At 36.8% G+C, this 56,208-nt stretch carries 62 protein-coding genes, 12 pseudogenes and 1 riboswitch (2 of these 75 only partly in view); of the genes and pseudogenes, 50 read left to right on the top strand and 24 right to left on the bottom strand.

Annotation, left to right across the window (positions count from 1 at the left end):
- Positions 1-1,890 carry the 5' portion of an endo-1,4-beta-xylanase gene (locus ACZ5R4_RS11835; protein ID WP_464367343.1) on the bottom strand. The gene continues 1,743 nt to the left of window position 1, outside the view, so the window shows 1,890 of its 3,633 coding nt (coding positions 1-1,890); its start codon is at positions 1,888-1,890; its stop codon lies beyond the left edge, outside the window.
- A 168-nt stretch (positions 1,891-2,058) separates the two neighbouring features.
- Between ACZ5R4_RS11835 and ACZ5R4_RS11830 the strand changes: the two genes are divergently transcribed.
- The 5 genes from ACZ5R4_RS11830 (at position 2,059) to ACZ5R4_RS11810 (ending at position 5,351) form a co-directional block, all read left to right on the top strand.
- Positions 2,059-2,772 carry an MOSC domain-containing protein gene (locus ACZ5R4_RS11830; protein ID WP_109983212.1) on the top strand — a complete coding sequence of 238 codons (714 nt, stop codon included), beginning with the start codon at positions 2,059-2,061 and terminating at the stop codon, positions 2,770-2,772.
- Between the two features lie 61 nt (positions 2,773-2,833).
- A complete protein-coding gene (locus tag ACZ5R4_RS11825) occupies positions 2,834-3,205 on the top strand; it encodes a hypothetical protein (RefSeq protein ID WP_109983211.1) in 372 nt (123 codons plus the stop codon).
- Positions 3,192-3,701: a sigma-70 family RNA polymerase sigma factor gene (locus ACZ5R4_RS11820; protein ID WP_054788126.1), complete on the top strand. Its 510-nt coding sequence runs from the start codon at positions 3,192-3,194 to the stop codon at positions 3,699-3,701. Before ACZ5R4_RS11825 ends, ACZ5R4_RS11820 begins: the two co-directional genes overlap by 14 nt.
- On the top strand, positions 3,698-3,934 hold the full coding sequence (locus ACZ5R4_RS11815) for a hypothetical protein (RefSeq protein WP_054860066.1): 237 nt from the start codon (positions 3,698-3,700) through the stop codon (positions 3,932-3,934). The genes ACZ5R4_RS11820 and ACZ5R4_RS11815 overlap by 4 nt, the downstream gene beginning before the upstream one ends.
- A gap of 76 nt (positions 3,935-4,010) precedes the next feature.
- Positions 4,011-5,351 (top strand): sodium-dependent transporter, encoded by a 1,341-nt coding sequence (locus ACZ5R4_RS11810; protein WP_464367342.1) that lies wholly within the window; start codon positions 4,011-4,013, stop codon positions 5,349-5,351.
- A gap of 19 nt (positions 5,352-5,370) precedes the next feature.
- On the opposite strand, the gene ACZ5R4_RS11805 is transcribed toward ACZ5R4_RS11810, so the two are convergent.
- Positions 5,371-5,811 carry an OsmC family protein gene (locus ACZ5R4_RS11805; RefSeq protein WP_109983208.1) on the bottom strand — a complete coding sequence of 147 codons (441 nt, stop codon included), beginning with the start codon at positions 5,809-5,811 and terminating at the stop codon, positions 5,371-5,373.
- 86 nt (positions 5,812-5,897) lie between these two features.
- A riboswitch (SAM riboswitch) is annotated at positions 5,898-6,004 on the bottom strand.
- A 28-nt stretch (positions 6,005-6,032) separates the two neighbouring features.
- On the opposite strand from ACZ5R4_RS11805, the gene ACZ5R4_RS11800 reads away from it, so the two are divergent.
- The 3 genes from ACZ5R4_RS11800 (at position 6,033) to ACZ5R4_RS11790 (ending at position 9,553) form a co-directional block, all read left to right on the top strand.
- Positions 6,033-6,221 (top strand): hypothetical protein, encoded by a 189-nt coding sequence (locus ACZ5R4_RS11800; protein ID WP_277679122.1) that lies wholly within the window; start codon positions 6,033-6,035, stop codon positions 6,219-6,221.
- Positions 6,222-6,421: 200 nt separating this feature from the next.
- Positions 6,422-7,789, top strand: a complete 1,368-nt coding sequence (locus ACZ5R4_RS11795; protein ID WP_109983207.1) for an SLC45 family MFS transporter — start codon at positions 6,422-6,424, stop codon at positions 7,787-7,789.
- Positions 7,790-7,873: 84 nt separating this feature from the next.
- Positions 7,874-9,553, top strand: a complete 1,680-nt coding sequence (locus ACZ5R4_RS11790; protein ID WP_464367341.1) for a glycoside hydrolase family 13 protein — start codon at positions 7,874-7,876, stop codon at positions 9,551-9,553.
- 53 nt (positions 9,554-9,606) lie between these two features.
- Here the strand turns inward: ACZ5R4_RS11790 and ACZ5R4_RS11785 are convergent, their stop codons facing one another.
- Positions 9,607-10,773, bottom strand: a complete 1,167-nt coding sequence (locus tag ACZ5R4_RS11785; protein WP_109983205.1) for a DUF4317 domain-containing protein — start codon at positions 10,771-10,773, stop codon at positions 9,607-9,609.
- Between the two features lie 135 nt (positions 10,774-10,908).
- Between ACZ5R4_RS11785 and ACZ5R4_RS11780 the strand changes: the two genes are divergently transcribed.
- The 5 genes from ACZ5R4_RS11780 (at position 10,909) to ACZ5R4_RS11760 (ending at position 14,808) form a co-directional block, all read left to right on the top strand.
- Complete coding sequence (locus ACZ5R4_RS11780) at positions 10,909-11,601, top strand: winged helix-turn-helix domain-containing protein (protein WP_464367340.1); 693 nt, start codon at positions 10,909-10,911, stop codon at positions 11,599-11,601.
- Positions 11,598-12,548: a sensor histidine kinase gene (locus tag ACZ5R4_RS11775; protein WP_109983203.1), complete on the top strand. Its 951-nt coding sequence runs from the start codon at positions 11,598-11,600 to the stop codon at positions 12,546-12,548. The genes ACZ5R4_RS11780 and ACZ5R4_RS11775 overlap by 4 nt, the downstream gene beginning before the upstream one ends.
- A 79-nt stretch (positions 12,549-12,627) precedes the next feature.
- Complete coding sequence (locus tag ACZ5R4_RS11770) at positions 12,628-13,554, top strand: ABC transporter ATP-binding protein (protein ID WP_464367339.1); 927 nt, start codon at positions 12,628-12,630, stop codon at positions 13,552-13,554.
- 16 nt (positions 13,555-13,570) lie between these two features.
- Complete coding sequence (locus ACZ5R4_RS11765; RefSeq protein ID WP_464367338.1) at positions 13,571-14,236, top strand: ABC transporter permease; 666 nt, start codon at positions 13,571-13,573, stop codon at positions 14,234-14,236.
- Between the two features lie 20 nt (positions 14,237-14,256).
- Complete coding sequence (locus tag ACZ5R4_RS11760) at positions 14,257-14,808, top strand: P-loop NTPase family protein (RefSeq protein WP_054860070.1); 552 nt, start codon at positions 14,257-14,259, stop codon at positions 14,806-14,808.
- Between the two features lie 6 nt (positions 14,809-14,814).
- Here ACZ5R4_RS11760 and ACZ5R4_RS11755 read toward each other — a convergent pair whose 3' ends face one another.
- Genes ACZ5R4_RS11755 through ACZ5R4_RS11745 form a run of 3 tightly spaced genes read right to left on the bottom strand, consistent with a single transcriptional unit; the run spans position 14,815 to position 17,616 of the window.
- Positions 14,815-15,804 (bottom strand): LTA glycolipid anchor biosynthesis glycosyltransferase, IagA/BgsA family, encoded by a 990-nt coding sequence (locus ACZ5R4_RS11755; RefSeq protein WP_109983201.1) that lies wholly within the window; start codon positions 15,802-15,804, stop codon positions 14,815-14,817.
- Positions 15,805-15,817: 13 nt separating this feature from the next.
- A complete protein-coding gene (locus ACZ5R4_RS11750) occupies positions 15,818-16,417 on the bottom strand; it encodes a TVP38/TMEM64 family protein (RefSeq protein ID WP_109983200.1) in 600 nt (199 codons plus the stop codon).
- Positions 16,414-17,616: a glycosyltransferase family 4 protein gene (locus ACZ5R4_RS11745; RefSeq protein ID WP_109983199.1), complete on the bottom strand. Its 1,203-nt coding sequence runs from the start codon at positions 17,614-17,616 to the stop codon at positions 16,414-16,416. Before ACZ5R4_RS11745 ends, ACZ5R4_RS11750 begins: the two co-directional genes overlap by 4 nt.
- A 353-nt stretch (positions 17,617-17,969) precedes the next feature.
- Between ACZ5R4_RS11745 and ACZ5R4_RS11740 the strand changes: the two genes are divergently transcribed.
- A complete protein-coding gene (locus ACZ5R4_RS11740) occupies positions 17,970-18,770 on the top strand; it encodes a glycerophosphodiester phosphodiesterase (RefSeq protein WP_181397413.1) in 801 nt (266 codons plus the stop codon).
- A 353-nt stretch (positions 18,771-19,123) separates the two neighbouring features.
- Positions 19,124-22,003, top strand: coding sequence for a glycosyl hydrolase 53 family protein (locus ACZ5R4_RS11735; RefSeq protein ID WP_464367337.1), 2,880 nt, complete (start codon positions 19,124-19,126; stop codon positions 22,001-22,003).
- A gap of 54 nt (positions 22,004-22,057) precedes the next feature.
- On the opposite strand, the pseudogene ACZ5R4_RS11730 reads toward ACZ5R4_RS11735, so the two are convergent.
- Positions 22,058-22,318, bottom strand: a pseudogene (locus ACZ5R4_RS11730) (DinB family protein); the annotation flags it as partial.
- Between ACZ5R4_RS11730 and ACZ5R4_RS11725 the strand changes: the two are divergent.
- The 6 genes and pseudogenes from ACZ5R4_RS11725 (at position 22,206) to ACZ5R4_RS11700 (ending at position 24,967) form a co-directional block, all read left to right on the top strand.
- A complete protein-coding gene (locus ACZ5R4_RS11725) occupies positions 22,206-22,511 on the top strand; it encodes a hypothetical protein (RefSeq protein ID WP_464367336.1) in 306 nt (101 codons plus the stop codon). The pseudogene ACZ5R4_RS11730 and the gene ACZ5R4_RS11725 overlap by 113 nt on opposite strands.
- Before the next feature lie 22 nt (positions 22,512-22,533).
- A pseudogene (locus ACZ5R4_RS11720) lies at positions 22,534-22,871 on the top strand (zincin-like metallopeptidase domain-containing protein).
- A 42-nt stretch (positions 22,872-22,913) separates the two neighbouring features.
- On the top strand, positions 22,914-23,057 hold the full coding sequence (locus ACZ5R4_RS11715; RefSeq protein WP_277679110.1) for a hypothetical protein: 144 nt from the start codon (positions 22,914-22,916) through the stop codon (positions 23,055-23,057).
- Positions 23,058-23,207: 150 nt separating this feature from the next.
- Positions 23,208-23,555 (top strand): hypothetical protein, encoded by a 348-nt coding sequence (locus ACZ5R4_RS11710; RefSeq protein WP_054860077.1) that lies wholly within the window; start codon positions 23,208-23,210, stop codon positions 23,553-23,555.
- Positions 23,556-23,801: 246 nt separating this feature from the next.
- On the top strand, positions 23,802-24,008 hold the full coding sequence (locus ACZ5R4_RS11705) for a YuzF family protein (RefSeq protein WP_042977813.1): 207 nt from the start codon (positions 23,802-23,804) through the stop codon (positions 24,006-24,008).
- A 68-nt stretch (positions 24,009-24,076) separates the two neighbouring features.
- Entirely contained in the window at positions 24,077-24,967 is an 891-nt protein-coding gene (locus ACZ5R4_RS11700) for a manganese catalase family protein (RefSeq protein WP_041054396.1), read from the top strand.
- A 187-nt stretch (positions 24,968-25,154) separates the two neighbouring features.
- Here the strand turns inward: ACZ5R4_RS11700 and ACZ5R4_RS11695 are convergent, their stop codons facing one another.
- From ACZ5R4_RS11695 to ACZ5R4_RS11685, 3 genes are read right to left on the bottom strand one after another with little or no spacing between them, the layout of a single operon-like run.
- Complete coding sequence (locus ACZ5R4_RS11695; RefSeq protein WP_277679109.1) at positions 25,155-25,580, bottom strand: molybdopterin-binding protein; 426 nt, start codon at positions 25,578-25,580, stop codon at positions 25,155-25,157.
- Complete coding sequence (locus ACZ5R4_RS11690; protein WP_277679126.1) at positions 25,570-25,671, bottom strand: molybdopterin-dependent oxidoreductase; 102 nt, start codon at positions 25,669-25,671, stop codon at positions 25,570-25,572. The genes ACZ5R4_RS11695 and ACZ5R4_RS11690 overlap by 11 nt, the downstream gene beginning before the upstream one ends.
- On the bottom strand, positions 25,644-26,111 hold the full coding sequence (locus ACZ5R4_RS11685; protein ID WP_464368490.1) for a molybdopterin-dependent oxidoreductase: 468 nt from the start codon (positions 26,109-26,111) through the stop codon (positions 25,644-25,646). Before ACZ5R4_RS11685 ends, ACZ5R4_RS11690 begins: the two co-directional genes overlap by 28 nt.
- Positions 26,112-26,162: 51 nt before the next feature.
- On the opposite strand from ACZ5R4_RS11685, the gene ACZ5R4_RS11680 reads away from it, so the two are divergent.
- The 3 genes and pseudogenes from ACZ5R4_RS11680 (at position 26,163) to istB (ending at position 28,779) form a co-directional block, all read left to right on the top strand.
- On the top strand, positions 26,163-26,357 hold the full coding sequence (locus tag ACZ5R4_RS11680; RefSeq protein WP_054860078.1) for a hypothetical protein: 195 nt from the start codon (positions 26,163-26,165) through the stop codon (positions 26,355-26,357).
- 381 nt (positions 26,358-26,738) lie between these two features.
- Positions 26,739-28,025, top strand: a pseudogene (gene istA, locus ACZ5R4_RS11675) (IS21 family transposase).
- The gene (gene istB / locus ACZ5R4_RS11670) at positions 28,018-28,779 is read left to right on the top strand and encodes an IS21-like element helper ATPase IstB (RefSeq protein ID WP_054860080.1); all 762 of its coding nucleotides are present in this window, start codon (positions 28,018-28,020) and stop codon (positions 28,777-28,779) included. Before istA ends, istB begins: the two are co-directional and overlap by 8 nt.
- Here istB and ACZ5R4_RS11665 read toward each other — a convergent pair.
- The 7 genes and pseudogenes from ACZ5R4_RS11665 to ACZ5R4_RS11635 all read right to left on the bottom strand — a co-directional run bounded on the left by ACZ5R4_RS11665 (position 28,759) and on the right by ACZ5R4_RS11635 (position 32,515).
- On the bottom strand, positions 28,759-29,118 hold the full coding sequence (locus ACZ5R4_RS11665; protein ID WP_464367335.1) for a S8 family serine peptidase: 360 nt from the start codon (positions 29,116-29,118) through the stop codon (positions 28,759-28,761). The genes istB and ACZ5R4_RS11665 overlap by 21 nt on opposite strands.
- 36 nt (positions 29,119-29,154) lie before the next feature.
- Positions 29,155-29,289, bottom strand: a pseudogene (locus ACZ5R4_RS11660) (hypothetical protein); the annotation flags it as partial.
- Between the two features lie 32 nt (positions 29,290-29,321).
- Positions 29,322-29,561, bottom strand: a complete 240-nt coding sequence (locus tag ACZ5R4_RS11655; RefSeq protein WP_464368525.1) for a hypothetical protein — start codon at positions 29,559-29,561, stop codon at positions 29,322-29,324.
- Positions 29,449-31,325, bottom strand: a pseudogene (locus ACZ5R4_RS11650) (IS1182 family transposase). Before ACZ5R4_RS11650 ends, ACZ5R4_RS11655 begins: the two are co-directional and overlap by 113 nt.
- Positions 31,326-31,495: 170 nt before the next feature.
- On the bottom strand, positions 31,496-31,747 hold the full coding sequence (locus ACZ5R4_RS11645) for a hypothetical protein (protein ID WP_277678386.1): 252 nt from the start codon (positions 31,745-31,747) through the stop codon (positions 31,496-31,498).
- 134 nt (positions 31,748-31,881) lie between these two features.
- Positions 31,882-32,229: a spore coat protein gene (locus tag ACZ5R4_RS11640; protein ID WP_347834916.1), complete on the bottom strand. Its 348-nt coding sequence runs from the start codon at positions 32,227-32,229 to the stop codon at positions 31,882-31,884.
- Positions 32,230-32,242: 13 nt separating this feature from the next.
- The gene (locus ACZ5R4_RS11635) at positions 32,243-32,515 is read right to left on the bottom strand and encodes a hypothetical protein (protein ID WP_054860191.1); all 273 of its coding nucleotides are present in this window, start codon (positions 32,513-32,515) and stop codon (positions 32,243-32,245) included.
- Positions 32,516-33,264: 749 nt separating this feature from the next.
- Between ACZ5R4_RS11635 and ACZ5R4_RS11630 the strand changes: the two genes are divergently transcribed.
- From ACZ5R4_RS11630 to ACZ5R4_RS11580, 11 genes and pseudogenes are all read left to right on the top strand, one after another.
- On the top strand, positions 33,265-34,590 hold the full coding sequence (locus tag ACZ5R4_RS11630; RefSeq protein ID WP_464368489.1) for an IS110 family RNA-guided transposase: 1,326 nt from the start codon (positions 33,265-33,267) through the stop codon (positions 34,588-34,590).
- Between the two features lie 402 nt (positions 34,591-34,992).
- Positions 34,993-35,197: pseudogene (locus tag ACZ5R4_RS11625) on the top strand (DUF1657 domain-containing protein); the annotation flags it as partial.
- A 106-nt stretch (positions 35,198-35,303) separates the two neighbouring features.
- Positions 35,304-35,759, top strand: a complete 456-nt coding sequence (locus ACZ5R4_RS11620) for a hypothetical protein (protein ID WP_054860086.1) — start codon at positions 35,304-35,306, stop codon at positions 35,757-35,759.
- Positions 35,760-35,918: 159 nt separating this feature from the next.
- The gene (locus ACZ5R4_RS11615; RefSeq protein WP_054860087.1) at positions 35,919-36,119 is read left to right on the top strand and encodes a hypothetical protein; all 201 of its coding nucleotides are present in this window, start codon (positions 35,919-35,921) and stop codon (positions 36,117-36,119) included.
- Positions 36,120-36,301: 182 nt separating this feature from the next.
- Positions 36,302-36,856: a recombinase family protein gene (locus ACZ5R4_RS11610; protein ID WP_464367334.1), complete on the top strand. Its 555-nt coding sequence runs from the start codon at positions 36,302-36,304 to the stop codon at positions 36,854-36,856.
- 336 nt (positions 36,857-37,192) lie between these two features.
- Positions 37,193-37,276, top strand: a complete 84-nt coding sequence (locus ACZ5R4_RS11605; protein ID WP_464368488.1) for a putative holin-like toxin — start codon at positions 37,193-37,195, stop codon at positions 37,274-37,276.
- Between the two features lie 306 nt (positions 37,277-37,582).
- Positions 37,583-37,840 (top strand): annotated as a pseudogene (locus tag ACZ5R4_RS11600) (SAM-dependent methyltransferase); the annotation flags it as partial.
- A 216-nt stretch (positions 37,841-38,056) separates the two neighbouring features.
- On the top strand, positions 38,057-38,206 hold the full coding sequence (locus ACZ5R4_RS11595; protein WP_464367333.1) for a hypothetical protein: 150 nt from the start codon (positions 38,057-38,059) through the stop codon (positions 38,204-38,206).
- A 102-nt stretch (positions 38,207-38,308) separates the two neighbouring features.
- Positions 38,309-38,602, top strand: coding sequence for a P-loop NTPase family protein (locus tag ACZ5R4_RS11590; RefSeq protein ID WP_054860089.1), 294 nt, complete (start codon positions 38,309-38,311; stop codon positions 38,600-38,602).
- A gap of 155 nt (positions 38,603-38,757) precedes the next feature.
- Positions 38,758-39,390, top strand: coding sequence for a ParA family protein (locus ACZ5R4_RS11585; RefSeq protein WP_464368487.1), 633 nt, complete (start codon positions 38,758-38,760; stop codon positions 39,388-39,390).
- A 1,364-nt stretch (positions 39,391-40,754) separates the two neighbouring features.
- Positions 40,755-42,509 (top strand): annotated as a pseudogene (locus ACZ5R4_RS11580) (IS1182 family transposase).
- On the opposite strand, the gene ACZ5R4_RS11575 reads toward ACZ5R4_RS11580, so the two are convergent.
- The 3 genes from ACZ5R4_RS11575 to ACZ5R4_RS11565 form a co-directional block, all read right to left on the bottom strand.
- Positions 42,474-42,914, bottom strand: coding sequence for a cell wall hydrolase (locus ACZ5R4_RS11575; RefSeq protein WP_464367332.1), 441 nt, complete (start codon positions 42,912-42,914; stop codon positions 42,474-42,476). The pseudogene ACZ5R4_RS11580 and the gene ACZ5R4_RS11575 overlap by 36 nt on opposite strands.
- Before the next feature lie 402 nt (positions 42,915-43,316).
- Entirely contained in the window at positions 43,317-44,000 is a 684-nt protein-coding gene (locus ACZ5R4_RS11570; RefSeq protein WP_464367331.1) for a DUF421 domain-containing protein, read from the bottom strand.
- Between the two features lie 786 nt (positions 44,001-44,786).
- Entirely contained in the window at positions 44,787-46,280 is a 1,494-nt protein-coding gene (locus ACZ5R4_RS11565) for a phospholipase D-like domain-containing protein (protein WP_464367330.1), read from the bottom strand.
- Between the two features lie 302 nt (positions 46,281-46,582).
- On the opposite strand from ACZ5R4_RS11565, the gene ACZ5R4_RS11560 reads away from it, so the two are divergent.
- The 8 genes from ACZ5R4_RS11560 to ACZ5R4_RS11525 all read left to right on the top strand — a co-directional run bounded on the left by ACZ5R4_RS11560 (position 46,583) and on the right by ACZ5R4_RS11525 (position 50,707).
- Positions 46,583-46,789: a DUF1657 domain-containing protein gene (locus ACZ5R4_RS11560; RefSeq protein ID WP_054860092.1), complete on the top strand. Its 207-nt coding sequence runs from the start codon at positions 46,583-46,585 to the stop codon at positions 46,787-46,789.
- Between the two features lie 73 nt (positions 46,790-46,862).
- Positions 46,863-47,315 carry a YhcN/YlaJ family sporulation lipoprotein gene (locus tag ACZ5R4_RS11555; RefSeq protein WP_464367329.1) on the top strand — a complete coding sequence of 151 codons (453 nt, stop codon included), beginning with the start codon at positions 46,863-46,865 and terminating at the stop codon, positions 47,313-47,315.
- A 14-nt stretch (positions 47,316-47,329) separates the two neighbouring features.
- On the top strand, positions 47,330-47,809 hold the full coding sequence (gene spoVAC, locus ACZ5R4_RS11550; protein ID WP_130860846.1) for a stage V sporulation protein AC: 480 nt from the start codon (positions 47,330-47,332) through the stop codon (positions 47,807-47,809).
- Positions 47,809-48,813, top strand: coding sequence for a stage V sporulation protein AD (gene spoVAD, locus ACZ5R4_RS11545; protein ID WP_430735808.1), 1,005 nt, complete (start codon positions 47,809-47,811; stop codon positions 48,811-48,813). Before spoVAC ends, spoVAD begins: the two co-directional genes overlap by 1 nt.
- The gene (spoVAE, locus tag ACZ5R4_RS11540) at positions 48,810-49,160 is read left to right on the top strand and encodes a stage V sporulation protein AE (RefSeq protein WP_130860850.1); all 351 of its coding nucleotides are present in this window, start codon (positions 48,810-48,812) and stop codon (positions 49,158-49,160) included. Before spoVAD ends, spoVAE begins: the two co-directional genes overlap by 4 nt.
- A 12-nt stretch (positions 49,161-49,172) precedes the next feature.
- Positions 49,173-49,379: a DUF1657 domain-containing protein gene (locus tag ACZ5R4_RS11535; protein WP_054860094.1), complete on the top strand. Its 207-nt coding sequence runs from the start codon at positions 49,173-49,175 to the stop codon at positions 49,377-49,379.
- Positions 49,380-49,397: 18 nt separating this feature from the next.
- Positions 49,398-50,258, top strand: a complete 861-nt coding sequence (locus tag ACZ5R4_RS11530) for a YetF domain-containing protein (protein WP_054860095.1) — start codon at positions 49,398-49,400, stop codon at positions 50,256-50,258.
- A gap of 116 nt (positions 50,259-50,374) precedes the next feature.
- Positions 50,375-50,707: a hypothetical protein gene (locus tag ACZ5R4_RS11525; RefSeq protein WP_347834924.1), complete on the top strand. Its 333-nt coding sequence runs from the start codon at positions 50,375-50,377 to the stop codon at positions 50,705-50,707.
- Positions 50,708-50,760: 53 nt separating this feature from the next.
- Here ACZ5R4_RS11525 and ACZ5R4_RS11520 read toward each other — a convergent pair.
- The 3 genes and pseudogenes from ACZ5R4_RS11520 to ACZ5R4_RS11510 all read right to left on the bottom strand — a co-directional run.
- A pseudogene (locus ACZ5R4_RS11520) lies at positions 50,761-51,073 on the bottom strand (IS3 family transposase); the annotation flags it as partial.
- A 113-nt stretch (positions 51,074-51,186) separates the two neighbouring features.
- Complete coding sequence (locus ACZ5R4_RS11515) at positions 51,187-51,576, bottom strand: hypothetical protein (protein ID WP_464367328.1); 390 nt, start codon at positions 51,574-51,576, stop codon at positions 51,187-51,189.
- Between the two features lie 943 nt (positions 51,577-52,519).
- Positions 52,520-53,080, bottom strand: coding sequence for a Y-family DNA polymerase (locus ACZ5R4_RS11510; protein ID WP_347834926.1), 561 nt, complete (start codon positions 53,078-53,080; stop codon positions 52,520-52,522).
- Positions 53,081-53,310: 230 nt separating this feature from the next.
- Between ACZ5R4_RS11510 and ACZ5R4_RS11505 the strand changes: the two are divergent.
- Positions 53,311-53,442 (top strand): annotated as a pseudogene (locus ACZ5R4_RS11505) (MerR family transcriptional regulator); the annotation flags it as partial.
- A 56-nt stretch (positions 53,443-53,498) separates the two neighbouring features.
- On the opposite strand, the pseudogene ACZ5R4_RS11500 reads toward ACZ5R4_RS11505, so the two are convergent.
- A pseudogene (locus tag ACZ5R4_RS11500) lies at positions 53,499-53,720 on the bottom strand (DinB family protein); the annotation flags it as partial.
- A gap of 252 nt (positions 53,721-53,972) precedes the next feature.
- Here ACZ5R4_RS11500 and gvpA (ACZ5R4_RS11495) point away from each other — a divergent pair.
- The 6 genes and pseudogenes from gvpA (ACZ5R4_RS11495) to ACZ5R4_RS11470 all read left to right on the top strand — a co-directional run.
- Positions 53,973-54,263: pseudogene (gvpA, locus tag ACZ5R4_RS11495) on the top strand (gas vesicle structural protein GvpA).
- A gap of 2 nt (positions 54,264-54,265) precedes the next feature.
- On the top strand, positions 54,266-54,637 hold the full coding sequence (locus ACZ5R4_RS11490; protein ID WP_054860100.1) for a hypothetical protein: 372 nt from the start codon (positions 54,266-54,268) through the stop codon (positions 54,635-54,637).
- 25 nt (positions 54,638-54,662) lie between these two features.
- Positions 54,663-55,103, top strand: a complete 441-nt coding sequence (gene gvpQ / locus ACZ5R4_RS11485) for a gas vesicle protein GvpQ (RefSeq protein ID WP_464367327.1) — start codon at positions 54,663-54,665, stop codon at positions 55,101-55,103.
- A 39-nt stretch (positions 55,104-55,142) separates the two neighbouring features.
- On the top strand, positions 55,143-55,406 hold the full coding sequence (gene gvpA / locus ACZ5R4_RS11480) for a gas vesicle structural protein GvpA (RefSeq protein ID WP_054860102.1): 264 nt from the start codon (positions 55,143-55,145) through the stop codon (positions 55,404-55,406).
- Positions 55,407-55,454: 48 nt separating this feature from the next.
- Positions 55,455-55,721 (top strand): gas vesicle protein GvpO, encoded by a 267-nt coding sequence (gene gvpO, locus ACZ5R4_RS11475; RefSeq protein WP_054860103.1) that lies wholly within the window; start codon positions 55,455-55,457, stop codon positions 55,719-55,721.
- Positions 55,722-55,736: 15 nt separating this feature from the next.
- Positions 55,737-56,208, top strand: the 5' portion of a protein-coding gene (locus tag ACZ5R4_RS11470) for a GvpL/GvpF family gas vesicle protein (protein ID WP_464367326.1). 296 nt of this gene lie beyond the right edge of the window; the window shows 472 of its 768 coding nt (coding positions 1-472); it begins with the start codon at positions 55,737-55,739; the stop codon falls past the right edge of the window.

Here is a 56,208-nt window from a genome sequence, read left to right as displayed (position 1 = left end):
CTCTTTGACCATTTGGTAGATTGCTTCTGCTTTATTTTGATTATCATCATTATAATCATTGTAGTATAGTGGAATATTCCAGTCGTTTTCTTCTATTACTTCTTTTGCTGCACGAAAAGCCTGTTCAATATAATCAGGTCCAATAGCCTTATACCAGCCAGATTGGCGTAAGGATGCCTTCCAATCAGATGGATTCGGAGGATTATCGTTCATCGCCTCATTCACGACATCCCATGAGATTACATTTGGACCAAAGTGCTCCACTGTTGTTTGGACATGCTTTCTTAGATTGTTTAGTGCCTCTTCTCTGCTCAATGGTTGACCATTTTCGTCAGAATGGAGCCATTCCTCTGACTGCTGGTGCCAAACAAGCACATGTCCATGGATTTGAAAGCCTTCCTCTAGTGCTTTGTCTACAAGCTCATCTTCTGCTGTAAAATCAAATTTTCGCTGCTCATTATAAGCATAGGCTGGCTTCATCGCATTCTCGGCTGTTACTAACTGATGGTGCTTTTTTAAGAGCTCGAGTCGAGAGCCTTCTAATTCTGCGGTGGAAATAGCATTACCGATGAGAAAATCATCCTTATAGACATCCTTTATAGAAGGTAAATCCTTCTCAATATCCGTACCACCAGAATTAGCTGGTTCAAATGTAATATCATCCATATAGAAGGAAGCTGTACTGCTTGTGCTCTCGACATAAATGGTTAAGTAACCATCTCCTGTACTATTATATCGATAACTCCCTTGTAGCTGTACCCAACCATCTTCTGTAGTGATCGTTTTTCCATCCAAATTATGATAGCTTGCATTGTCACCTTGCCCAACCTGTGTGGAAAGCTGTAACTCAGTGCTTTCTTCTGAGAGCAGCTTCACCCACACAGAAATGTTGTATTCCTCTCCCGTATCTATATATGGATCGACTCGCAATGCGGGACCGTGCCATGTCTCTGTTCTTTCTTCTACTTTTAGTGCAAAGGAACCGCCTTCTGTGTGATTAGCTTCATCGGTTACAGCCAGAACTTCTGTACCAGATCTACCCTCGATTCCTTCCATTGATTGGTCCTCATAATCGATGGTCGAAAATTGTTGGACAGGAGGCTCTTGCTCCTCTGGTTTTTCTTCTGGAGCTGGACCACCAATCCATTGCGCGATTTCCTCGAGCGTTGTATCCATTAAGACATAATGTCGACCCATTGCATAAGGACTGCCATCTGGATAACCTACTTTAAAGGCATATTTTATACCATTTTCTTTATTAGCTGCTTCTGCTTCCCCGTTGTAAGTACCATATGGATACGCCATAAGTACAGGATCTTTGTTAGTGATAGATTTCAAATATTGATTAGCTGCAGCAATTTCAGCTGATGCTTGCTCTATGGCAATCTCTTGATGCCAAACGTTCTCTTGATCATGTGTTTTCGAATGGTTTTCTAGACTGATGCTTTCTTCATTTACAAGACTTTCTAACTGATCCTTTGACATGCTATAATCTCCATCAATCCAATCACTAACAACAAATAGCACGGCCTGCATGTTATATTGCTTCAAAATAGGTAGTGCGTTTGTTACGAAATCAGGAGTAGCATCATCAAAGGTTAACAAGATTGGTTTTTCTGGAGCTTTTTCCTCCCCATTCATGATACGAACATATTGCTCTGACGATAACGTATTATAGCCATTCTGATGCAAATATGCCATGGTTTCTTTAAATTTTTCCAAACTAGTATCTGTCCATTCAATTGTCGGATTCTCCACGATCCGATGATAAAGAAGGACAGGGATATCTTCCTTTTCCTGTGCATGGATAGTAGAGGGCATCCATCCAGCTGGTAAAACTAATAAAGATATAAGCAGTAATGATGTCATTTTCTTAAAATTCTTACTCATTAAGCAATCTCCCTTCTTTTTAAACGCTTACATAAGAACCACAACTCTTATTATATCGTTTTGATTTTTAACAGATAACCAGAAAAATTAAAGAAGCTTCTTTAAAAATTTTAGAAATTTCCATAGAATAGATATTACCTTACATAATTCTGTCAGAGGAGAGATGAAATGAACCCACCAATTATTCGAAAATTATTAACAGGCAAAGTGAAAAAATTAGGAAGTCCAGAAGCTAAAGACAAAATGGATCGTGAATGGGAGAGTGCTATTTTTAAGCAAAGTGTAGAAGGGAGGAAGTGGCTTAGCAAAACGGGACTAGCAGGTGATGAGGTAGCAGATACGAAAAATCATGGTGGTCTGGAAAAAGCAATTTTTGCCTATTCAACCCATCATTATGACTATTGGCGCAAAGAACAAGGGATAGAAAAGATTGGAATAGGTGCAATGGGGGAAAATTTAGCGGTAGAATCTTTAGATGAACAGCGTGTTTGTATAGGAGACACCTACCGATTTGGTGAGGCAGTTATCCAAGTGGCTCAACCGAGAAGGCCGTGCTGGAAGCCTGCAAGACGATATCGCATCATGGATTTTGCTCTGCAGATACAGGAGACAGGTAGAACAGGGTGGTATTTTCGCGTATTGGAAGAAGGCTATGTTCAAGCAGAACAGGAATTAATTTTGCTAGAGCGACCTTACCCTAAATGGACGATTGCTCAATGTAATGAAGTGATGTATCGTAAAAAAGATGATTTAGCTCTCGTAGAGGAACTAGCTTCCTGTCCATTCTTAGCGGAAAGCTGGAAAGAGACCCTGTCGAAAAGGTTGAAAGGAAAGAAGACATCCTCTAGTGATAAACGTGTATTTGGTCCAAATAAAAATTAGAAGTGAACCTTTCTATCTACTTACTTGTATAAGTAAGTAAAAGAAGGAAAGGAAGGACAATATGACATTAGGTTGGTTAATCAGTACAGTTGTTGTGGTGATCTTAGGAAATGTTTTCGCAATATTTATCGCTACGTTAAACAAAAAGGTGGTCAAGGATTCACAAGGCAAAATTGATTTTAAGAAAACAGATATTTATTTTCAATGGACGAGATGGGATAATATTAATATTGTAGTTGCAGGATATACGTATCTCTGCCTGATTGGTTTATGTATTGTTTTACTTCGCGGAGATAATATTGAAAGCCCTTGGGTGCAATTTTTTCTTCATCAGACCGCTATATTTTCTTTACTCACCATTATTTGGCTTATCTCTAGAATTGTTTATGTACTTAAGGGAATAAAAAAACGGTGGCCAGATGAATTTGAATAAGGCGGAGCAAGAAGAACAATACAGCCTTGAGGAATTGTTCGTTTCTTACAAAACCCCTATCTATCTTTTTATCTACCGTTACTGTCAGGAGGAGCAGCTAAGTATTGATATCGTCCAGGATACCTTTTTGCGTTTTCATAAATATCAACATCAATTTGATGCGAGAAAATCCTCGATCAAGACCTATTTATTTCGCATGGCCTATCAATTGATGATTAATCGGTTGAATAAGAGGCAACGCTGGAAGAAGCTTTTGCCATTTTTATACCAGCAAGAAGCCCAACATGAAAGCATGTCGTCTATTGATAAACTTACGATCCAAGAAGCTATCAAACAATTACCTGAGCATCAGCGTGCAATCATTTTATTAACCTATTATCATGATTTAAGTCAAAAAGAAATTGCGAAAATACTAGAAATACCTATTGGGACCGTCAAATCAAGATTACATGCTTCGTTGAAAAGATTAAAAGAGCTATTGGAGGGAACGGCATGAATAAAAAAGAAATACCAGAAGAGCTCAAAGAAAGGTTAGAGGAGTTTCATGTAGAAATCCCTCAAATACCACTGAAAAAAAACAAGCTAGATCAGCTAGCAGACTGGATCTGTAAGCCTGTGAAGAGTCCTTTGGAGTTCCTTTCCATACATGAGAAGTCTACGATCAAGCTTGGTTTATATCCATTGTTTGCGATATTCATCCTACTTCTACCTACGATGTTTTTAATCTAATCAAGGAACAATCCTACACTTCCCTTAAGACCATATAAAGTTTATAATAGTCTTTATATGAAAAGGAGTGTTTGCGATGCGTGAACAATGGTCATCCAAAATTGGGTTTATTATGGCTTCCGCTGGTGCTGCGATTGGACTAGGTGCCATTTGGAAGTTTCCATATCAGGCAGGACTAAATGGAGGAGCAGCATTTTTCCTATTATTCATTGTCTTCACCCTTGTGATTGGATTATCGATGCTAATATCAGAATTTGTAATTGGGCGTGGCGCGAAAAAAGAAGCGATCACGGCTTATAGAACCTTAGCGCCAAATAGCCATTGGAAAATGATCGGTCAGCTAGGTGTATTAGGCTGCTTTCTATTGCTTTCCTTTTATAGTGTGGTAGGTGGTTGGGTCTTGATTTATAGTGCTCAGTCTGTTGTTGGTCAAGTAATTAAGGATGGAGCGAATTATGAGCAATTATTTGGCGCTGTCACCTCCTCGCCCGTCATTACGTTAACAGGGTTAGCGCTGTTTTTACTCATTAATGTTGCTGTCATTTCTTTTGGAATAAAGAATGGGATTGAAAAAGCGAATAAATATATGATGCCATTATTGTTTTTATTTTTTATTATCCTTGTCGTTCGTTCCCTCACTCTAGAAGGGGCTGCGGAAGGGATCTCTTTTATTCTAAATCCAGATTTTTCTAGCCTAACAGGAGAGGGAATTCTCTATGCGCTTGGTCAATCCTTTTTTGCTCTAGCAGTGGGTTTTTCTTGTATGGTTACCTATAGCTCTTATTTAGGAAAAGAAGTGAGTATCCCGGCATCTGCTTCCTCTGTTGTCGTGATGAATATTTTCGTCTCCTTATTAGCGGGATTAGCTATTTTCCCGGCAGTGTTTGCCTTTGGAATTGAGCCTACAGAAGGGCCGGGCTTATTGTTTATTATTTTGCCGACAGTATTTGCTCAAATTCCTTTCGGGGAAGTATTCTTCTGTCTATTCTTATTATTATTTTTATTTGCGACTTTAACGTCCTCCTTTAGTTTATTAGAAATTATCGTATCTGCCTTCACGGAAAATGGAAAAAGATCGAGAAAGAAAGTGACCTGGATTTCAGGACTTGTTATGTTCATTGCGGGTATTCCAGCAGCCCTGTCCTCCAGTATTCTAAAGGATTTCATGGTCTTTAATAAAACAGTATTTGATGCAACAGATTATTTAGTGAGTAATATTTTGCTACCACTCGGAAGCTTACTTATTGCGATGTTTATCATTCATCGAATGGATAAAGCGCTGGTGGAAGAGCAGTTTAAGATGTCTAACAACCTATCCAATGGCTGGTATCAAATCTGGAGAGTTGTCATGACTTGGATTGTACCGGTCACGATTCTCGTAGTGTATGTGAATTTGATCGGGATATGGAAGTTATAACCATCTCAAGGAGAGATGGTTATTTTTTTATGACAGTGGTAGAGGAAAGATTAACAAGGTTTTGAATCGTATCACCTACTGGACAATGCTCCTCTAAAAATGTGACAAATTCCTCTACTTTTTCTTTTGGAGCATCAGTATCAATGTAAAAGGTTGAGCTTATTTCCGAATATCCTGGGCGCACATCCCCCTTATCGAAAAATCCGTCCAGATCAATATCCCCTTCTAATTCAACACGGAAATTCTTTAGATCAATATCAAATTTTTCAGCATACGTACGTGCCACAATCGATTGGCAGGATCCTAATGCAGAAAGTAATAATTCTACTGGGTTCATTGCAGTATCAGTGCCACCAAGGGATGCAGGTTCGTCAACCATCACCTTATGTCCTCGGGATTCCGTTTCTACTAAAACCTTTTCCTTTAATGTTGCTGTTGCTTTAAATGTGTGAATAGCCATGCTTGTTTCCTCCTAAAGTAAGATGTGAAAAAGCCCTTCTCTAAAAAGGGGAGAAGGGCTGATTACCGATAGTATAATTGCTTTCCTTCTCATCTTTCGTATTAAAATACGTCTGAAGTTGGCACCATACTTTGAATAAAAGTTGGTTGCCGAGAGATCATAGGGTCAGTCCCTCCCCCTCTCTGGATGAGAAATATCCATATAGTTTCATAGACTATATCATGAAAAAAGAAAAACATCAACTTAGTGAAGAACAGGTTGTCGAAAAAATATATTTTGCTCATCTCGCTATGGAGAGGAGAGATAGTCAAGATAAAAAGATATATCTTGGCAATCTAGCTAGGAAGAGGAGCGTTCACCAAGATATATTGCAAACAGCCCCTCATATGCTAATCAAAATAGATTTATAGAAAAAAAGAGATATTCGGAACATTAATGCAATCGATTGCGCTATAAAATAATTTCAGATATAATATGAATTGCTCGATTAAAAAAGTAATAGTATTTAAATATCGTAACAAAAAACCATTTAGAACAAATGAAAGCTTATGTGCAATCGATTGCATTTTGAAAGCGGATAAATGAGAGGTTTAGGTTTAAGGAGGATATTATGTTAGCAGAAGAAATTAAGACAGAAGAAGAAAGCAATGTAAAACAACAATTACCGAATCTACCAATCAGTACGATATGGTTGATTAGTTTTGGTTTTTTAGGAGTACAAATGGCATTCTCCTTGCAAAGTGCCAACATGGGGCGAATTTTTCAAACGATTGGAGCAGATCCTACTAAATTAGGATTTTTCTTTATATTACCGCCACTTGCAGGGTTAGTCGTTCAACCGATTGTTGGTTATTTATCCGATCGAACGTGGATGCCGAGGCTCGGCCGGAGAATCCCTTATTTACTCGTTGGTTCCATTGTCTCTGTAATAGTTATGTGTTTATTGCCGAATGCGGGAAGCTTTGGTTTTGGGTTTGGTTCCATGCTTGCTTTAATGTTTGGGGCGGTAACGATTTTATTTATGGATCTCTCATCTAATGTTGCAATGCAGCCATTTAAGATGATGGTAGGAGATATGGTCAATGAAAAGCAAAAAGGATTCGCTTATTCGATCCAAAGCTTCCTATCGAATAGCGGGGCTGTTTTAGCTTGTATTTTCCCATTTTTACTAACTGCAGTAGGTGTTTCCAACACTGCGCCTAAGGGAGTTGTCCCACCATCAGTGGTTATTTCCTTTTATGTCGGTGCGGTAGTTCTAATCATTTGTAGTTTATTTACGGTATTTAAGGTGAAGGAATATTCCCCTTCGGAATATGCTCTTTACCACGGAATAAGAGAAGATGCGCATAAGAAAAAAACGAGTATGTTTGGCTTACTCCGCAGTGCTCCAAAAGTATTTTGGACAGTTACACTTGTTCAATTGTTTTGTTGGATGGGCTTTCAATATCTTTGGACATATGGTACAGGTGCTGTTGCGGCGAATGTGTGGAATACGACAGATCCTTCAAGCTCTGCTTATCAAGCTGCAGGTAACTGGTTCGGCATCTTGTCCGCAGTACAATCCGTAGCTGCAGTACTATGGTCACTTGTACTATCACGTATTTCTAACCAAAGAAGAAAGCTGGGTTATGCGATTAGTTTAGTGCTTGGAGGAATCGGATTTAGTTCCGTATTCTTTATCCATCATCAATGGCTTTTAGTTATCTCCTTTACCCTAATAGGAATCGCTTGGGCAGCCATGATGACCTTTCCATTTACGATTCTTACAAATGCATTAACAGGGGAAAATATGGGGACATATCTCGGTTTGTTCAATGGTAGTATTTGTTTACCACAAATTATTGCCTCTTGTGTAAGCTTTGCCATTTTTCCATTACTTGGGTCGTCGATGCCTGCCATGATCTTATTATCAGGAATTTTCCTCATAATTGGGGCATTGTCGGTTGGAACAATCAGAGAAACCTTAGCAAAATCGTAAGGGAACAGATAAGCATGGACGAACATATAAAAAAATGGATACATCCATTTTTTCAAATAGATTAAAAGATAAAGGAGAATAGAGATGCGGACTGTCAGTAGAAAGTGGTGGAAGGAAAGTGTTGTCTATCAAATCTATCCGAGAAGCTTCATGGATAGTAATGAGGATGGAATTGGAGATCTAAGAGGAGTAACATCAAAGCTCGACTATTTGAAAGACCTAGGAATCGATGTCATCTGGATATGTCCAATGTATAAATCTCCAAATGATGATAATGGCTACGATATTTCTGATTACCAAGATATTATGGACGAATTTGGGACAATGGCCGATTTCGATGAACTTCTAGAAGAAGTGCATAAGCGGGAAATGAAGCTGATTTTAGATTTAGTCATTAATCATACGAGTGATGAGCATCCATGGTTTATCGAATCACGCTCTTCAAAGGATAGTCCAAAACGTGATTGGTATATATGGCGTGATGGCAAAAATGGTAAGGAGCCAAATAATTGGGAATCGATATTTAACGGATCTGCATGGAAATATGATGAAAAAACCGATCAATATTTTATGCACATCTTCTCTGAACGTCAACCAGATTTAAATTGGGAAAATCCTAATGTAAGAGAAGCATTATATGAGATGGTGAACTGGTGGTTGGATAAAGGAGTCGATGGCTTTCGCGTTGATGCTATTTCCCATATCAAAAAGGAAACTGGCTTAAAGGATATGCCAAATCCCAAAAATTTAGACTATGTACCATCCTTTTCAAAAATGATGAATGTCGAGGGGATTGATCCATTTCTATCAGAATTCGCACAAAAAACGATCCATAATTACGATATTATGACAGTTGGAGAGGCGAATGGCGTTAAGCTGGAGGATGCGGACAAATGGGTTAGTGAAGAGCATGGCTACTTTGACATGATTTTTCAATTTGAATTTTTAGGTCTATGGCAAAAGGATGGAGACGACACTGTAAATGTGCAGGCATTAAAAGAAAATCTATCGAAGTGGCAGGCAGGTCTTGAAGGGAAAGGCTGGAATGCTTTATTTATCGAAAATCACGATCAACCTCGCCGAGTGTCCACATGGGGAAATGACCAAGAGCTTTGGAAGGAAAGTGCTAAAATGCTAGCTGCCTTGTACTTCCTCATGAAAGGAACCCCATTTATCTATCAGGGTCAGGAAATCGGTATGACGAATGTTCAGTTTCCATCGATAGAGGATTATAATGATGTCGGCATGATCAATTACTATAAGCTAGAAACAGAAAAAGGACGTCCACATGAGGATATTATGCAAGTCATCTGGAAGCAAGGACGCGATAACTCCCGTACTCCTATGCAATGGCATGCTGGGGCAATGGCAGGCTTCACTACATCGAATAAAACGTGGATGAAGCTGAATCCGAATTATGTGGATATTAATGTCTCGGATCAAATGAATGATCCTGACTCCATTTTGAATTTTTATAAGGCTTTAATCAAGTTAAGAAAAGAAAATGAGGTTTTCGTTTATGGAAGCTACAAGTTGCTGTTAGCCGATCACCCTAGTCTCTTTGTTTATACTCGTACATTTGGCGAGAATAAGGCATTAGTGATCAATAATTTCTCTGAAAAACATACGGAATGTAAGCTTCCGGCTGAAGTTTCTATTATTTCCTCACAGCCTGTTCTCCACAATTATGAAGTAGAAGAGGAGAAATTAGTAGAAAAAATGACATTAAAGCCTTACGAAACAAGGGTATATTTATTTAACTAAAAGAGTAGGAACCCGGATATTTTTCCGGGTTTTTTATTTTAACATTCACGCGATTATTTAAACACTTCTGGAATCATCGTAAATCCATCCACAATGGTGTCCTCTTCAACCTCAATCATTAAATACCGTCTTCCATCAATTTGTATTTGTTTAACAAATCGCAAATCCTGTGGACTTACTGCTACATTAGCTATCTTTGTATTAATCTTAATAGATTTTGAGGTGAATTTTGGCACAATGTTTCTCGCTTTTAGCTCATAACCCTTATCATCCACTACATTTTTAAAGGCTGTTTCGACCTTTTCTGTGTCCACATCCTCTAAGCCACTCGTCTTCAATACCTGCTCCACATCCCTATAATCTAGCTTCGGTGGCTCCTCCTCTTCATTTTCCTCCACCACACGATTGATTTCCTCATACATACTAGCAAGGGTCGATGTATTAATTTGATGGCCAACAGCGTCGCGAACAATTTCCTCGAATACAATTTTATCATCCTTGGCAGTCAAGGTTTCCTCGGCATTTAAAACCTCCTCAATGAAGTGAGGATCTGGTTCATTCGCCTTCCCTGTAGCGTAGAGAATACGGTTCACATCAGCAGCATTTTCCGTAAAACAAGGGAATAGAAAACCGCCAACTGGTGCCTTAAGATTAATCACAGGGTCAACGACTACATTATATTTAAATTCCTTCTCTACATAATCAAATACGAGCTCTTTTTTTGGATCCTGTGTTTTATTTAAACTACATAGAATAAAGGAATGGGAATAGACAGAATCTCGTTTACTTTCCTCGGCATCATCATTCCCACGCTTCATTGGCTTTAAGTATTCTCCGCGAATGAAGGTGACGACAATATCCATTTCATACTGCTTTTCATCAAGCATTTTCTCCACTATTTGTAGCATTTGTTCCTTCCAGGCATCTGTTTCACTGCTTAATAAACCTTGATGTAGAATAAGCTGACTACTATTTTCGATACCGGATAGAAATTTCAGCTCAAATAACTTTTCATCGATTGTGCCTGTCAGCACTTTTTTGAAATTGTTCATAAATAATTCCTGCTGGTCTTGATCTAACATTTCAAAGGGCTGACTTTCCTGATGATAAATTTCACTGGACTCCTTCATGATATACACATTAAAAATATCATGTATTTTCAATAAGTCATTGTCTAGCTTGAATTGCTTTCGTATATTGGCTATATCTTTTTTGTTCATTTTATTTCACTCCTAGACTGTTATTATAACTGAAAAAAGAATCGAAAACTATTAATCTAGCAATATATTTCAGAAGGATGATACAGTATAATGAAAAGGATAAATGTTATTTTTTGCTAAGGAAGAGGGATGGAAATGCAGGAAACGATATTACTAGTCGAGGATGATCAACAAATCCGAGAAATGGTGGCCAATCATTTGCAAAAAGAGAGCTATGAGGTTATTTCCGTCGAGGATGGTCAGAAGGCCATCACGCTATTTTCGCAAAATAAATTTGATTTAGTCATATTAGATCTCATGCTTCCTACCTCTAACGGAATAGATGTATTACAGCAAATAAGAAAGGAGAGCCTCTTGCCTATTCTGATCATGTCCGCAAAGGATAGTGATGTTGATAAAGCGTTAGGGCTTGGCTTTGGGGCAGATGATTATATCGCAAAGCCTTTTTCGTTAATCGAAATGACAGCAAGGGTGAAGGCTGCATTAAGAAGATCGAAGCAATATAGTCAAAACCATCCACCAGAAATCGTCAAGGTATTCGATTTAGAGATAGATCTAAATAACTTTACTGTACGAAAAAAAGGTGACGAAATATCTTTAACTGCAAAGGAGTTTCAAATATTACGTCTTTTAGCAACCAATCCGAACCAAGTCTTTACAAAAGGTCAGCTCTATGAAAAGGTTTGGCAGGAAGCGTATTATGGGGACGAAAATGTCATCAATGTTCATATTCGAAGATTAAGAGGTAAGATAGAAGACAATCCCTCTTCCCCAAAGTATGTGAAAACAATTTGGGGAATTGGATATAAACTGGAGATGAGACAATGATCTATCTACTAATTGTGGTGATAGTCGTCCTGCTGCTGCTTGTTTTTAAGCTATATCATGAAAAAAAGAAGATAAGATATCAGCTTAGTTATATGACAGAAAAAATGAATCAGATTATTTCGAATCCATCTGCTGAGCGCTTACTTTTAATGACAGAAGAAAAGGAGCTTAGAAATCTATTAAACGAAATCAATCGCTTGCTGGATTTTCACCATCAATACATTGCAGATAATGCAAAGGTGAGGATGTCGATGAATCGGATGTTATCGAATGTCTCACACGATCTGAGAACTCCTTTAACCGTCATTTTAGGCTATTTAGAAACAATGGAGTATGACAAAAAATTGACAGATCAAAAGCGAGGTTCACTTCTAACTAAAGTACGTCGGAAGGCTTTGGAAGTGTCAGATTTGATCAATAAATTTTTTGATCTAGCAAAATTAGAGTCTGGTGATTGGCAGTTGGATATCCGTAAAGTTCATCTGAATGAGGTTTGTGCAAAAGCAATCGTTGGCTACTATGATACCTTAAGCTCCAAAGGCTTTGCAGTTGAAACTGATATTCCTCAGGAACCCATTTTCCTTTACGCAGATCCAGAGGCGATTACGCGGATACTAGATAATTTATTAACAAACGCGATTCGCTATGGGAAGGACGGAAAAATGGTAGGGATTGCTTTGGAGCAGGATGAAGACCATGTCTATCTAAAGGTATCAGACCGCGGAAAAGGAATAAAAGAGCAAGAGAAGCAACGAATCTTTGAGCGTTTATACACACTAAATGATTCCAGAAGTCGACAAGCAGAGGGTAGTGGAATCGGGCTAACGATAGCTAAACATTTAACCGAACAAATGAACGGACAAATTACATATGCCAGTACGCCTTATACGAAAACCGTTTTTACGGTTCAATTTCCTAAAGCCTTAAATGCTTCTTTTCTAACTTAAGAAAATCGTAAGAATTGCGTAATAGAAATGACGGTTTCCTCTGATATAGTGAAGCTAATCAAAGTAAGGGGGATGTTACATGACTTATATGCTTAGGACCAGACAGCTTACGAAGCTCTATGGAGGAGTAGAGGTAGTCTCGAAGGTGAATATGAATGTTCGGCGTGGAGAGATTTATGGATTTTTAGGACCGAATGGTGCTGGGAAAACGACCTTAATGAAAATGATCACAGGCTTAGTTCGCCCAACCGAGGGAGAAATAGAAATAATGGGGGAAAAGCTTCAGACTCAATCGTATGAAATGTTAAAAAAGATTGGAAGCATCATCGAATACCCTCGTTTTTATGAAAGGCTCTCGGCAGAACAAAATCTCGAGCTTCATTGTGAATACATGGGCTACTATAATAAAGAAGCCATTGCTGAATCTCTACAGCTCGTAAACCTAGTTAATGTGGAGAATAAGCCAGTTAAGGAGTTTTCCTTAGGTATGAAGCAAAGGCTCGGTATCGCAAGAGCGATTATTACAAAGCCTGAATTTCTCATCCTTGATGAGCCGGTAAATGGATTAGATCCAATCGGCATGCATGAAATCCGTGATTTGTTTTTCAAGCTTAGTAGACTATATGGTATGACACTTATCATCTCTAGCCATATACTTGCTGAAATGGAACAAATCGCAGATACGATTGGTGTGATTCGTGAAGGTAGATTAGTGGTAGAAGCTCCTTTAGAGGATATACGAAATAAACAAACGGATCATCTAGAGTTGATGGTTTCTAATCATACAGGAGCTGCTTTTGTACTTGAAAATGAATTGAATTTGACTAATTTTAGATGGCGTGAGGATAAAGGAGTGTTTCAGATTTATGATCATAAGGTTAATCAGAGTGACATTGTCGAGGCGATGGTTAGGAGAAGGATAAGGATTGATTCGATTTATCAAAGAAACCAGTCTCTGGAGGATTATTTCCTACAATTGATGGAAGGGGTTGAAGTAAATGGTTAATCTTATGAAGCTGGAAATGAGACGAGTTAACATAAGAAATGTATGGATTAGCTTTCTATCGATCAATGCGGGGATCATCGGTATACTACTTTTGTTTGAAATTGATCCTGAAATAACGAAGGAATTTTATACGAGCTATGATGATGTATTTTTCTTTTTGGAGTTGATGGTTGCCGCAGCATTTGTTATTTACGCCTCTGTACTACTCTCTCAGCTAATTGTCGAGGAGTTTAGAGATAAGACGGTCTCTGTTCTGTTCATGTATCCAGTCAACCGCAAAAAGTTACTATTTGCTAAACTTATGGTTGTTAGTATGCTAACCTTTCTATTTATCGTTAGCTCTGGCATCATTGTTTTTACTGGATTTTACTGGATAAATGAGATAAATAGCTACATATTGGAGCCCTTATCCAGCCAATTTTTACGTGAAAAAATCATTCATCTTATCGTGATGGCCATAGCCTGTGCAGGAATGTCTCTGATTCCTCTAGCATTCGGCATGATCAAATATTCTGTTCAAGCAACGATTACCTCATCCATTCTGATCATCGCCATCTTATCCTCCTCTGTAGGAAATGGAACGAATTTATTTTCCTTTATTGGTGTACCTATTTTCTTAGGAATGATTGGTTTTATGATTGCAGCTATGGTAATCAGTAAATCGGTGAGGAAGGATTTTTAATAACAGGAGGGTGATGCTAAATGATTATCTTAATCGGCGGAACAAGCTGTACGGGAAAGACCTTTCTAGCACAGAAGCTTTTAGAAAAATACCGAATCCCATATTTTTCAATCGATCACCTAAAGATGGGGATCTATCGAAGTGATCGTGATTGCGGCTTTACTCCACTTGACGAGGATGAGATCATCACGGAAAAATTATGGCCGATAATTCGTGAAATGATCAAAACAATGATAGAAAACAACCAAAGTGGGATTATAGAGGGATGTTATCTTTTACCAGAACAAGTAGAGGCACTAAGAAAGAAATACCCTGAGGATATTATCTCCTTTTACCTGATTTTCTCTACTCCTTATATTCGAGATCATTTTGATTCAGGCATTATCAAATACCGAAATGTGATAGAAAATAGAGGAGCTAAAGAAGATAGGCCCATCACTCAATTTATCGAAGAACACGATAAGCTGAAACGTAAATGTATACAAAATGATGCGAAATATTTTGAGATAGAGCAAAATTACGAAGAAGAGATGATGTTTGTTTATCAATTTATAGAAGAAAAAGGCCATTAAAAAAGGTTAAAACTGATACAACTCTAACAGTTTCTCACCGATTTTTTTAATATCTTTTTCTAATGCTAGCTTGTATCCATTTTCCGTCAAATCTCCTAATTCTCCTGCGAGCATTCCATTAATCATGCTTTTGAATTGATCAAAATGCTTTGCCTTGTAGACCGTTTTCCCGTTGGTTAACCATTTATTATAAATCGGAATATCTCGGACTAACACAGGAGTTTTCGCGGCCAATGCTTCAAGTAAGACAATCCCTTCTGTCTCTTCATGAGTCAAAAATAAAAATAGATCACTTCCACAGTAAGCATCCCTAATCTCCTGTCTATTAATATAGCCCGGGAAATATAGATTAGGGATATTTTGATTCATCGCATGCTTCACCTTTGCAGGAACCAATTTCAAAGGGGTGTAACCAAACCAATAAAACCGGTACTCTGGCATTTGCCTCGCGAGCTCAATAAAATCTAAGATTCCTTTTCGTTCCATAAAATGCCCAACAGAAAGGATGACCTTGTCCTGTTCAGATATTTGATATTTTTTTCTGAAGCGATTTCGTGCAGCAGTGGTTGGGCGAAAGAAGCTTGTATCAATCCCATTAGACAAGCTGAAAATAGGAGGATTTAACCTATAGCTAGATAGTATTTGTCGCGCATAATCTGTAGGAGTGATTATAATATCTGCTCGATTATAACAAAAGGTAATCCATTTCTTAAAAAGCGGTGCTAACCAATTGGAACCAATAAAGGAATTGCGAAAATCCTCCATTGTGGAATGGGCATAGTATACGACCTTCTTCCCCTTTTGCTTCGCCCACCAGCTCATCATTAGCGAGTTAGGAAAGATCGTATTGATATGGACGATATCGAAGTCCTCATGATGATTTGCTGTATGTGGAATATTCAAAAGCTCCAGTGCTTTCTTCTGATGGCGCATAGCTTGTCCGATTCCACTTTTGCTAATTAGCCTTTCAGAGCCAGCATATAATAACACTTTCATAATACATGTCCCCCTATGTAACAAAAGATGAAATGTAGCGAAATAATAGTTCCAATCCAAAGCTATAAATAGCAATGGGGAGAGGTTTTCCAATCAGAATAATAGCTGTAAACTTTTTAAAAGACATTTTCGTTGTTCCAGCAAGGTAACAAAGAAAATCGTCTGGTGCAATCGGCATAAAAATCGCCACACCAAAAAGTAGCGGAAATTGTTTATGCTCTACCCAGCTTCTATATTTATTTCGAAGCTTTTCTTTAAAGAAAAGGGTCAGTACGGTATGGCCATATTTTTTGGCTATGCAAAAAGCGGCTAGAGAACCTAAGCAGATTCCGATATAGTTATAAAGCAAGCCGAAGATTGGTCCGAAGATTAGAATTCCACCAAGACAACCAATCCCACCTGGTACTATAGGGAAGACCACCTGTACAAATTGAAAAAGGATAAAGAAGATGGGCGCCCAAATACCAAATGGATCTAGAAAGGCCTCTAGAGCCTCTTCTGAATAAAAAAGCTTTGTTTGTATGCCATAGATAAAAAAGGCAAGACAAACCACTAAGCTTAGAATGGTAAGGATATGATAAATCGTTTTAATGGTTTTTGGATTTAGTTTCATGAATTCAAGCTACTTTGATTAAAATTTGGCAGACTATCGTGATTTTTTGGGTGTTCCTTGATCGCCTGAAAATAAATGCTTTCGATGTTTTGAGCAAAGGCAGTCGAGGAAAAATTCCGCACAGCGCTTTCTACCGCGTTTTTAGAAAACTGTTGCCATACTTCCTTATCGGAAATAAGCCATTGTAATTTTTCTTTAAAATCCTCATAGGAGGAATACTGCCACCCATTTCGTTCATTCACAATAACATTGTCCAAGCAAGGATCCTCGCGACAAATAGCCGGTAGTCCACTTGCTAATGCCTCAATATAGGTTAGTCCCTGTGTTTCACTATTAGATGCACTAACAAAGGCATCGCCTATCTGGTAGTATGTCGCTATTCGCTCCGGTGATACCATCCCAGTAAAAATAACGCGGTCAGAGATATTCTTTTTATTAGCATAATTTTCAAGTGAATGTCTGTGAGGACCGCCCCCAACAATCAATAAAACGAGATTCTGTCGATTTAAGCGTGCAAAATAACGAATGATTTCTTCTAAATTTTTTTCTTTTGCTAATCTGCCGACAAACAATAAGAGCCGTTGGTTTGGAGATAAGCCGAGCTGCTGCCTAAGCTGTTGTTTCGTTCTATTTTGTATTTTTTTCGTGAATTGGTGTAAATAAATACCTGTTGGAATGACACTAATCTCTTGCGTAACCCCATAACCTTTTAATAACGATTGAACCTTATCGGTTGGCGCAATCACATATGTAGCATGCTTCAGTACTTTTTTGGTAAAGACGGCAACCATCGCTTTTCCCCATTTGCGATTAGGAGAAAAATAATGGGTGTAATCCTCATAAACGGTATGATAAGTATGGATAATGGGTGCACCACAATGTTTGGCTATATACTTGGCTAAACGGAAGGTGCTAAATTCGCATTGTGTATGGATGACATCCGGTTGCCATGCTATTAATTCATCAAGATATTTATCATTGGTGGATAAGGTGATTCTAGCACCTGGATATATTTTACCAATGCCTAATGAGCTTATATATGTCACTTCATTTTGCCGAAATGATTTCTTTTGGTTAGATAGGGTGAGTATACGAACATCATGACCTAAGTGCTGTAATTCCTTTTTTAAGTTGATGATAGATGTCACTACTCCATTAATAACAGGAGAATACCATTCGGATGTGATTAAGATTTTCATTGTAATCCCCCAATTTCTTCCCATCAAAAATAATCAGCTGGTGATGGATGAGTTAAGTACCTATGGAAACAATATGCATCCCCATCTCTAAATAGTATAGAAGAGTTTTTTTAAGGAGATATTAACCAAAAGTTAAATATTTGATAAATTTACTAAGCTAGGAACTGTAAAGCTTTCGTAAAAGATTTCATATTTTCTTTCTGTTTGGACAAAAATAGCTATAATAGTGATTGAAATACTTACTTATAGAAGGTGTTTGTTTGAGGAAATCGTTAAGTTGGATCATAATCTTACTCATGTTTTTGTTGATAAATACAATATGGGATGGGAAAAAGGAGGAAGCTGTAACTGTAATGAATAGGACAGAGGACTCTTTGTTGTCCCCTAATCGAATGCTGAACATTGCCCACCGTGGGGCTTCTGGTCATGCACCGGAGCATACGATGAAGGCCTATCAGCTTGCAATGGAAATCGGAGTCGACTATTTGGAAATTGATTTGCAAATGACGAAGGATGGCAGACTTGTTTCCATGCATGATCCCGATGTTTCGCGAACTACGGACGGAAGTGGTTTAGTAAGTGAGTATACATTAGCAGAACTTCAGAAGCTTGATGCGGGTGCTTGGTATAATCAGAACAATCCAGATAAAGCGAATAAAGATTTTGTTGGATTAAAAGTCCCTACATTAGATGAAATATTCGAGCATTTTGGGAAGAAAGCGAATTATTATATAGAGATTAAACAACCATCTCAGTCTCCAGGTATGATCTCTTCATTACTAAAAACATTGAAAAAGTATGATCTGTTAGACCCGAATAATCGGGAAGGATCTGTTATTATTCAATCCTTTAGTGAAGAGAGCCTACAGCAAATTCATCAAAGAGCCCCTTCGATACCTCTGATTCAGTTGAAGGGGGAAGCTATTACCAAAAAACAGTTGGAAAAAATAAAGGAATATGCCTCAGGAGTTGGGGTAAATGCGAAGTTAGTTGATAGAAAATTTGCCTCGATGGTGCGAGATGCAGAGCTCCTCTTACATGTCTATACGGTGAATGAAAAAGAACAAATGGTGCAGCTACTGGAATGGGGTGCAACAGGCCTTTTTACGAATTACCCTGATCGGTTGAAAGAGGTTTTAAAGGAGATTCATTAAAGGTGTGTTCACAGCGCACCATTTTTCCTATGAACCGAACTCGAGGCCAAAAAAACTAGTCGAACTCACAATAACGCAACCAGAAGCCACAATAAAACTAGATAAACTCACAATAATTCATCCAAATACACAATCTAATTAAATGAACTCAACATGTTACCAAACAAAATCCAAAAAACTCAGTTCCAGCACTTTAATGATAAGCCCGAAGGTGTATTTAGCCTGTAAGAAATTCCCTCCCCTTTCGATCCCAAAGCATTCAATTTCTGAAAGTAATGACGAATAATTTGATATATCAAACAAAATGAAACCGCTTTATAATAAATAGATAAAGAAGAAGGGGGAATATCGGAATGAAGAAAGTGAAGCAAGTTTTTGCAATTATTCTTGTACTTACTCTCTTGTTTGGATCATCTCATTTACAACATATAGAGGTAGCAGCAGTAATAGAGAATAATTTATTAACCAATGGGGGATTTGAAACAGATTTCTATCAGGATGCATCCTGGCAGGTGAGTGAAGTCAACTGGGACAATATAACAATCAATGCAACTGGCGAAGACTCTGTCGAAGGACATGCTGTTAATTACTGGGTAAAGGATACGGCAACAGAAGAAGAATCCTTCACCATTAGCCAAGTAGTTTCTTCCTTACCAGCCGGTAGCTACCAATTATCCGTTCGTTCGATGGGTGGCTCAAAAAACGAAGCTGGTGAGGTTGCGCTTTTTGCTGGCTCCAATAAGGCTGATCCAGTAGCAACAACTGGTTGGGGCAATTGGGAAACGAATAGTCTTACATTTGAAGTGACAGAGGATACAAAAGACTTGAAGGTTGGGGCTACTATTTCGGGAAAGCCGAACGCATGGGGGAACCTAGACAATTTCCAATTAGTCAGCATAGATGAACAAACCCCACAACCTGTTCCAGCTGATATTTTTGTGGAACGTGTAGAAGGTATAGCTAAGGATTTTATTAAAGGGGTGGATGTTTCTAGTATCCTTTCCTTAGAGCAAAGTGGTGTTACGTTTTATAATGAGAAAGGCCAAAAGCAGGATATCTTTACAACATTAGCCGAATCTGGCGTCAATTATGTTCGCGTTAGAGTGTGGAATAATCCATATGATGCAGAGGGAAATGGTTATGGTGGTGGAAATAATGATTTAGACAAGGCCATAGAAATTGGAAAAAGGGCGACTGCAAATGGAATGAAGCTTTTAGTTGACTTCCACTATTCCGACTTTTGGGCAGATCCTGCGAAACAACAAGCACCAAAAGCATGGCAGGGACTAAGCCTTGAAGACAAGAAGCAAGCTCTCTATCAATATACGAAGGATAGTCTACAAGCAATATTAAATCAAGGCATTGATATAGGAATGGTGCAAGTAGGAAATGAAACAAATGGAGGCATTGCAGGTGAAGATGATTGGACACATATGTCTGCACTTTTTAATGAAGGCAGTCGAGCAATTAGGGAAATAGATCCCAATATTTTAATCGCTTTACATTTCACCAACCCAGAAACAACTGGCCGCTATGCCAACATTGCCCAGACATTAGCAGAAAATGAAGTGGATTATGATGTTTTTGCAAGCTCCTATTATCCATTCTGGCACGGCAGCTTAGAAAATTTAACCAATGTGCTTAAACATGTGGCAGATACTTATGATAAACAGGTAATGGTTGCTGAAACCTCTTATACTTATACAGAAGAAGATGGCGATGGTCATGGAAACACAGCGCCAAAGGACAGTGGCCAAACCTTAAATTACCCTATTAGTGTTCAAGGACAAGCCAATGCATTAAGAGACGTATTCGAAGCAGTGGTGAACGTAGGGGAAGCAGGGATTGGTGTCTTTTATTGGGAACCAGCCTGGCTTCCAGTTGGTGATCCAGATCATATAGACATAGAGTCCAATCAAGCATTGTGGGAAAAATACGGATCAGGATGGGCGACAAGCTATGCAGCTGAATACGACCCAGAAGATGCAGGGGAGTGGTATGGTGGTAGTGCTGTAGATAATCAAGCATTATTTGATTTCTACGGAAAACCTTTACCTTCCTTAAATGTTTTTAAATACTTAGATACTGGTGCTATTAGTGAAAGGCAAATAGATCAAATTGATGATATTTCCCTTAGCTATCATCTTGGAGAAGAAATTACCTTACCCAGCACAGTTACCGTCCTCTATAATGATGGCAGTGAAGAAGCAATAGAGGTGAGTTGGGATCAAGAAGCCTTAGAAAAAGCTAAGGCTGGCGGTGAAGGTAGCTACACCATTACGGGAACGATTGATGGTGGTCTAACCGTACAAGCCTATCTAACGATTCAATCGAAAAATTATGTCCAGAATCCTAGCTTTGAAGATGCGGATACAAGTATGTGGAATCTCACCTTTGCTAATGGATTACCACCACATGCATCGATAAAGGAAAATAAGTCTAATTCCAAAACAGGTAATTATTCGTTAGATTTCTGGTCAGATTCAAACATCGATTTCAAAATAGAACAAACAGTTACTGGGCTAGAACCAGGATATTATCGTCTATCGATGTCGCTTCAAGGTGGAGATGCTGAAGATGCAGAGATGTTTCTTTTTGCCTCTACCAGTGAAAGGAATTATCGAGTAAATACAGCAGTAGATGGCTGGGTGAACTGGAAAACTCCGATAATGGAAGAAATTCTCGTAACAGACGGAAGCTTAACGATTGGTGCTAGTATCACCGCAGAACCTGGGGCATGGGGGACAATAGACGACTTTCAATTACAGAAGATAGCCGATTATCAACAAACCATTGACACAACAGCATTAAATGAATTGATTGAAAAAGCCAAAAAAGTGAAGAAACGAGATGTGACTGTAGCATCGTTCCAAGCATTACAAAAAGCAATCAAACAAGCAGAAGTATCTATCGCAACGATCACCACAGATAAAGAATTAAAACAGGCATTAGCAGAGCTTGAAAATGCAATTCGTGCATTAGAGGAAGCTTCCACCGAACCCGTTCCAGAAGATCAAGAAAAGATCACAGATAGCGAAAGGGAATCTGAAATAGAGGAAAAGGAAATGAACCGTGACCAAGAAGGCTTCGTTCATACTAGCGAAGAACGAGAGAAAGCCTTACCGAACACAGCAACGAATCAATATAATCTAATGGTCATTGGTCTTCTCTTACTATTGCTAGGCTTTGCTAGTTATTTCTATAACCAAAGGAAAAACAAAATCAAGGCATAAACAAAACAGCTCCCCACCGATAATGTAAATCGGAGGGGAGTTTTTCAATAGAGATTAAAGCGGTGGATTCTCCACACCCAATTTACCCCAATCCTCTTTTGGTGGGCCATAAATTCCGAATGGCTTTAAACCAGCTTGGCGCATTAATACCGTGATTTGTCCGCGATGGTGGACAATGTGTTTAATTAATCCCATTAAAATCGTGGCATTGGATTCCTCTCTACCAAACGCATCTTGTACCTGTGATAGCGAATCATCTGTCCACTGCTCCTTTAACGCAATCGATACACGGGTACTTGTCTCCTTAAAAACTTCTACTATTTTTCTTGTTGATGTATTTTCTCTTATTGTTTTTGCCTTTTGTATGATTTATAGACCATTTGATTATTTTGGTCTTTATTTGCACTTACCGTTTGGTGTTTCCTTTTTAGAGGAATTGTTGCTAGCGTTTACAAATGTAACATGGGTGATTTATATAAGTGGTGGTGTAGCTACTTCTTCCGTTTGAAGATCGAGTAAATGTACCACCTATGAAAGAATTTGAAAATGTACATGAGTATTACAGCACATTATTTCATGAAATGGTACACAGTACAGGGCATCAAAACCGATTAAACCGAGAAGGCATAACAGCTCACAATGGTTTTGGCACAGAGCGATATAGCAAAGAAGAATTAATAGCCGAGTTAGGTGCTTCCATTTATGCGGAGTAACAGGGATTGATAACCAAACGATAGACAACTCAGCAAGCTATATTCAATCTTGGCTAAGGGCTTTAAAAGATGATCATACATTGATTGTCAAGGCATCACAGAAAGCACAAAAAGCATGTGACTATATCCAAAACATTCAATTTGATAATCAGTAGGTTGCTAGTCGCAACCTACTTCAAGAAACTAGGAGGTATACCATGAAGAAAAATAAAATCAAAAAATGCATACATGAAAATACGGAAACGATAGCTATTGGTGGGACAGATGAAACTATAACTATTTGCATGATTGCGGAATGGAGGTTTAAAAGTGGAACAGGCTATTGTGAGAATCGAGTTTGATAGAGAGTGGTTAGAGGATAAAGGGCTTATTTAGAATGTGAGGTTGCTGAATTGCTGGATAATGAGGAATTAAAAGTCTATGTCATGTCTGTAGAAGAAATATAAATAACATGGGGAGCATTGCCCCGATTATCAAAAGGAGGAAAAACAATGGATATTATTTTCAACTGCATGGATGACCAAATGCGACTAGAGCTATTTCAATCGAATAATCGCCATACCATTTATAAATTATTAATAAAGAGCATTGAAAATATTGAAACAGTGGAAGATGTAAAAGAAGGATTCGGAGAGGTATATAACCATATTTTTGAAGGAATACAAGAAGATGAAGTTACCTTATGTAGTTATGACAACAAAGTCTACACTTTTGATAGAATAAAGTTAGAAAGTTTTGTACGGTACAATTATGATATTCCATTAAAAGAATTTATGAATCATTATACGTATGATGATGCAGAAGAAATAAAGTTTTATATGAGTCTGCAATTTTCATAGAAAGGGGAAATCCCCTTTCTTCTACACATTATTCGTGTTTAAAAGTTAAACAAGGATTAAGATTGAGACGCCCTGACACTATTTCATAGGTGTTTTTATTTTGGATTCAGAATCTGGGTTTATTTTTTTCTAATGAAAGAATGGATGTCTGAATAAATCCGAAAACCAACATTCCAATTGGACAAATGCACTTTTTTACTTCCTTGCATATACTGCTATGGGCTTCATGAAAGGAGTGTGTTGAAAATGAGTGAAAAATGGAAACTTAGTGATCCGTATGTTTATCAAGCTTTAATGGGACTTCACAATCAATCCCTTGCTGTTCAAACGACCCACGGCTCTGTACGAGGTGTATTACGAGAGGTCATGCCTGATCATATCGTCATCATGATGGGCGGGACACCATTCTATGTACGTACAGCACAAATAATTTGGTTTCATCCGACGATGTGAGAATAAGCCAAGCTCCATCCAACATATGATGAAAATGATTATTGTTTACGGATGGAGGTGTAAAGCTTATGATGAAACGCGTGAATAAAATTGCCATTGAGTTACCATATCCAGAACATGGCGATATGAATGCTGCTGCAGCTGTACAAGAATTAATGGGTGGAAAATTCGGTGAGATGTCCACCTTAAACAATTACATGTTTCAATCCTTTAATTTCCGCGGTAAAAAAAAGCTAAAGCCCTTTTATGATTTAATTGCAAGTATTACAGCGGAGGAATTTGGCCATGTTGAATTAGTAGCGAATGCAATTAATCTGCTTTCGATTGGCAATACCATTCCTGGCAATCCTGATACCGCCCCACTGCAAAATGGAAAGGATGCCCGTTATTCTACACATTTTACAACCACTGCTCAAACAGCTTTTCCAGGTGACGGGATGGGAAGACCGTGGAATGGGTCGTATGTAAATAACAGTGGAACGCTCGTTGAAGATCTACTCGCCAATTATTTATTGGAAATCGGTGCTAGAAACCACAAAATGCGTGTGTATGAAATGACGACCCATCCGACTGCCTTAGAGATGACCGGATACTTGCTTGTCAGAGGTGGGACTCATATTATTGCCTATGCAAAAGCACTAGAAGTAGCTACAGGTGTGGATGTGGGTAAAATGCTTCCAGTTCCAAGTTTGGATAATAATAAGTTTGATTATGCCAAAAAGTTTATGGATCAAGGATTGTACAATGTGTTGTATACATGGGGAGAAGCGGATTATCGTGATATCAACCAAATTTGGAAAGGTGCAAACCCAGAAACAGGTGAAAGGCTGCATGTAATTGACGGAATGCCTGAAGGTGCGCCTGTACCCGATTTTCCAGAACTTCCAGAGCAATTCGCTCCAGGGATTGATTTGGATGATTACTATCGTATTTTAAAACGTTTAAAAAGCAATATGTAAACTTTAATAAAGAGCCACTGTAATTAATCATAATTACAATGGCTTGTTTTTCTTTCTGCCTTAAATAAAGGTAAGTTAATCAAGGGTGCATGCTGTACACCTTAAGACAGTCGCATTATCCGATATTTAGGTCTGGACTAGGTATTCTATACAACATTCTCTTCTTTATTTAGCTTTCTATTCAATCTTAAATTTCATCAATTGCATTATAACCGTAACCTTTTCTATTCCAGAAAGGTAGGGTTGGTTGAGTTCTATCATAAGAATCAGTAGCTTTTGTCATAATCTTATATTCACCTTTGTCCAGTACAGTCCACTCATAAGACCAAGATTGCCACCCATAACCAGCATTTTTAGCTGACTCTAACATTGCATTTAGCCAAGTAATCCCACCGTCGATACTTATCTCCAACTTTGTAATAAAGCCTTTACCTGCCCAAGGAATCCCTTTAATCAAATGCTTACCATTATTTAAAGTCTCCTTATCTAAAGGCTTTTGAATCGTCGAGTTTATATTTATTGTAGTAACAGGGTAGGCATCTTTATTATTTTCTTTATCAGGATAATACACATAATCGATTGTTTGAAATGGTCCTTTAAAATTAGAAATCAATAACACTAATCTGCTTTATCCATTTAACAGACGCCATTGCATACCACTGTAGAACAATTAATCTTAGTGGATAACCATGTTTAAACGGAATTGGCTGGTTATTATATTCATAGGCAATAATGGTATCAGGATGGATAGCCTTCTCTTAGGCAGACTTCTAGCGTAGGTAAAAACCTCATTTAGATCGGTTCTTTCTCCAAAATCATATCCTTCTACGACAATTTCTTTTGATCCTTCCCTTATCCCGGAAAGTTCCAGCAGGGTTCGTAACGGTACACCCTTCCAATAGCCTTGGCTTATAGCACCCTTTTCCCATTGTTCTCCAAATACTTTAGGTTCGAAAAGGTTACGTTTATCCCCTGAACATTCAAGGACAGCTAGTATTGTTTTTGAAGGTAATTGAAGAATGTCCTCCATGGAAAGCAATATTGGTGTTGACACGATCCCATTAATTGGGAGCCAATAGTTTGAGTAAGAAAGAGCTGGATAATTAAAGTGGTTCCGCTTATAAAATAAGTTATTATTTACAATCTCATTTTCTATAAATGAAATGCATCATTATCTATTTTGGAGGTGATGATGATGAAAGTTCAAGAAATTCAAATTGATAATAAAAAACGATATGTACTCATTGATGAAGAAAATAACACACCTGTTCTTCCTGTTGTCAAATACCTTAAGTATCTTGACAACCTAGGAAAAGCTGAAAATACCTTAAGAGCATATTGTCGTCATTTGAAGTTTTACTTTCAGTTTTTAGAGGGTAAAAAGATGTAGATTTTAATTTATTAGCGGAATTTGTATCATGGTTAAGAAACCCTGATCAATCTACAAAAGTGATTCATCTTAAACAAATCCAGGCTAAGAGATCAGAGCGAACAGTGAACACTATCTTAACATGTGTCCAGGGTTTCTATGATTACCTGATGAGAGTTGAGGATTATGAACAAGATTTATCTGAAAAAACAAAGAAGCAAGTGTTTGGGAATTACCTATCATTCAAACCCTTTTTACATCATATATCAAAAGGAAAAATATTTGATAAAAACACCGATGCAATGATCCTGTATAAATGCTAGTTTATAAATGTACATAAATGATCATTTAAGAATGTACAACTCTGATCGATAAATGCATACTAAATTTGAGGTGAGGAGAATGCATTTATCGATTAATTTAACAACGGACTTTAAAGTGGATAGTCTGACAGACTTATCCAAATATAAACTAATGATGGAGAGTCTTGGGATGAAAATTAATAAGAGTGAACTAGCACGACAACTAAAAGTTGATCGACGAACAGTCGATAAGTATTTAAATGGATATGTTTCTAGTAAGTCGAGAAGTCGGAAGTCTAAAATAGATGATTATTATGGTGTGATATCTCTTCTTCTTTCAGAAGATTCACCGCAAGTCTTTTATTATAAACGGGTGCTATGGCAGTACTTAAAAGATAATCATGGATTAGATTGTTCACAATCTCGTTTTAGAAGTTATATATCTAGTAAACCTGAGTTTCAATCCTATTTTTCCAACGGAAAACGAACACCATCAGCTAAGCCTGTGTTACGATTCGAAACTCCACCTGGAGAACAAGCACAATTTGATTGGAAAGAAAATATGAAGTATATCACGAGGGATGGAGAGATTATCTATGTAAATGTAGCTGTCTTATTATTATCCCATTCCGGGTCAAGTCTTTTTACCTAACGCTTTCCAAATCGCAAAGTGTCCTCCTGTCTTTTTTAACAGAAACATTTGAAGCATTGGGAGGCGCCTAAAATACTTCTAACGGATAACATGAAAACGGTCATGGACCATCCGAGAACAGCTTATTCAAGAGGCGTTGTCAACGAACGGTTCGATCACTTCTCAAAGGATTTCGGATTTAAACTTAAACCATGTGAGGCAGGTAAACCTCAAACGAAAGGGAAAGCCGAAAATGTCATGAAATTATTAGACGAAATTCATGCTTATCAAGGTCAAATGAACTATGAAGAGTTACATGAATTCGTACAAACATTAGGTGAACGTGCTAATCATAGCTATCACCAAGGAACAGGAAAAATTCCTATATTGGCTTTTAAACAAGAAAAGAATCTCCTACAGCCCCTACCCAGGAAATCTATAAGAGATTCATATAAAATCGTTCATAAACCTGTAAAGGTTAATCCATCAAGCATGATTACTTATCAGAGTAACCAGTATTCAGTCCCACCTGAATACAAAGGAAAAACCGTCGGTTTACAAATTTATGATGACCATATACATGTTTATTATAACACGGCCTTAATCGCTAGACACCCCATTAGTCAAATGAAATTGAATTATGATCCATCACATTATGAAATGGTTTTATCTATGAATATGTATGAAGGTATTGATACGGATGAATGGTCAAAAAGAAATTTAGAGGCTATTGGGGAGGTCTATAAAGATGAATAGTAGTTATCAGCAACTCGTTAAGAATCTCGAATATTTGAAGCTAAAACAAATGCATGAACATCTTGATGACATTATTGATACAGCAATCTCTAATCAACAATCTTTTGTCGAAACGCTCGTTAAGTGGACAAACCATGAAATAGATCGACGTGAACAAAATATGGTGCGTTCCATGGTCAAAGTCGCAGCTTTTCCTCACTTAAAGGAGGTGAAGGATTTTGACTTTGAGTTTCAGCCATCGGTTAATAAACAACAGATATTAGACTTTACTACATTGCGATTTATCGAAGATAAAGAAAACATTGTTTTTCTAGGGCCAAGTGGAGTTGGTAAAACACATTTGGCAACTTTGGCAACATCAATCGGAATAGCAGCAGCTAAGAATCGTAATAGTACTTATTTCATCAAATGTCATGAACTCATTCAACACCTAAAAAAAGCACGGGTCGAGAATAGATTGGAAGCTCGCTTGAAACATTACAGGAAGTATAAACTGTTAATTATTGATGAGATAGGGTACCTTCCTATTGATCAAGAAGATGCCAAACTCTTCTTCCAGCTCATTGATATGAGGTACGAGAAGAAAAGCACCATCCTAACCACCAATGTTAATTTCAAGCAGTGGGATGAAGTCTTTCAAGATTCAAAATTCGCTAATGCCATCTTAGATCGAGTTTTACACCACGCCACAGTGGTAAATATCATAGGTGATTCTTACAGAATCAAAGATCATTTAGATAAAGAAAAGGATTAAATTGTACATTCTTAAACAGTCAAAACTGTACATAATTAACTTGACATTTATAGATCCTGCTCCATGGGTGCCATGCCCGTTGTCATCATCAGGGAAATTATTATTCAACAGTACATTATAACCATTTGTAATTCGTCTTCTCATATCAGGATGGTCCAGATTAACGCCAGTGTCTATAACAGCAATAATGATATGTTCATCCCCTTTGGTGATATCCCAGCCTGCTTCTGCTTGAATTGCCGATAAGTTCCATTGGCATTGTTCTCTATATAGCAAATCATTAGGAAGTCCAATTTGATTTTGCAGATGAAGATAATTGGGTTCAGCAAATTCAACCATAGCCTGTCTGTTAAAATATTCAATAAGTTCCTTGGTCGAAAGCGTATTAGAACGAAAAACAATCGTAGAATTTAGCTTTTTAATGATAGTGCCATTTATCTCCTGTGTTATCCTTTTTATTTCCTTTGTTGAGGGAAGAGTCTTGAATGTAACGTTTACTTCTTTCTTAATATAATGACTCTCAGTTTTTTCATTGTGTTTAATTAGAAAAATTGATTCTTGCTGGTTTGACCCATGGAAAGGCTGTTTATTTGAAGAACATTTTTTTCGTTTTCAACATTTTGGACATTGGTTATAGGGGGATTAAATTTGTTTTTGACAGCAACTGTTTTATTTTCGGGATTCTCTTTGTTTCTTGTATTTGGTACTATGAATAATAACCCTATGGATAGAAGAATAAGTACGGAAACAGTAACCAATAAGGACTTTCGTAATTTTGTCATGAGACACCTCTATAAATTTATTATTAGAAAATGTTGCAATATAAGTATTAAATTTCTTATTAACATCCTTGAATCTTGATACATAAAGAAGAGGCTGGGACATAACTAGCCAAAAAAGTATAAAAAGTGTCTCTGAACAATTTATTTTGTTCAGAGACACTTTTTGTTTGTTTATTTTCTATTTTCAACAAAAGTTTTCCATCCTTGGCGGTATACTTTCTCAAGTTTACCGCCATAAACGCAAATCCTAATTCATTTTTAACTTTGTCTTTGCCTCTTAAAGACATTCGTGTGAAACCCAAATTAGCCTTCAAGAATCCAAAAACTGGTTCCACATCGATTTTACGTTTACCGTATATTTCACCAGTTTTCTCATCTGAAAGCTTCGCTCTCACATATTCTTTTTGAGTTTCCCACTTTTCATTGTAATGAACTTTCCGATTATTTCCTTCTTTTGCTTTCGTACAAAGTGAACGTAAAGGACAATCAGTACAATCTTCACACTCATACACTTTGTACTGTCGGGAATAACCATATTTATCTGTTCGATTAGACACATAGCTAAACGACACTCTTTTGCCATTTGGACATGTATATGTATCGTCTTCCTTGTTGTATGCCCAATTATCTACATGAAAAGCGTTATTTTTATGCTTCTTTTTTTTCTCCTTTCGGTATTGATTATATGTAATGAGAGGTATTCTTTTTCTTTGTTCGATGACATCTTCATAATTTTGCTCGCTACCATATCCGGCGTCGGCCACAATGTATTTAGGTAATTCAAAGAAATTGTTTTCTATATGATTGAGAAATGGAATGAAGGTTCGCGTATCCGTAGGATTCGCAAAAACATCATAGGCTAAAGTATACTGACCTTCGGTCGCGATCTGTATATTATAGCCTGCTTTTAATTGACCGTTCTTCATATAATCATCTTTCATTCTCATAAACGTGGCATCTGGGTCTGTTTTGGAATAACTGTTGCGATCTCCAAAGATTTTCATAGCTTTTTGATATTTATGTTTACGCTGTATAAAATCCATAAAGTGCTTGCGAGATTGCTTTGGTAGCTTCCGTTCACTACGTAATTGTTTTCGTTCACTTACAATTTTATTCTCTTCAATTCTTGTATCATATTCTTTTATCTTTTCATCAAGTTTTTCCACTACTTCTTCCATTTCTTCTGTCGATAATTTCTCAAGATTTTCTCGTTTTATTTCTGGGATGATTTGCTTCTCTAGTAGTTCATCATACATTTGATTCGACTTTTTAATCAGGCTAGAACTGTATTTCTCCACAGACTTCCGCCACACAAACGTAAACTTATTTGCATTCGCTTCAATCTTTGTGCCATCAATAAAAATAGCTTCTTCCTCAATTAAATCTTCTTTCACTAAATGAGAACGAAATTGAACAAAGCATTCCCTTAGTAATTCTTCAACCAAAGGATTGGAACGGAATCGATTAATGGTACGATAACTTGGTTCATGACCTTGAGCTAACCACATCATTCGAACACTATCTACTAACATCGCTTCAATCTTTCTTCCTGAGAAAGCTGACTGCGTATAGCCGCATAAGATAATCTTCAGCATCATGCGAGGATGGTAAGCAGGACAACCAGTTTTTCGTAGAAAACTCTTGAACGCTTCCTCCGGAATGCTTTCCACTAATTCATATGGCAAAAGCAATATCATTTTTTCGTAGTTTAACTTCTAAATCTAAAGGCAAAACAACTTGGTTCATGGTATAATGTTTAAACATAAGGACACCCTTTCTGAATTATGGTTTGGTCACTTTAATTCTATCAAAAGGTGTCCTTTTTGTTTACATAAATTTCGAAGAAATATAAAAACGTGATACCATCACTACGCTGAGTGACGGCATCACGTTTATTTTTTATCTACTGGGGGTTTGTCCCAGCCTCTATAAACTTATTCATCAATAGTATCTGGATCTGTTGCGTCTTCAGGATCTTCAATTGATTCTTCTGTATCAGGGGTGACATTATGTTGATCAATAGTATCTGAATCTGTTGCGTCAATAGGATCTTCAATTGGTTCCTCTGTCCCTGGAGTTACATCCTCCGGTGGTGGATTATTATCGTCATCTCCATTATTACACCCTAATAACAAGAAAATTGAAAGAAAAACCGTTGATAAAAGTTTCATCCACTTAAGATTCATCTTACCGCCGCCCTTTCGATTGTTGTAAATTCTAAATTATTTTCTAGGTTGGTTAACAACTAACCAACCTTTTGTCTCGCATAACTATTGTTGTTTTACCTTGAGTTGTTTATTCTTCTTGAACACGTGTTCTTTTATTGTATTACATTACCTCTATATGGATCTTGACTTTGCATGTAGTTAGAAAATTGCTGAACCGATTGTTGAATAGTTTGTGGAGTTTCTTTTTCCAAACCGTACCATCCGTTTTTAAACATTAAGTTATATAGATTGCGGTGACAGTCGTCTGTTTCTTCGGAAACAGACGCTATTGTACGATATAACGATTCATGGCTAGCTTCTTTTAATGCAGTCGAGTATGAGGAAGATATATATTTTTCCGTAGTTAAGGCATCGTTTAGAAAATCTCTATCGTTCATTTGCGGCGTCTTAGGGACCGGTGTTTCAGGATTTTTAATCCTGTTTGGAGTATTATTTTCCACTATAGTTTCCTCCTTATTGAATCATATTTTGTGAAGGTTGAGTTACATACTGTTGCATCTGTTGAAGCAGCTGTTGATAGTGTCGATCATGCATTTGTCCAGCTTGTTCAAGTGCTGCTTTTACTTCGGGATTTTGACATTGTTGAGCGAAAAAATGCATTTTCTTCATCGCAAGTAAATTCCAGCTTAGCATGTCCTTTACATAGAGATGATCCTTTGTTGACATTATTTCAGGCGGTTGTGTCATTAAAGCTTGTGCTTGTTGATTATTCATACCCGTCTGCATTTGTTGCATGATGTTTCCTCCTTGTTAACAATGTTGTAATCACATAGGTAGATTGCCACACAGTGATCAAAAATGCAGGTTTTTAGACTAGTTTTAAAAACCCTCCACCTTTAGATAGCATTAAATACTCCCCACCTATACGCAGGTGGGGAGTATTTGTGGCTAAACTAAATATTAATTTATCCTATTCCAGATTCTGTCTAGGTCCAAGGCAACATATATTTTATCACCATTAATTTCCTTATGTATAATAGGACTGGAAAAATACTGATTTATATTTTTATTAAATTGCTTATACCTTGCTCGTGGTTTTGGTCCATATAAATCGTTTCAGGATAGTCCTTATACATACTCCGTCTACCTCTTTTTTAATTTTATGAAAAATACAAACTCCATCAATACTCCATTTCTAAATAAGCATACCAGTCTTGCTTCTCGAAAAGGAAAATCCCCCTCGAATGTAAAACAATTGTACTTTAATCAGCTTTCACAAAAGTACAACCGTCAAATTTACCCTATTCTCTCTTCCTTGATTTTTTTTGCCCAAGAGTATTTTTTCCCGAAAATATAATAAAAATATAATTCGAATTTTAAAAACTTTGTATAAATCAATATTTCTATCTTCAAACATTCTAAGAAAGGTTTCAAAAAAAATAATAGGAGCATTCCTGTTATAAGAAAATTTGAGGGATAATCACTGAATTTGAGAAATGCATAAAAAAAGCCCCCCTGGTACGATAGAGAGTGTCATGCATGACCTCGAATTAAGTACCGAAGGAGGACTTCTAGTATATTTTACACAAAATAAGCGAATTGCGCAAATCAATGAAGAAACATTAATTATTGGAGTAGATGTAGCGAAACGCAAACATGTCGCTCGGGCGATAGATGATCGTGGACGAGATCTGGTGAAACGGCTTGTCTTCACGAATTCCTATCAAGGTTTCTCCGAGCTGATAGATTGGGCCAAAAACTTGTCAGAAGAACATGGTCGACCAAACCTCATGATTGGGATGGAACCAACTGGTCACTATTGGCTTAATTTAGCCTATTATTTGAAAGCACAAGCAGTATCCGTGGTGGTTGTGAATCCGATGAAGGTAAAGCGATTCAAGGAAATGGACGACGACTCCCCAACAAAGAATGACACAAAGGATGCGAAAGTAATTGCACAAATCATGCGTGACGGTCGTTATCATGAGCCTACTTTACCCGAGGACGTGTACGCAGAATTGCGGGAAGGCATGAAGTTGTATGACATCATTCAAGAGGATGTAGCGTCCATTAAAGCGCAAATGCAAAATGCACTCGATCGATATTTCCCAGAATTTCTGACCGTCTTTAAAGACTGGACGGGAAAAGCTGCCCTCCATTTATTAGATAAGGGCTATTTGCCAGAAGATATTCGAAAAACATCCGAAGAAGCATTGCTTTCCGAGGTGAAACAGGCTGCGACACGAGCAGTTGGCATCAAACGTGTCCAAGCTTTAAAAGAAGCAGCTGAGAATAGTATTGGCCTGAAGGTAGGTTTAAGCATGGCACGCCAAGAAATTCGGTATCTTCTTGATCAGTATAGGATGTTGGAAGAACGATTAATCGCTCTGGAAGCACAACTGGAAGAACTCGTTCTCCATCTTCCTGGTGCTGATCAAATGTTAGCAATTAAAGGGGTAAGTGTCATCACTGTCGCTGGATTTTACGCAGAAGTTGGTGATTTATCTAATTATCAAGATCCACGCCAAATCATAAAATTAGCGGGATTGAACTTAAAGATGAATCAATCAGGTTTATTCAAAGGACAGACAACCATCACCAAACGTGGACGCAAAAGATTGCGGAATTTATTGTATCAAGTGGCAAGACCCTTATCGTTACACAATGAAGGTTTTAAACAGCTGCACCAATACTATCGCTATCGATCGAATAATCCGTTGTCAGGTAAACAATCGTTTATCGCATTAAGCAGGAAACTAATTAAGATATTTTTCACGATAGGAACACGCCAATGCGCATTCAGTGAAGAACGAATGCTTCGGGATATCCCAATGATTTCGAACAAACAGAAAGTCGCTTAATAGAAAGTAGAACATCGTTTACAAAAAACATTCTTGACAATTGAAGCACGGAGTAGCCGGTCGTTATTTTATCCATTAGGGCATAGACCCACTATAGGAGCATTTCCGGCCTCCACCATGGTCAGGTCGAACGAAGGAATTTACGCGCAAAGACGCCGAGAGACGTGGGAGGGTTCACCGCCATGAAATAGTGGAGATCCATTGTGCGATCATATCAATAAATCCATTTAATGGAAATGGATCCATTCTCTCCAGTAGGCTATGACTATTAAATTCCATATTTATCATGATTATATAATAAAAGTAAAATGACTTGCCATGCACTTCAAAGAATCAAGAGATATTGGAAGTAAAACGATGAAATTCTAAGAATAATTTAATTCATTGAGGGAGGTGTTATTCATGACAGTCATAAATGACGTTAAAACAGCTTTAGCCGGATTAAAAAGCGCTCAAGCTAGCTTTGAAACATTTGCTCTTAGTACAGATAATGAACAAGCGAAGCAGCTTTACCAAGATGCTACTAAACAAACCCAATCTGTTTTACAAAGCGTTGAACCACGCGTTCAAACAAATCGAACAAGAAGAACCACAATATGCGATCCAGGCTAAAAAAATGTTCGGTTTTCATCCTCGAAAACCAGGAGAAAACGGAACTGCAGCTGTTGTTTTGAAAGGTAAAAGACGAACAATCAATCATAGGGGGAGAGCAATTGAGAACTTGTGCTTATTGTGGTTCAGAGGTGCAAAACAAGTATTGTGATTATTGTGATATGGAATTATCCGATCGCTATATATTAAAAGAGGGTAAGCGATTGTCTCAAACTATCCCTCATTTGCCACCAGAAGGCGATATATTTAAAGGCACTAAGGAGCTCCTGAAACTAGAAACAATCGAGTTGCTATGTTTATTGCGATACGCAAGGAAATATCGCTCTGATGTTTATAATTGTCGAATACTAACGCATAAAGCAGAAGGTGCAGGTGGAGAAGTAGAAGGAATGAAAGAGAAATCTTTCAGTGATTATGAAGATGCCACTCGTAAAGTTTGGGTGATCGAGAATATTTTAAAAGATCGTATCGGGTATTATCCAAATAAGATCACCAGTGAATTTATTGATAAGTATAATGATCGAATTGAGAGGTCGGAAAAAAACGTATGCTTATGAAAATCTCTGCAGAGAAGAAAATGAAATCTTAAATGGTTTCATAACTTTAAAGTATTGATACTATTTTATGGATGTGATAAATCAGCACATCAGCAGGTGTCATAACTTATATTCATAAATATTGAATAAAATAAGTAGATAAATAAAGATGGTGTACCAATGAAAAAGTGTAATCAGGACTTTGTAGTGCAACGTATTAATGATTTTGGCACGAAATTTGAAAGACGATTTGTTACCAAACAAGGATTGGAAGAATGCTTGAAGGATTATAAAACAAATAACGTTATCGATGATTATGAAATTGAAACAAGTGATGATCTTTGGAAGTTTGTTATTGATACTTTAGGAAAGGGAGATTAGGATACTTAGTAATAAATTAAGATTACAAGATTACATTATTTGGATATTTGGACATGAATACCAGGATTAAAATCGTTCGTCTTTTACTTTTCAAAATGCCAGCTGTAGCGCCGTTTTCTGGTATTTGTGATTGAAAACCGAACGATAAAGAAAAAGACAATAGTTTTTTGGTGAGATCAAAAATGAAATATGGATATGCCAGAGTATCAACAGTACATCAAGATTTAGAGGGACAAATACAACAGCTAAAAAAAGAAGGCTGTGAAAAAATATATCAAGATAAGTTTACTGGTACAAAAAAAGAAAGACCGTCCTTTCAAGAATTGCTTCAGGTGCTGAAAAAAGGAGACACCTTAGTCGTCACTAAACTAGATCGCTTTGCTCGATCAACGGTTGATGGTATTAATACTATAAAAGAACTGTTTGAAAGAGGGGTAAAAGTCCATGTGTTAAATATGGGGTTAGTGGAAGATACACCAACTGGTAGGCTCATTTTTAATGTGATGAGTGCTTTTGCTGAATTTGAAAGAGATATGATTGTGGAACGTACACAAGAAGGAAAAGCTATAGCTAAACAGCGTGATGATTTTCGAGAAGGCAGACCAAAGAAATATAAAAAAGCACAAATAGACCTCGCTTTAAGATTACTAGAAAATCACTCATATAAGGAAGTCACAGAACAAACAGGGATCTCTAAAAGTACATTAATACGTGCCAAAAGAAGAAAAAGTTTATGAATTTAATTTCTGTTTTACTCTTAATAGAAAGCTTAAGCTTTCCCGTTTGCTAAGCAAAAAGTTAAAACAAGTAATTGAAAGATCAGCATTTTAAAAAATAAGGATGAAAAATAATTTGACCGTATTTTTGTGTGAGGAAAATCTTCAATCCTTTGTTAAAAAAGGGGTTGAAAAATATTATAACAAGTTTAAACAAGTAATTGTTTAAACTATACTAACATTACAAGAAAAAACTAAATGTGGTAGATAATACATAAAGGAATTGCTATACTTATTATTAGTGCATAAGGCTTTTATGGGTGGTGGCTCATTCCCTTTAAGAAAGGGGGTGAGTGTATGACGGTATTCGAAACAATTTTCTTGTTGATTTCTTTTGCAACGCTTATCGTAACTATACTGTCATTTCATCAAAAAAAATAACCACCCCTAGCCTGATCAGCAAATAGTGGTGGTTATTTTTCACTTCTATTGTGAGTCGCCCCCTTAAAGGGCTATGCACTAACCGTTTGGTGTAGCAAGCACCAGACGGTTATTTATTAACATATGGCTTTTCTATTTATAGTATACCCGATTTTTTAATATTGTAAAACATTTTCCTTATTTTATTTTTATAAAAAACAGAAAAAAATACCTGTTATGGAGATGAATACCTCTATATTAACTATTAGCACTATTTTATTGAAAATTGATACTTAAAATTTAATCATTCGAATAATAGGAAGTATAGACGGCAATAAGTTACATTTGGCATTAGATAATTATCAAGAAGAAGGAATGAGAGTACACGACTGGTTTGTTGACGGTGTGGTTATTTATCATAGAACCATTTCTACTTTAATAAATACTTTGGTTGAATATGGGTTTACTCTGGATAAAATCATCGAACCACAGTCAACTTTGGCAGGGATAGAGCAAATGCCAAAATCAATAAACGAAAAGCGTAGACCATCTTTTATTATCATTAAGTCGAAAAAGGCAAAATAACACTGATTAGTATTACACCCCCAGTGAAAGTTAACGATCTATTCCGGAATTTGGCCAATTAAAAATACATACATAGGACTGATTTTACTATTATCAGGTGTCATTATTTATGGTTCGACCTTAATATCTGTATCCGTTTATTCTCAAACTTTAGTAGGTACTGGAGGTCAAGGATGGAATACACAGTACGGTGTTTTTGGAACCGCACTAAGAGAAATGGGGATTATCCCGATAGTAATAGCCATTTTTTTAGGGATAATAGGTATTACTTTTATCATTTCTGGTACTAAATGGTGGCAAAAACAAAAGGAAGAGATTAATAAAAGGAATAAAGAGTTCCAAGCAGAACAAAATAAAGAAATTTAAGTTGAACAAGAGGAATAACCACAAATAATATCTTTTCCATCGGGCGCATTTGCCGAATAGAATTGAATTAACAAGTTACGGAAAAGCAAAGGAGGTGGAAGAATGGCTGTAAAGATTAAGTGGGGAATGTTTATTTTGGTTGGAGCTGCTGTATTTACGTTTGGATTATTGTCGCACGTAGAATCATATAGTACAGAAAGCGCTGTACAGTCTGTATGGGATAAATATGATGTACAAAGTACTATGATCGGCGAATCCGATCCTGTAATTTGGGTGGATGTTTACGACAAAAATGAAATACCAGAAATTGAAGAATACTTACAAAACCGATTATCTAAAGAAGATATGGAAAAATATAAAATAGAAGTATTTTCGAATAAAGGAATAACTTATTAAATCCGTATTTTACAATCGGGCGCCTTTCTTGAATACAGCCTTTTTATTTGTAATCTATTTGAAAAAAAAATTACCATTATATATATATTAAGATATAGAGAGATTACTAATACGTCTTAAAAATATAGGGGGAGAGTTAGTTCTAATGATAATGCATTTTAACACAACAGAACATTTATGATTTTATTGATAGAACGGTATTACAAGCGGTAAAGTATGAAGACCCTATTCCTTATATTCATAAAGTTTCTGATCACTTAGACATTTTACCTGCTGAGGACTTTTTATCTTTACTACCTCGTTATTTACATAGGGAGTACAAAGGGAATCCAGCAACTCTATTAAGGGAAACGTTAGGAAAAGTAAAAAATGAGTATGACTTTATATTAATTGATTTGCCACCAAATTTAGGAGACCATACAATTAATGGTTTAACAGCTTCTGATTATGCTTTGGTTATGTTGCAATCAGAACCATTCTGTTACGATGCATTAGATCGATATCTAGAATTTTTATCAGGTGTGCAAAACAAAACAAATCCAGATCTGCATTTAGTTGGAATTTTAACAACCATGCTAGAATCTAGAGCAACTTTAGATGCTACGATTCTTCAACAAGCAAAAGAGGATTATGAGGAGTTAGTATTTCAATCAGTAATACGAAGAAGAAGTCGTATTAAGGAGTTTTCCATTGAAGGAATACAGAATCATTTGAAAGCAGATCAAGTAGTTATAGAACCTTATATTAAGTTTGTGGAGGAGCTGTTAGATCGTTTCCAAGAAGGATAAATTTAGCCATTTACTCAAAAATAAAAACAGTACCAATAGTGATAATGATAAACACTTAAGTCAAGCCCACAACTCTTTATTTAGTAAAGCAGATAAAACCAATAATAAAATTGCCGAAGAAAAATTCGAGGATACACATAAACGGCAAACCTATTATATTTCATTAGATATTATTGATGAACTAAATAGAAGAGCAGGACGAAAAAAAGGAGCTAAGACTCGAATAGTGAATAATGCTTTGAGAGAGTATTTAGATAGGATGAATTACTGGTACTGGCCATAATAGACGTTCTACATCCTCATATCGACACTCAGCAATCCCTTTTTTGATTTTTTCGCATGAATATCCATTACCAAGATAACCAAAGTCTGTACATAATGGGAGAAGAGGGATTGTTTAGAAACATGTGTAGCTTTAAATTTAACTGTACTATAATTATTAGAGGATAATTAGTTTAATATATGAGCTAACATCCTTTTTTTTGAAATATTTTGGAATTATAAACTATACTGATTACGGCTACTGAAATGTACCACTTCTGCCATAGTTTTTACCACCGAATGACAAAGAATGTTACCAGTAAATGCCACGGAATTTACCACTTCATACCTTTGTGTAATTTCAATGAGCAAAATACAGATTAGGATGAATTTTGTAATGCGTAGTAGACCTATACTGCGCAACAACGAGTTTATTTTTGTTTGAATAATGAGTCATAATAAAAAGGAAATGCTTTTTTAAAGGTACCCTATAAAAGTCACGGACTAAGAGGTTTGCTTGCAGTCGGTACGCATTTAAGGTATGAGTGGATTTTCAGCTTTGTTAGCTTCCCGCGTTTTAGTTAGTTGTACAGCTTGATCCCTCCAATGTAATTCACACCTTTTAGATATTATTTCCATATATGTGATAAATTGGAACAATAATTCATTATTTTCTGTTAAAATGTTATTATGAAGAACTGTTAGATTGTGAATTATTGATCTTAAACTAACGTGGCAGTAATGTTGAATAAGGATAAGAAGAAATAGCAACCGATAATTACATGATGATTTTATAATCATGACTAATGATTTAGATTGATCGTGAAAAAGGTGTTATATATTTTTTATCTTTATGGGGTTTTAACCATAAAATTCATAAAATTCAAATAAGCTCTTCAACTAAAGGGAGTGGTTAATTGAAGAAGTCTTAACGACCAAAGAAGCTGGGACAAAACCCATATAAATAGAAATTACGTGACACCGACACTAAGCATAGTGAAGGTGCCACGTTTTTTAGAATTTCTACGAAATTTAGATAAACAAAAAGGACACCCTTTGATAGAATTAAAGTGAGCAAACCATAATCCAGAAAGGATGTCCTTATGTTTAAACATTATACCATGAATCAAGTTATTTTGCCTTTAGATTTAGAAGTTAAATTACGAGAAGGTGATATTGCTTTTGCCATCAATGAATTAGTGGAAAGCATTCCGGAGGAAGCGTTCAAGGGTTTTCTTCGAAAAACTGGTTGTCCTGCTTATCATCCTCGAATGATGCTGAAGATAATCTTGTGCGCCTATACGCAATCTGCTTTCTCAGGAAGAAAGATGGAAGCGATGTTAGCAGACAGTGTTCGAATGATGTGGTTAGCTCAAGGCCATGAACCGAGTTATCGTACAATCAACCGATTCCGTTCCCATCCCTTAGTTGAAGAATTACTGAGGGAATGCTTTGTTCAATTTCGTTCCCATCCCTTAGTTGAAGAATTACTGAGGGAATGCTTTGTTCAATTTCGTTCCCAGTTAGTCAAAGAAGATTTAATTGAGGAAGAAGCCATTTTTATTGATGGAACAAAGATTGAAGCAAACGCGAATAAGTTTACGTTTGTATGGCGGAAATCCGTGGAGAAGTACCGTGCCAATCTGATGGAGAAATCAAATCACATGTATGATGAACTTTTAGAAAAACAAATCCTCCCAGAAATAGAACGTGAAAGCCCTGACGAGCTAACGATGGATGAACTGGAAGTAGTAGTGGAAAAACTCGATGCAAAAGTGAAAGAGTACGATGAAAAAATTAAAACGAGTGAAGTGGTGAGCGAACGGAAACAATTGCGTTCTGAAAGGAAAGCACCCAAACAAGCTCGTAACAAGTTTAAAGATTTTATACTACGGAAACAAAAATATCAAAATGATATGAAAATTTTTGGCGACCGCAACAGTTATTCTAAAACGGATACTGATGCCACGTTTATGCGTATGAAAGACGATTACATGAAGAACGGACAATTAAAGGCTGGTTATAATGTGCAAGTTGCGACCGAAGGTCAGTATGCCTTAGCTTACGACGTTTTCCCAAATCCTACGGATACACGTACTTTGATTCCTTTTCTTGATCATATAGATACGTTGCCTCCTTATATTGTTGCGGACGCAGGTTATGGTAGTGAACAAAATTATGAAGATATTATCGAACACAGAAAACGAACTCCCCTTATTACTTACAATCAATACCGAAAGGAGAAGAAAAAGAAATATAAAAACAACCCTTTTCATGTAGATAATTGGCCATTCAATGAAGAAGAAGATACCTACACATGTCCAAACGGCAAAAGAGTATCGTTTAGCTATCTATCCAATCGAACAGATAGATATGGTTATTCCCGACAGTACAAAGTGTATGAATGTGAAGACTGTACCGATTGTCCTCTACACTCGCTTTGTACGAAGGCGAAAGAAGGAAACAATCGCAAAGTTCACTACAACGAGAAGTGGGAAATACAAAAAGAATATGTGAGAGCGAAGCTTTCAGATGAGAAAACTGGCGAATTATATGCGTAAACGTAAAATCGATGTAGAACCAGTTTTTGGATTCTTGAAGGCAATTTGGGTTTCACTCGCATGTCTTTGAGAGGCAAAGACAAAGTGAAAAATGAATTAGGGTTTGCGTTTATGGTGGTAAACTTGAGAAAGTATACCGCCAAGGATGGAAGACTTCTGATAAAAATGGCAAATAAACAAACAAAAAATGGCACTGAACAAATTATTTTGTTCAGTGCCATTTTCTATACTTTTTTGGCTAGTTATGTCCCAGCCTCTTTGTTAATATCTATAAGCACTTTCGCATGTATTAGCTAATGGTTCATAATAACAATGTTGTTTATATTGTCCTGCAAATGGTTGACCGTACCATGTAGGAGGACATTCAGCATACGGATTAAAATACCAAAGAGCATACTTAGAAGGATGTTGTCTCCAATACTCTACAACTTGTCGTGCTAATTTTCTCTCTACTTCTCTAGCTGGTCTATAAAATAAACTACCTTTTTGTACTGCTTCAAAAGAATAATTTCCACCTTGAACTTGAAAAATTACATCCCGTATGGACCTTACATCATTAAAATCTAAACAATCAGCTTTTGCTCGATTTACAATGACATTCCCAACCATAAGCATCCCTAGTCGTCCTTCACCCTCTGCTTCTGCCCTTATCATCCTTGCTATTAAATCAATGTCACTTTCGGTATATGCTACTCTTGTCACTATCATCACCTCTAAAAGAAGTGTATGAAAAGACCTTCGAAAAATGTAAGCTTTTCGTAATTTTTACTGATTGGGCATGTACCACTTTCCCGAGATTCATATCCAAAATCAAGTAGGGTTTTTAGTTGTTCATACTTGTTAAGAAGTTTAGGTTAAAACAATGTTATCTGAACGAATTCAGTTGGTCATACTTCTCTTGGGAATTTTTAGATGGTGGAATTTAATATGTTCCCCATCTAAAGCTAAAAATGATTCAAGATTCGAAAGTAAGGTGTCGCAGGTGCAAAAATTGCAAATTGTGAAGGGATGTACTTAAAATAACGGGTGCATGGACGTTACAAAATTGTTAGTTATTCGTTGAAGTTACGTGTTTAATGTATTTAGGTTATAAAAGAACAAATATTATTTAGGGCTTATATGTATACCTTCACTCTTTCGCCAATCTGCGTAAAGTATATACTTTTCATTTTCATACCCATTAGCAACTAATTTGTTCTGTAACCACTGTTGACCGAAGCCTAGTTCATGTAAATTATCCCATAAAATTTCTCCATCTATAATTAACGATGTTGGGAGATCAACTGGACTTTCTGGAAGATTAAGATCTTGCTTTTCTGGTTTTTGATACTTGGATTTTAATAATGTACTTATTTGCCCATTAGCTTCTAGTATACCGTATTTGACTTCCCGAACTGAAAAAACATGATTTTGTCGAAGCAAACTCAGTACCTGATTTATATCTAGTTTGTTCTTTTCAAGTAACTTTCTGTTGATGACACCATTCCGAATGATGATGTTAGGATTGCCTAAAAAGAGAGAACGTGCCGATTTGTTTTTTAGAGTTACAAACTCTATCCCCAACATGAGAAGAGTCCACAATCCAATGGCATATAAAAAATGAAAAGTACTTATCTTATTTTGATAAATGGTGTTTCCTAAAAAATCCCCAAGTACTAATACAAAAACTAAGTGAAACGGGGTTAACTGAGAGATAGATGTTCTGCCTGTTATGATAATAATAAAAAATAAAGCAACAAAACCTACGATAACTTTGATCGTCAGGACGCCAATATTAATTTCTTCCAAGGTGCTTTTCCTCCAATTAAATTATACTTTTTTGAATCCTCTAGATTAATTTTGCTAACATATGAAAGGATACACATTCCATACAGATTAGATGGTGATAAGTATCAAGTTATTTTAGTAGTAGAGAGATACATGAATGAAGATATGTAACTCCACTCTACATAATTAACAAGATTGAATCACTCACAAAAAAGTTCACCAATAAAGGCATATGTTAGTGCCATAATAATCTGCGTAAAATAAAATTTCCATGTTCTAAAATATTGATATAACAACATGTAAGCTACAGGTACCATTGAAAAATCAAAAGGAAAAGACCTGGGAATAATTGGTAGAGTGCAATGAGGTAATCCAAAAAACTATATTGTGCACTTCAATAAGGTTGTTATCATCATAATTATGGTACCAAATAATAAAATTTCTAAAATAATGTTTCGTTTAACAGGTTTAACCCATATAACCCAAGGCATAACTAAAAAAATGACTAACATCCACCATTCCCGAGTTAAAAACTCATTTTTAGCCAACCATTTAATTCTAAATAATACAGCATATCTTCTAAAAAACGTATTACTTTAAGATTTTCAAATATATTATCTATTGATATCATCATTATATTTAAATTAAAAGTATTATTACAATCCTAGCTCCGTTATAATTTCACCTTTTTTGTAATATGCATTCATCTTAACTAAAAAAATCCGTGCTAAAAGTTCTTCTAAAACGGTTTTACTCCTTTTTTAATAAAATGAAAATTTTCAAAATCTAGATTTAAGATATATTAATTTATAATAATGGAGAAAGCAGGCGAGCACCTTGCTCAATAATACGCTCCATCAGTGATCGTTGCAGCAAGTCTTCTATTCTTAAAGCTACAGAATCTTTAAGGTCGTGCTCGAATTGCTGTGTGAGTTCCCTTGCTACATCAGGACTGTACAACACTTCACACACCTCGTAATTCAGACGAAAACTTCTCATATCATAGTTTGCTGCGCCTACTTCTGCAATTTCCTCATCTATGATCATCAGCTTTGCATGCAACATCCCTTTGTCGTACTGGTAGATCTGGACTCCAGCTTCTATAAGTTCCCCATAATAGGTACGGCTTGCAAAGCCTACAATTTTTTGATCAATGTGGTGAGGAACTAGTATTCTTACGCGCACACCACGAGCCACAGCTGTCTTTAATGCCATGATAATATCTGTTTCTGGTATAAAGTAAGGTGTCGTTATATCAATCGTCTTGGTTGCCTGTGTTATGCATATAAAGTAAGCTTGCCGAATGACTGGAGTAGGAACTCCGGGATTTCCTTCTAACGTATGGATGTACGCTTTTTGCAATGTCCCTGTCTTTGAGTATATATCCCTCTGTTTACCAGCTATGGTGCTCAGCTCTAACCCAAATTCGGCTGACGATCTGGAAAGATCTACTCTTCCGATTGGATTGATTTTCGTCACCTGAGATTTTGTTTTCCGATTTGTTTTCGACTTTATCCGTTCCGGCACAGCAATATTCCAATGAACATCAAAGACAGTCTGTAAATCGACTGATGCTTCTCCTGTTATTTGTAAATGAGTATCCCTCCAAAAGCCAACATCAGGATTCAATCCTGTATATTCATATCCTACGTTCATGCCACCAGTAAAAGCTTTCTTTCCGTCGACCGTGACAATCTTACAATGATCCCGATAATTCCAATTGGATAAAATCCAGAGAAAGCGTAAAGGAAATATTGTCCGGCATTCTATCCCTGCTTCCACCATCTGAAGGATTTTTTGACGCGGAAATTTTTTACTCCCCCAACCATCTCTAATAAAACGAACTCGCACTCCGTTTACTGCTTTTTCGATCAGCAGTTCTGTGATGCGATTACCTATTTGGTCATTCCGATAGATGTAATATTCCAGATCAATGGTTTTTTGGGCTTTTTGTAGGGATTCGATGAGTTGTTCATATTTTGCTATTCCATTGTTTAGTACTTGAACTTTGCCGACTCGAAGCCCGCCTACAGTAAAATACCTTAAAGCATCGGCGATTATCGATGCTGAATCACTATATGTATCAGGTAACTTATCAGACTCATTATGAGAAGAGGTCAATCTTTTACGATGAATAAGCTTGGGATTTGATGTGCTAAGATATAGCCAGAAACCAATGATCGGAAAAATAAGGGCGATTGTTATCCAATTTAAAGCTTTGGCTGGGCGACGAACTTCCCAAATTGCTATGAATAACATAAAGAACATATTTAACAGGTATAGATAAAAAATCCACTCCAACTGGAATCCCTCCTTCTTTTTCTCTTATCATTGACTAACTTTGTAGTGAATATACATTTGGATTGTTACCAAACTAACTGTAGTTTCGAAAAGTTAATCTCTCCCTTATTTTTGAAGGGTATGTTTTCTGAAACAGGCTACTTTCTTGAAGCATCGGACACGTTTGTGGAAGAGCAAAAGCCTAATTCATCGCTGAAAATACCGAGGGGAGAGTTCCCGCACCAGTTTCTTTGTCCCAAATGAATAAATAATGAAAATGTGCACAAAATGTATGAGAAGAATATAGAAGGAGGTAGACAAAAATGACCGTTATAAATGATGTGAAAACAACATTAGCAGGGTTGAAAAGTGCACAAGCGAGCTTTGAAACCTTTGCGCTTGGGACTGAAAATCAACAAGCGAAACAACTTTATCAACAGTCAGCGCAAGATACGCAATCCATTATCAATAACTTAGAATCTCGTGTCACTGAAATTGAACAAGAAGAGCCTCAATACAAAGAACAATAATATTGAACTGAAAAGGCTACAAAAGTTAGCCTTTTCTTCATCAACGGCTTTAACAAAAGGGGTGAAAATACATATGAAATCTTTATTGAATATAATGATCTTAATAGTGGTAATGGCAACAGGTTGTCAATTAGAAGATGAGACTAAAAAAACAGAAACTTCTCCCCCTATACTACAACTTTCTACTTCTGGGGAAATAGGTCAAAACGCATCGAAACATGCCGAAGAAGTTTTGAAAAAGCAAAACAATTTGATGGATGTCCAAGCAATTAATGATGACAAAAAGCTTCTGATAGCTGCACAATTGCCACATAATGATCGCTTCCAAATGAAAAAAATTGAGAAGAAACTAACCAAACAAGTTGAAAAACAATTTCCTGACCGTGAGATCACTCTTTCTCTTGATAAAAAAATCCACTTAGAAATAAAAGATCTAAAGGAACAATTAGCTAAAGGTAAACTCGTTAACAAGAAATTAAAGAAAGAAATTGATCGAATTATTAAACTTTCTAAAGAAAAAACATAAAAGTAGGTGTTCTTATGTCCAATAATCAGAAAAAGAATCTTTCCCCTGTTCAACAAGAATATCAAAAATTTCAAAAGCAACGCGAAGTGAAAAGACCAATTTTCACCAATTGCATAAAAGCCTTTTTAATCGGGGGATTGATTTGTTTGATCGGACAAGCGATCCAAACCTTTTTCATATATAATTTCAACTTTACCGAGCAAACCGCTGGCAATCCTACCGTAGCTGTGGTGATCTTTATTACCATGCTATTAACTGGGTTTGGCGTCTATGATCGGATTGCGCAATTTGCGGGTGCAGGTTCAGCAGTACCCGTCTCAGGTTTCGGTAATGCTATCATATCAGCAGCTATTGAACACCGTACCGAGGGATTTATCCTTGGAGTAGGTGGAAATATGTTTAAACTGGCTGGATCAGTTATCATGTCCGGAGTATTTGCTGCTTTTATCATCGCCTTAATTAAAACGATATTAATAAAGTGGGGTGGACTATGATGCGTACATGGATCTTTGAAAACAAGCCAGTGATCATTTCAACGGGTACAGTTGGCGGCCCGTTCGAGGCCAAAGGAAAAATAGCTGATGATTTTGATATATTACATCAAGACCTGTGGATTAAGGAAGATTCGTATGAAAAAGCCCACAAGGTAATGCTAGAGGAAGCATTGTTGAGAGCAACAGAAAAAGCTGAAATTACGAAGGAGCATGTCCAATTTTTTCTTGGTGGTGATTTAATCAACCAAATTACGCCTACTAGTTTTTCAGCAAAAACAATTGGTGCTGCATACTTAGGTTTATTTGGTGCTTGCTCGACATCAATGGAAGGGCTAGCTTTAGCAGGTTTTCTTGTTAATCATGGCGGAGCTAACTATGTATTAACAGGCTCATCTAGTCATAATGCAGCAGTAGAAAAGCAGTTTCGTTACCCGACAGAATATGGGGTACAAAAACCGCCAACCACACAGTGGACTGTAACAGGTGCAGGTGTAGCGTTACTCAACAATGAAGGGGAAGGGCCTTGTGTTACATCAGCGACAATTGGAAAAGTGGTCGATATGGGGCTGACAGATCCGTTTAATATGGGTGGTGCGATGGCTCCTGCAGCCGTTGATACGATCGAAACACATCTAAAAGAACGAAACATTGAATCTTCTTACTATGACTTGATCGTGACAGGAGACCTTGGCCATATTGGGAGAGAATGTGCATTAGACTTATTTGAGAAGCATCATACGAACATCACCGAAGCACAATTTCAAGACTGTGGATTAATGATTTATCGTGAAGGTCAACCAGTTTTGGCGGGTGCTAGTGGATCAGGATGTTCCGCCGTCGTTGTGTATGGTCATTTATTAAATCGTATGAAAAAAGGAGAAATAAAACGAATGCTTGTCGTAGCGACTGGCGCCTTGCTGTCTCCCTTAACTACCCAACAAAATGAGACTATACCTTGTATTGCACATGCCGTTTCCATTGAATATGGAGGTGAAATAGCATGATTTTTTTCTGGGCCTTTGTTATCGGTGGAATCATTTGTTTATGTGGCCAAATTATGTTTGATGTTTTCAAACTGACGCCTGCCCATACGTTAAGTACTTTGGTGGTAGCAGGAGCTATCTTAGATGGCTTTGGATTATATGAGCCCTTGATTGATTTTGCCGGAGCGGGAGCGACAATACCTATTACAAGCTTTGGGAATTCATTAGTGCATGGTGCCATGGAAGAAGCTGAAAAACACGGGATTATCGGGGTCGTAACGGGAATGTTCGAAGTCACTAGTGCAGGTATATCAGCAGCGATCGTGTTCGGAACCATTGCAGCGATCGTTTTTAAACCAAAGGGATAAGGAGTAACTATTATGACAGTAAGTTCTAATGTAAAACAATGTCTTGCCACAGTAAAAACACTAGAAGCTGGACTTTCCACACTTGCCATCAACTCAAGTGATGAGGAGGCGAAGCGTCTCTTTCATGAACAAATGCTCGTTATGGAAGAAGTTAAACAAGATATCATGAAACGGATTAGTGAGTTAGAACGGGAAGAGGAGCAATATAAAGGATTTTAAACAAAAGGAGTGATCAATATGCCAGATTGGTTAGATGTAGCTGTCAGAGTCATACTCTTTTTAATCGTTCTGTTTCTTCTAACAAAGTTATTAGGAAAAAAACAATTATCAGAACTTTCCTTTTTGGAATATGTATCAGGCATTACGATTGGTAGTATTGCAGCAGAAGTTATTATAAATACAGACAATAAAATTTGGCACGGTATTATCGGAATCTGCGTGTTCTCTTTATTCATATATCTTGTGGAAATTTTTTCTGTGCATAGTAAACAATTCCGTGATTTTGTGGAAGGATCTGGGACCGTCATTATTAAAGATGGAAAAGTACTGGAGGAAAACCTGAAAAAAGAACACTATACAACGGACGAGTTACTACAATTACTACGAGGAAAAGATATTTTTGACCTTTCCGAAGTAGAATACGCTGTTTTGGAAGCAAAAGGTTCAGTCAGCGTCCTACCAAAGAAAGATTTTCGTCCGATAACACGTAAAGACCTGGGCTTAGCGAGTGTCAATGAAAAAGAAACACAAACTGTCATAATGGACGGGGAAATATTAAAAGAATCACTAACCGCCACCGGGAAAAATCTTGAATGGTTAAAAACAGAGTTAGATAAGAAAAATATTACGATTGAAAATGTATTCCTTGGTCAGATTGATACATACGGTGCGCTCACCGTCGACTTATTTGATGATAAGATTCAAGTGCCAGAGCCCATAGAAAGACCTCTAATGCTTGCTCAATTAAAAAAATGTCAAGCCGACTTAGAATTGTTTGCCTTAGCGACAGCTTCCGAAAAAGCTAAACGTCTTTATGCAAAGAACGCAACAAAAATAGAAGATTCCATACAAAAATTGACGCCTTTTCTTAAAAATTAGTTTTTGAATGGCAATTCGAATGAAGGGATCGATAACTTTTGATTCGTGGTGATGCCCATAAATTGTATCTCAAATTAAAAAGAACCTACAAGAAGGGACAGCTTTCCTTAAATGAAATGGCAGAAGTTAAAGAGGTTACTGAGATAAGACGTTTTTACTCCAACATTAATACGGATACATTAGAAAAAATCCTTTATCGTATGATTAAAGAGAAAAACGGATCAGGAATCATTCCTATTTTTGTTTCTACAGTACCATGGCTATTGTTTCTGTTTTCAGAACCATTACAAAAATTCTTATTAAAAGATGGTATGTTTGGAGCTATTGTTTTCGCTTTATTTTTTGTAATACTATTGAGTACAAGTGTTATTCTTCACTTTCGCGAAAAAGCATGGGCATCTTTTCATATTGCGATCATTAAGGACATACTCGCTAAAGAAAAAATCTAAGAAAAACTAGGTTAACCTAATGTCTACTTTTTATAAAAAACCACTTTCAAAGACTATGCTACATTTAGAAGGTGATTTCTGTATTGCACAGGAGTCTTGTTGTAGTAGGGTCATATATGATTTGATGTCTTTTTTAATTGATCTAACGTGTGACAAGGTTTTAAGTATGTCTTATCTTTAAAATATCCAAAGAATGATTCCTGTGGAGCGTTATCCCAACAGTTTCCTCTTGTGGACATGGATTACCTTAAACCATGTGTTCTAACCATTTTTTGATACGTCGGATGTGTAATAATAAAATCCTTGATCTTGATCAGAGTGGATCGACGCTCCTTTTACAAGTTTCAGTAAGCTTCCTGACTTCATTAAAATTTATCTTCATACCTCTTTTACTTTTTAAACAAGTCCTTTATAAATCTAAAAAAAAGTATGTATATGGATGTAGCAAGAAGATAGAAAGCAAATGAATTAAGGAAAGTTCATCCACTAAACTTAAAAACATTAAAAAACACAGCTAGCCATTCAAAGCCTAGAGCAAAAAAAGACCAAAAGACGACATATGTAGTAATGTATTTACCCTTTGGATCAAACTTGTCAAATAAATATACACATAGTAATGCATAGGGAGAATACATCAAATATGTTATGATGTCTGTTATCTCATATTTTTCAAGGTCATTAAGGTCATATAAATCCAAGGGTGGCGTTGCTATTAGATGGTCCATAATAATAGCAATAGTTACAGTGAACAAAACCATTAAGATAGAAATTACATGAGGATATCTTCTTGGGAGTAACAATATCAATATGAAACCACAAACAGTGGTAAAAATTATAAACCATTCATTTTCGTTAAACTGTTCTGGCAATGGTAACAATTAGCTCATCTCTTTTCTAAGTATTTTTCTAAAGATGGTTGAGAGGAAGCTTATAATAAGTAAAATGACAACCCACTCTATTGTGGAATAAAAAAGATTCCATTTTACAAAATCATATACATCAAGGAGGTTGGCTAGATATTCAATTCCTATTAAAAGGGGTAATAAAATAAACAGTATAATCCAATTATTCCTGTTATTAGCTCCCTGGGTTTTATCTATATACCAAATAATAAGAACCGGAATAAGGAAGACCCTAATAAGTGCCATTGTCCAGTAACTAGTTGGGTTGCTATTAAAATGGATCATCTCCATGTTCAATGCGAAGATGGTCATAAAATTATGATGAATAATGTTAAGCACCATCCAAATGAAGAATATTTCAAATAGATGAAGATTCTTTTTGGATACGGCATACGTCAGATTTATTATCACTGTTAATGCAAAAAATATTGAAAATGCCATAGCTCCTCCAATAATGCGCACTTATAAATAGTATTATCTCTCTATGTTTAAAATATTCCTTATTCAATCAAAGTGTTTATGCCGAAAATGAACGATTAACAAAACATAGTCATTTACTGCTCATTACAAATATACTATTCAATAATAATGAAATTCCACCATCAGTTATGATTGCGGAAATACCATGAGTCTAACTCTTCGTGTTTTTCTATTGGTAAACGCACTGACATCAAGTGGTAAATTCCGTGGCATTTACTGGTAACATTCTTTGTCATTCGGTGGTGAAAACTATGGCAGAAGTGGTACATTTCAGTGGCCGTAATCAGTATAGTTTATAATTCCAACAAAAAAAGGATGTTAGCTCATATATTAAACTAATTATCCTCTAATAATTATAGTACAGTTAAATTTAAAGCTACACATGTTTCTAAACAATCCCTCTTCTCCCATTATGTACAGACTTTGGTTATCAATTATGTACAGCAAAAAGCCCAGTGTTTAAGGTTTCTTGATTTTGTACATTAAATTTTAGTAGTCTTATTACCACTTTTGCTAAAAATTTATTGTCTCCTATACCTACCACACAAGGTATACCAAACTGTTCAAATATATCTTCCTGTATCATTCTAGCTATATTCATTGTTGAGCCAAACAAATTCTCTGTACCGTCTAGAGTCACCCAAAGTTCGTCTACAGAATATACATGAATAGCTTCTTTTGGAACATAATTATTAACCGTTTTGGTAATAGCAATACTTACTTGTAAATAAAGGTGCATTCTTGCCGGAGCAACAATAATATTTGGGTCGTTTGATAACTCGAAATATCGGCTAACATTGCTAATTTTGTATTTTTTCTTAAGTGCAGGAGATGCAGCAAGGACGATACTTCCTGATCGATTAGGATCGCCAACTACAGCTAGCATTGTTTTCAAGGGATCTAATCCACGAGACACACACTCCACACTTGCATAGAAAGAACGCATATCAATGCACAACACGTTGTGACGAGGATATTTGGAATAATCCATTATAAAACACCTCACAAAAATCGAACATTAGTTCTATTATAAAGTAATTTAGAAGAAAACAATAATATTTTTATCCAATTTATGTTAATTCAAACGAATCATAGTAGCAACTGAAATATTTAATTGATATAATGGCTTAATGGCTAAAAATAATCTAACTAAGAGTTGAAACACAGGTGGTGGTTAGTTGGCTGATGGTGGCTGGTTGGTAATTATTTAGGAGGTGTTAGATGATGGATTCTTGGTTATCAGTTAGTCAATTAAGCGAAATGACAGAAATACCAGAGACAACCGTTCGACGTTATACCCATAAATTTCAAGATTTTTTTAGATATGAAAAAAGAGGACGTGGCAAAAAGTTTCATCCTGATTCTATCAAAGTGATTCAGAGAATTGCTTCACTTTATGAGGAAGACTATGGCATAGTATCTACATTTTCAACTGGAGCAATTACGAGTCCAAAATCTGATAAGTATTCTGGTATACTTGTCGTTAAATGCCAAGCAATCATGCCAAGACTACGACCCTCTGGGTAAACCTGTTGATATAAGGATTTATCGGTTAGCCCCTCCAAAACTTCTTGTGTAAGCATTGCTTCCCTTTCCCATTCTTTCCTGAAGTCCTCCATCGATACATACATATAAATTCTCCTTTATAGAACATTCGTTCCTATAAAGTCCTATTTGTCATGTCAAGGAAGAAAACGTAAACAATTTGTAATAAATAAGTAAAATATCCTTCCGACGAACTAAAAAATCGCTTGAAGCCACCCCTTTTCTCCTTCCTCTGTTAGTAATATTTAAAGAAAATATTTCCATTTCACTGGTAAAGGAAAGGAATTCCTGTTTTAGAGATCTTATTATCGTGGTATGGATAGGTAAGCTAATGATTTATAGATCTCGCGTTTGTTCCTACAACAAATGCGAAGGAGGTCCCCCATGAGTATCCAAAAACAACTGATAGCTCAAGCTTAGCGGAGGTGATCGACAGATTACTGGATAAAGGAATGGTGATTGATGCCTAAGCGAGAGTTTCATTAGCGGGAATTGAGATCTTAAACGTAGAAGCAAGAGTAGTGGTGGCAAGTGTTGATACATGGTTGCGTTACGCAGAAGCAGTTGGATTACTTCGAGATGAAGCCAGAGACAAACTAGAGAATGAAAACCATTCTAAAAGGAGATAGTTATGACAGCACAAAAGCAAGAAAATAGTAACCAAAACTCGCTAGGATACATTTTTATTGGTGGTCTTGTTGGAGCATCCCTTGGTTTGTTATCTAATCCAGGAACAACTCAAACCATTTACAAAAAGATACAGGATTCAGAAGCAACACAAAGGCTAGCGCAAGAGATCGGAAGAAATATACAGGGAATCCTTACCCAACAGGCTATGCTGGCACTAAAACAAGCAGCACCAGCCTATTTGGGAAGTAATCGCTTTGCAGGAAAGCCAGAGGATTCATCCTATCAACAATTAAAACAAGAAAACGAACAGATCAATGAAAGACTAGAACAACTTGAAGAAAAAATCGATCAGCTTTTAGCAGACAACCAATAATACGCCGTTTATAAAGGAGGATCTTATGGAGAATCCAGTAAAGAAGACGGCTAAAAAAATAACGAAAAAAGCAATGGAAAACGCTCCTGATTCCTTAAAGGAAAAAGCAGAAGAGAAGCTCAAAGAAAAAGCAGGGGAAAAAATTCAAGAAAAGGCGCAGGATAAAGCGGAGAAGGCATCAGAAAAGCTAGCAGAAACCGTTGAGCAAAACGCGACAAAGGCCCATGAAACGGCAGCGGACGCAAAGGATAAAGTCCAGGATATTTTATTATCTGTGAGAGATAAGCTGAGTATGGTGAAGGAAGCCGGAGAAAGCTTTCAAGAAAGTATTTCCGAGGACGAATCGAAGCTAAAGAGCTACCGCGAGGTCAAGGGAATCAGTAATGTAAAGAACGCAAGCAATCTAAAGGGAGCAAGTGATATAAAGAGCTCGACAAAGGAAAAATCCTTAATGGATATTAATTAGTAAAGATTCTTAAAATACGACAAGTAAAGGAGAATAATCATGGCTGTTCAAAAAACAACTGATAGTTCAAGCTTGGCAGAGGTAATTGACAGAATTCTAGATAAAGGGATCGTGATTGATGCCTATGCAAGAGTATCAGTAGTAGGTATTGAAATTCTAACAGTAGAAGCACGTGTCGTTATCGCAAGTGTGGATACATGGTTGCGCTATGCGGAAGCCGTTGGGTTATTAAGAGATGAAGTAGAAGAGAATGGACTACCATCCCAACGTAATGAGCGCAGCAATACAGCGTTTGGTATTTAATCAAAGGGTGGCTACTAGCCACCCCCTGTTCTCAAAATGGAGGTAACCATGAAGATAAAAGAAATTATGAATAATGTCACAGATTTTTTTCAAGAGCATATTGCACCGCCTCATAAAATTACATCTGTAGAAAAGCTAGAAGAGGGTGGATGGAGGGTAACAATCGAAGCAGTCGAAGAAAAGGAATATATGAAAAAATATGCGAAGGATGAAATGCTCGGGACATATGAGGTTTTAGTAGACAAGGACAAGGAAATTACGTCATTTAAAAGACTGGATATACGGTACAGAAGTGCTATTGGCGTAGAAAGCTAGAAGGGAGTTATGTAAATGTCAAACCAAGATAATGCTGGAATCTATATCTTTTGTGGGATACAGACAAACGAAAAAGAGGAATTTGGCCCTGTCTCGTTTGATGGAAAGGAATATGACACGTTTACGATACATTATCAGGATGCTGCCATGGTGGCGGCAAAGGTACCTATGAAAATCTACCCTCCAAATAAGGAGAATCTTTTCATGCATCAACAACTAGTATCTAAAGTGATGCAGAGCAAGGATGTAGTCATTCCGATTAGCTTTGGAAATGTATTTCATTCAACAGAGGATGTGGAGGTACTACTAGAAAACCTTTATCCACAATTTGCACGATTATTTCCAGAAATTAAAGGAAAAATGGAGCTTGGCTTAAAGGTAATTGGGAAAAAAGACTGGTTAAAATCTCAAATGAATGAAAGTCAAAAAGTAAAGCGACTTACCAGACAAGTAAATGGGAAGTCGGCGGAAGCGAGCTATTATGAAC

The organism is Gracilibacillus sp. JCM 18860 (assembly GCF_055395245.1).
This window is presented reverse-complemented; position numbering and strand designations above follow the sequence as displayed.

Bases quoted from the DNA above. Each gene is read 5' to 3' on its own strand.
- ACZ5R4_RS11830 (WP_109983212.1), top strand. From the start codon at position 2,059: ATGAACCCACCAATTATTCGAAAATTATTAACAGGCAAAGTGAAAAAA.
- ACZ5R4_RS11825 (WP_109983211.1), top strand. From the start codon at position 2,834: ATGACATTAGGTTGGTTAATCAGTACAGTTGTTGTGGTGATCTTAGGA.
- ACZ5R4_RS11820 (WP_054788126.1), top strand. From the start codon at position 3,192: ATGAATTTGAATAAGGCGGAGCAAGAAGAACAATACAGCCTTGAGGAA.
- ACZ5R4_RS11815 (WP_054860066.1), top strand. From the start codon at position 3,698: ATGAATAAAAAAGAAATACCAGAAGAGCTCAAAGAAAGGTTAGAGGAG.
- ACZ5R4_RS11810 (WP_464367342.1), top strand. From the start codon at position 4,011: ATGCGTGAACAATGGTCATCCAAAATTGGGTTTATTATGGCTTCCGCT.
- ACZ5R4_RS11805 (WP_109983208.1), bottom strand. From the start codon at position 5,811: ATGGCTATTCACACATTTAAAGCAACAGCAACATTAAAGGAAAAGGTT.
- ACZ5R4_RS11800 (WP_277679122.1), top strand. From the start codon at position 6,033: ATGAAAAAAGAAAAACATCAACTTAGTGAAGAACAGGTTGTCGAAAAA.
- ACZ5R4_RS11795 (WP_109983207.1), top strand. From the start codon at position 6,422: ATGTTAGCAGAAGAAATTAAGACAGAAGAAGAAAGCAATGTAAAACAA.
- ACZ5R4_RS11790 (WP_464367341.1), top strand. From the start codon at position 7,874: ATGCGGACTGTCAGTAGAAAGTGGTGGAAGGAAAGTGTTGTCTATCAA.
- ACZ5R4_RS11785 (WP_109983205.1), bottom strand. From the start codon at position 10,773: ATGAACAAAAAAGATATAGCCAATATACGAAAGCAATTCAAGCTAGAC.
- ACZ5R4_RS11780 (WP_464367340.1), top strand. From the start codon at position 10,909: ATGCAGGAAACGATATTACTAGTCGAGGATGATCAACAAATCCGAGAA.
- ACZ5R4_RS11775 (WP_109983203.1), top strand. From the start codon at position 11,598: ATGATCTATCTACTAATTGTGGTGATAGTCGTCCTGCTGCTGCTTGTT.
- ACZ5R4_RS11770 (WP_464367339.1), top strand. From the start codon at position 12,628: ATGACTTATATGCTTAGGACCAGACAGCTTACGAAGCTCTATGGAGGA.
- ACZ5R4_RS11765 (WP_464367338.1), top strand. From the start codon at position 13,571: ATGAGACGAGTTAACATAAGAAATGTATGGATTAGCTTTCTATCGATC.
- ACZ5R4_RS11760 (WP_054860070.1), top strand. From the start codon at position 14,257: ATGATTATCTTAATCGGCGGAACAAGCTGTACGGGAAAGACCTTTCTA.
- ACZ5R4_RS11755 (WP_109983201.1), bottom strand. From the start codon at position 15,804: ATGAAAGTGTTATTATATGCTGGCTCTGAAAGGCTAATTAGCAAAAGT.
- ACZ5R4_RS11750 (WP_109983200.1), bottom strand. From the start codon at position 16,417: ATGAAACTAAATCCAAAAACCATTAAAACGATTTATCATATCCTTACC.
- ACZ5R4_RS11745 (WP_109983199.1), bottom strand. From the start codon at position 17,616: ATGAAAATCTTAATCACATCCGAATGGTATTCTCCTGTTATTAATGGA.
- ACZ5R4_RS11740 (WP_181397413.1), top strand. From the start codon at position 17,970: ATGAATAGGACAGAGGACTCTTTGTTGTCCCCTAATCGAATGCTGAAC.
- ACZ5R4_RS11735 (WP_464367337.1), top strand. From the start codon at position 19,124: ATGAAGAAAGTGAAGCAAGTTTTTGCAATTATTCTTGTACTTACTCTC.
- ACZ5R4_RS11715 (WP_277679110.1), top strand. From the start codon at position 22,914: ATGAAGAAAAATAAAATCAAAAAATGCATACATGAAAATACGGAAACG.
- ACZ5R4_RS11710 (WP_054860077.1), top strand. From the start codon at position 23,208: ATGGATATTATTTTCAACTGCATGGATGACCAAATGCGACTAGAGCTA.
- ACZ5R4_RS11705 (WP_042977813.1), top strand. From the start codon at position 23,802: ATGAGTGAAAAATGGAAACTTAGTGATCCGTATGTTTATCAAGCTTTA.
- ACZ5R4_RS11700 (WP_041054396.1), top strand. From the start codon at position 24,077: ATGATGAAACGCGTGAATAAAATTGCCATTGAGTTACCATATCCAGAA.
- ACZ5R4_RS11680 (WP_054860078.1), top strand. From the start codon at position 26,163: ATGAAAGTTCAAGAAATTCAAATTGATAATAAAAAACGATATGTACTC.
- istB (WP_054860080.1), top strand. From the start codon at position 28,018: ATGAATAGTAGTTATCAGCAACTCGTTAAGAATCTCGAATATTTGAAG.
- ACZ5R4_RS11665 (WP_464367335.1), bottom strand. From the start codon at position 29,118: ATGGTTGAATTTGCTGAACCCAATTATCTTCATCTGCAAAATCAAATT.
- ACZ5R4_RS11655 (WP_464368525.1), bottom strand. From the start codon at position 29,561: ATGACAAAATTACGAAAGTCCTTATTGGTTACTGTTTCCGTACTTATT.
- ACZ5R4_RS11645 (WP_277678386.1), bottom strand. From the start codon at position 31,747: ATGAATCTTAAGTGGATGAAACTTTTATCAACGGTTTTTCTTTCAATT.
- ACZ5R4_RS11635 (WP_054860191.1), bottom strand. From the start codon at position 32,515: ATGCAGACGGGTATGAATAATCAACAAGCACAAGCTTTAATGACACAA.
- ACZ5R4_RS11630 (WP_464368489.1), top strand. From the start codon at position 33,265: ATGCATGACCTCGAATTAAGTACCGAAGGAGGACTTCTAGTATATTTT.
- ACZ5R4_RS11615 (WP_054860087.1), top strand. From the start codon at position 35,919: ATGAAAAAGTGTAATCAGGACTTTGTAGTGCAACGTATTAATGATTTT.
- ACZ5R4_RS11610 (WP_464367334.1), top strand. From the start codon at position 36,302: ATGAAATATGGATATGCCAGAGTATCAACAGTACATCAAGATTTAGAG.
- ACZ5R4_RS11605 (WP_464368488.1), top strand. From the start codon at position 37,193: ATGACGGTATTCGAAACAATTTTCTTGTTGATTTCTTTTGCAACGCTT.
- ACZ5R4_RS11595 (WP_464367333.1), top strand. From the start codon at position 38,057: ATGGGGATTATCCCGATAGTAATAGCCATTTTTTTAGGGATAATAGGT.
- ACZ5R4_RS11590 (WP_054860089.1), top strand. From the start codon at position 38,309: ATGGCTGTAAAGATTAAGTGGGGAATGTTTATTTTGGTTGGAGCTGCT.
- ACZ5R4_RS11560 (WP_054860092.1), top strand. From the start codon at position 46,583: ATGACCGTTATAAATGATGTGAAAACAACATTAGCAGGGTTGAAAAGT.
- ACZ5R4_RS11555 (WP_464367329.1), top strand. From the start codon at position 46,863: ATGAAATCTTTATTGAATATAATGATCTTAATAGTGGTAATGGCAACA.
- spoVAC (WP_130860846.1), top strand. From the start codon at position 47,330: ATGTCCAATAATCAGAAAAAGAATCTTTCCCCTGTTCAACAAGAATAT.
- spoVAD (WP_430735808.1), top strand. From the start codon at position 47,809: ATGCGTACATGGATCTTTGAAAACAAGCCAGTGATCATTTCAACGGGT.
- spoVAE (WP_130860850.1), top strand. From the start codon at position 48,810: ATGATTTTTTTCTGGGCCTTTGTTATCGGTGGAATCATTTGTTTATGT.
- ACZ5R4_RS11535 (WP_054860094.1), top strand. From the start codon at position 49,173: ATGACAGTAAGTTCTAATGTAAAACAATGTCTTGCCACAGTAAAAACA.
- ACZ5R4_RS11530 (WP_054860095.1), top strand. From the start codon at position 49,398: ATGCCAGATTGGTTAGATGTAGCTGTCAGAGTCATACTCTTTTTAATC.
- ACZ5R4_RS11525 (WP_347834924.1), top strand. From the start codon at position 50,375: ATGGCAGAAGTTAAAGAGGTTACTGAGATAAGACGTTTTTACTCCAAC.
- ACZ5R4_RS11510 (WP_347834926.1), bottom strand. From the start codon at position 53,080: ATGGATTATTCCAAATATCCTCGTCACAACGTGTTGTGCATTGATATG.
- ACZ5R4_RS11490 (WP_054860100.1), top strand. From the start codon at position 54,266: ATGACAGCACAAAAGCAAGAAAATAGTAACCAAAACTCGCTAGGATAC.
- gvpQ (WP_464367327.1), top strand. From the start codon at position 54,663: ATGGAGAATCCAGTAAAGAAGACGGCTAAAAAAATAACGAAAAAAGCA.
- gvpA (WP_054860102.1), top strand. From the start codon at position 55,143: ATGGCTGTTCAAAAAACAACTGATAGTTCAAGCTTGGCAGAGGTAATT.
- gvpO (WP_054860103.1), top strand. From the start codon at position 55,455: ATGAAGATAAAAGAAATTATGAATAATGTCACAGATTTTTTTCAAGAG.